Origin of the sequence: Parachitinimonas caeni (assembly GCF_030129945.1) — a bacterium.
Classification (GTDB): domain Bacteria; phylum Pseudomonadota; class Gammaproteobacteria; order Burkholderiales; family Chitinimonadaceae; genus Parachitinimonas; species Parachitinimonas caeni.
In genome coordinates this window covers 1-57,671 of record NZ_JARRAF010000025.1, presented here as the reverse complement: position 1 = coordinate 57,671, position 57,671 = coordinate 1, and the positions used below count along the sequence as shown (strand labels likewise).

At 55.5% G+C, this 57,671-nt stretch carries 46 protein-coding genes and 1 pseudogene (1 of these 47 running past the window's edge); 30 read left to right on the top strand and 17 right to left on the bottom strand.

What is annotated here, in order from left to right:
• Nucleotides 1–1,130, top strand: partial view of a M28 family metallopeptidase gene (locus PZA18_RS17560; RefSeq protein WP_284102178.1) — the 3' portion only. It extends 436 nt beyond the left edge of the window; 1,130 of the gene's 1,566 nt are visible here — the last part of the coding sequence; the start codon falls outside the window, past its left edge; the stop codon is at nucleotides 1,128–1,130.
• A gap of 49 nt (nucleotides 1,131–1,179) precedes the next feature.
• Here PZA18_RS17560 and PZA18_RS17555 read toward each other — a convergent pair whose 3' ends face one another.
• Nucleotides 1,180–1,779: a DUF922 domain-containing protein gene (locus tag PZA18_RS17555; protein ID WP_284102177.1), complete on the bottom strand. Its 600-nt coding sequence runs from the start codon at nucleotides 1,777–1,779 to the stop codon at nucleotides 1,180–1,182.
• Nucleotides 1,780–2,126: 347 nt separating this feature from the next.
• Between PZA18_RS17555 and PZA18_RS17550 the strand changes: the two genes are divergently transcribed.
• Complete coding sequence (locus PZA18_RS17550) at nucleotides 2,127–2,906, top strand: inositol monophosphatase family protein (protein WP_284102176.1); 780 nt, start codon at nucleotides 2,127–2,129, stop codon at nucleotides 2,904–2,906.
• A gap of 123 nt (nucleotides 2,907–3,029) precedes the next feature.
• Here the strand turns inward: PZA18_RS17550 and PZA18_RS17545 are convergent, their stop codons facing one another.
• Together PZA18_RS17545 and PZA18_RS17540 are read right to left on the bottom strand one after the other, a co-directional pair.
• Nucleotides 3,030–5,114, bottom strand: coding sequence for an NHL repeat-containing protein (locus tag PZA18_RS17545; protein ID WP_284102175.1), 2,085 nt, complete (start codon nucleotides 5,112–5,114; stop codon nucleotides 3,030–3,032).
• A gap of 86 nt (nucleotides 5,115–5,200) precedes the next feature.
• Complete coding sequence (locus PZA18_RS17540) at nucleotides 5,201–6,283, bottom strand: MBL fold metallo-hydrolase (protein ID WP_284102174.1); 1,083 nt, start codon at nucleotides 6,281–6,283, stop codon at nucleotides 5,201–5,203.
• A 244-nt stretch (nucleotides 6,284–6,527) separates the two neighbouring features.
• Here PZA18_RS17540 and PZA18_RS17535 point away from each other — a divergent pair, with 244 nt between their 5' ends.
• From PZA18_RS17535 to PZA18_RS17525, 3 genes are all read left to right on the top strand, one after another.
• A complete protein-coding gene (locus tag PZA18_RS17535) occupies nucleotides 6,528–7,277 on the top strand; it encodes a hypothetical protein (protein WP_284102173.1) in 750 nt (249 codons plus the stop codon).
• Between the two features lie 216 nt (nucleotides 7,278–7,493).
• Nucleotides 7,494–8,288: an oxygen-binding di-iron domain-containing protein gene (locus tag PZA18_RS17530; RefSeq protein WP_284102172.1), complete on the top strand. Its 795-nt coding sequence runs from the start codon at nucleotides 7,494–7,496 to the stop codon at nucleotides 8,286–8,288.
• Between the two features lie 107 nt (nucleotides 8,289–8,395).
• Complete coding sequence (locus PZA18_RS17525; protein WP_284102171.1) at nucleotides 8,396–9,148, top strand: substrate-binding periplasmic protein; 753 nt, start codon at nucleotides 8,396–8,398, stop codon at nucleotides 9,146–9,148.
• A gap of 133 nt (nucleotides 9,149–9,281) precedes the next feature.
• On the opposite strand, the gene PZA18_RS17520 is transcribed toward PZA18_RS17525, so the two are convergent.
• From PZA18_RS17520 to PZA18_RS17510, 3 genes are all read right to left on the bottom strand, one after another.
• Nucleotides 9,282–11,075: an acyl-CoA dehydrogenase C-terminal domain-containing protein gene (locus PZA18_RS17520; protein WP_284102170.1), complete on the bottom strand. Its 1,794-nt coding sequence runs from the start codon at nucleotides 11,073–11,075 to the stop codon at nucleotides 9,282–9,284.
• A 174-nt stretch (nucleotides 11,076–11,249) separates the two neighbouring features.
• On the bottom strand, nucleotides 11,250–12,185 hold the full coding sequence (locus PZA18_RS17515; protein ID WP_284102169.1) for an electron transfer flavoprotein subunit alpha/FixB family protein: 936 nt from the start codon (nucleotides 12,183–12,185) through the stop codon (nucleotides 11,250–11,252).
• A gap of 2 nt (nucleotides 12,186–12,187) precedes the next feature.
• On the bottom strand, nucleotides 12,188–12,937 hold the full coding sequence (locus PZA18_RS17510; RefSeq protein WP_284102168.1) for an electron transfer flavoprotein subunit beta/FixA family protein: 750 nt from the start codon (nucleotides 12,935–12,937) through the stop codon (nucleotides 12,188–12,190).
• Nucleotides 12,938–13,475: 538 nt separating this feature from the next.
• Here PZA18_RS17510 and PZA18_RS17505 point away from each other — a divergent pair.
• The 9 genes from PZA18_RS17505 (at nucleotide 13,476) to gspI (ending at nucleotide 19,341) form a co-directional block, all read left to right on the top strand.
• Nucleotides 13,476–13,898: a MaoC family dehydratase gene (locus PZA18_RS17505; protein ID WP_284102167.1), complete on the top strand. Its 423-nt coding sequence runs from the start codon at nucleotides 13,476–13,478 to the stop codon at nucleotides 13,896–13,898.
• Nucleotides 13,899–13,953: 55 nt separating this feature from the next.
• Complete coding sequence (purU, locus tag PZA18_RS17500; protein ID WP_284102166.1) at nucleotides 13,954–14,808, top strand: formyltetrahydrofolate deformylase; 855 nt, start codon at nucleotides 13,954–13,956, stop codon at nucleotides 14,806–14,808.
• Nucleotides 14,809–15,023: 215 nt separating this feature from the next.
• Nucleotides 15,024–15,398 carry a hypothetical protein gene (locus PZA18_RS17495; protein ID WP_284102165.1) on the top strand — a complete coding sequence of 125 codons (375 nt, stop codon included), beginning with the start codon at nucleotides 15,024–15,026 and terminating at the stop codon, nucleotides 15,396–15,398.
• Between the two features lie 186 nt (nucleotides 15,399–15,584).
• Nucleotides 15,585–16,163, top strand: coding sequence for a hypothetical protein (locus PZA18_RS17490; RefSeq protein WP_284102164.1), 579 nt, complete (start codon nucleotides 15,585–15,587; stop codon nucleotides 16,161–16,163).
• A 111-nt stretch (nucleotides 16,164–16,274) separates the two neighbouring features.
• Nucleotides 16,275–17,486: a type II secretion system inner membrane protein GspF gene (gspF, locus tag PZA18_RS17485; RefSeq protein ID WP_284102163.1), complete on the top strand. Its 1,212-nt coding sequence runs from the start codon at nucleotides 16,275–16,277 to the stop codon at nucleotides 17,484–17,486.
• A gap of 2 nt (nucleotides 17,487–17,488) precedes the next feature.
• On the top strand, nucleotides 17,489–17,821 hold the full coding sequence (locus PZA18_RS17480; RefSeq protein WP_284102162.1) for a nucleotide pyrophosphohydrolase: 333 nt from the start codon (nucleotides 17,489–17,491) through the stop codon (nucleotides 17,819–17,821).
• A gap of 204 nt (nucleotides 17,822–18,025) precedes the next feature.
• Complete coding sequence (gene gspG, locus PZA18_RS17475; protein WP_308447416.1) at nucleotides 18,026–18,463, top strand: type II secretion system major pseudopilin GspG; 438 nt, start codon at nucleotides 18,026–18,028, stop codon at nucleotides 18,461–18,463.
• Entirely contained in the window at nucleotides 18,432–18,974 is a 543-nt protein-coding gene (gene gspH, locus PZA18_RS17470; RefSeq protein ID WP_284102161.1) for a type II secretion system minor pseudopilin GspH, read from the top strand. Before gspG ends, gspH begins: the two co-directional genes overlap by 32 nt.
• Entirely contained in the window at nucleotides 18,964–19,341 is a 378-nt protein-coding gene (gene gspI / locus PZA18_RS17465) for a type II secretion system minor pseudopilin GspI (protein WP_284102160.1), read from the top strand. Before gspH ends, gspI begins: the two co-directional genes overlap by 11 nt.
• A 356-nt stretch (nucleotides 19,342–19,697) precedes the next feature.
• Here gspI and PZA18_RS17460 read toward each other — a convergent pair whose 3' ends face one another.
• Both PZA18_RS17460 and PZA18_RS17455 read right to left on the bottom strand, forming a co-directional pair.
• Nucleotides 19,698–22,889: a M60 family metallopeptidase gene (locus PZA18_RS17460; protein ID WP_284102159.1), complete on the bottom strand. Its 3,192-nt coding sequence runs from the start codon at nucleotides 22,887–22,889 to the stop codon at nucleotides 19,698–19,700.
• A gap of 374 nt (nucleotides 22,890–23,263) precedes the next feature.
• A complete protein-coding gene (locus tag PZA18_RS17455; protein WP_284102158.1) occupies nucleotides 23,264–26,629 on the bottom strand; it encodes a M60 family metallopeptidase in 3,366 nt (1,121 codons plus the stop codon).
• Nucleotides 26,630–27,053: 424 nt separating this feature from the next.
• Here PZA18_RS17455 and gspJ point away from each other — a divergent pair, with 424 nt between their 5' ends.
• The 3 genes from gspJ to mnmC all read left to right on the top strand — a co-directional run bounded on the left by gspJ (nucleotide 27,054) and on the right by mnmC (nucleotide 30,555).
• Nucleotides 27,054–27,641, top strand: coding sequence for a type II secretion system minor pseudopilin GspJ (gspJ, locus tag PZA18_RS17450; protein ID WP_284102157.1), 588 nt, complete (start codon nucleotides 27,054–27,056; stop codon nucleotides 27,639–27,641).
• The gene (gene gspK / locus PZA18_RS17445) at nucleotides 27,638–28,567 is read left to right on the top strand and encodes a type II secretion system minor pseudopilin GspK (protein ID WP_284102156.1); all 930 of its coding nucleotides are present in this window, start codon (nucleotides 27,638–27,640) and stop codon (nucleotides 28,565–28,567) included. Before gspJ ends, gspK begins: the two co-directional genes overlap by 4 nt.
• Nucleotides 28,568–28,629: 62 nt before the next feature.
• The gene (gene mnmC / locus PZA18_RS17440) at nucleotides 28,630–30,555 is read left to right on the top strand and encodes a bifunctional tRNA (5-methylaminomethyl-2-thiouridine)(34)-methyltransferase MnmD/FAD-dependent 5-carboxymethylaminomethyl-2-thiouridine(34) oxidoreductase MnmC (RefSeq protein ID WP_284102155.1); all 1,926 of its coding nucleotides are present in this window, start codon (nucleotides 28,630–28,632) and stop codon (nucleotides 30,553–30,555) included.
• 21 nt (nucleotides 30,556–30,576) lie between these two features.
• On the opposite strand, the gene PZA18_RS17435 is transcribed toward mnmC, so the two are convergent.
• The 7 genes and pseudogenes from PZA18_RS17435 to PZA18_RS17405 all read right to left on the bottom strand — a co-directional run bounded on the left by PZA18_RS17435 (nucleotide 30,577) and on the right by PZA18_RS17405 (nucleotide 36,795).
• A complete protein-coding gene (locus PZA18_RS17435; RefSeq protein WP_284102154.1) occupies nucleotides 30,577–31,473 on the bottom strand; it encodes a substrate-binding periplasmic protein in 897 nt (298 codons plus the stop codon).
• A 56-nt stretch (nucleotides 31,474–31,529) separates the two neighbouring features.
• Complete coding sequence (locus PZA18_RS17430; RefSeq protein WP_284102153.1) at nucleotides 31,530–32,495, bottom strand: ribonuclease Z; 966 nt, start codon at nucleotides 32,493–32,495, stop codon at nucleotides 31,530–31,532.
• A gap of 136 nt (nucleotides 32,496–32,631) precedes the next feature.
• Nucleotides 32,632–33,033, bottom strand: coding sequence for a hypothetical protein (locus PZA18_RS17425; RefSeq protein WP_284102152.1), 402 nt, complete (start codon nucleotides 33,031–33,033; stop codon nucleotides 32,632–32,634).
• Between the two features lie 270 nt (nucleotides 33,034–33,303).
• Nucleotides 33,304–34,197 (bottom strand): putative bifunctional diguanylate cyclase/phosphodiesterase, encoded by an 894-nt coding sequence (locus tag PZA18_RS17420; protein WP_407951196.1) that lies wholly within the window; start codon nucleotides 34,195–34,197, stop codon nucleotides 33,304–33,306.
• Nucleotides 34,174–34,551, bottom strand: a pseudogene (locus PZA18_RS17415) (diguanylate cyclase domain-containing protein); the annotation flags it as partial. The pseudogene PZA18_RS17415 and the gene PZA18_RS17420, both read right to left, overlap by 24 nt.
• Before the next feature lie 15 nt (nucleotides 34,552–34,566).
• A complete protein-coding gene (locus PZA18_RS17410; protein ID WP_284102151.1) occupies nucleotides 34,567–35,826 on the bottom strand; it encodes a PAS domain-containing protein in 1,260 nt (419 codons plus the stop codon).
• A gap of 636 nt (nucleotides 35,827–36,462) precedes the next feature.
• Nucleotides 36,463–36,795, bottom strand: a complete 333-nt coding sequence (locus tag PZA18_RS17405; RefSeq protein WP_284102150.1) for a DUF2185 domain-containing protein — start codon at nucleotides 36,793–36,795, stop codon at nucleotides 36,463–36,465.
• Between the two features lie 229 nt (nucleotides 36,796–37,024).
• On the opposite strand from PZA18_RS17405, the gene PZA18_RS17400 reads away from it, so the two are divergent.
• On the top strand, nucleotides 37,025–38,188 hold the full coding sequence (locus PZA18_RS17400; protein WP_284102149.1) for an acyltransferase family protein: 1,164 nt from the start codon (nucleotides 37,025–37,027) through the stop codon (nucleotides 38,186–38,188).
• 429 nt (nucleotides 38,189–38,617) lie between these two features.
• Here PZA18_RS17400 and PZA18_RS17395 read toward each other — a convergent pair whose 3' ends face one another.
• Nucleotides 38,618–39,151, bottom strand: coding sequence for a GNAT family N-acetyltransferase (locus PZA18_RS17395; RefSeq protein ID WP_284102148.1), 534 nt, complete (start codon nucleotides 39,149–39,151; stop codon nucleotides 38,618–38,620).
• A gap of 142 nt (nucleotides 39,152–39,293) precedes the next feature.
• On the opposite strand from PZA18_RS17395, the gene PZA18_RS17390 reads away from it, so the two are divergent.
• Nucleotides 39,294–39,653: a hypothetical protein gene (locus tag PZA18_RS17390; RefSeq protein ID WP_284102147.1), complete on the top strand. Its 360-nt coding sequence runs from the start codon at nucleotides 39,294–39,296 to the stop codon at nucleotides 39,651–39,653.
• Nucleotides 39,654–39,957: 304 nt separating this feature from the next.
• On the opposite strand, the gene PZA18_RS17385 is transcribed toward PZA18_RS17390, so the two are convergent.
• Entirely contained in the window at nucleotides 39,958–40,188 is a 231-nt protein-coding gene (locus PZA18_RS17385; protein WP_284102146.1) for a helix-turn-helix domain-containing protein, read from the bottom strand.
• 306 nt (nucleotides 40,189–40,494) lie between these two features.
• On the opposite strand from PZA18_RS17385, the gene PZA18_RS17380 reads away from it, so the two are divergent.
• The 11 genes from PZA18_RS17380 to PZA18_RS17330 all read left to right on the top strand — a co-directional run.
• Nucleotides 40,495–40,683, top strand: a complete 189-nt coding sequence (locus PZA18_RS17380; protein ID WP_284102145.1) for a hypothetical protein — start codon at nucleotides 40,495–40,497, stop codon at nucleotides 40,681–40,683.
• A gap of 170 nt (nucleotides 40,684–40,853) precedes the next feature.
• A complete protein-coding gene (locus PZA18_RS17375) occupies nucleotides 40,854–42,368 on the top strand; it encodes a hypothetical protein (protein ID WP_284102144.1) in 1,515 nt (504 codons plus the stop codon).
• Nucleotides 42,369–42,549: 181 nt separating this feature from the next.
• Nucleotides 42,550–42,960 (top strand): hypothetical protein, encoded by a 411-nt coding sequence (locus PZA18_RS17370; RefSeq protein WP_284102143.1) that lies wholly within the window; start codon nucleotides 42,550–42,552, stop codon nucleotides 42,958–42,960.
• A gap of 16 nt (nucleotides 42,961–42,976) precedes the next feature.
• The gene (locus PZA18_RS17365) at nucleotides 42,977–43,516 is read left to right on the top strand and encodes a hypothetical protein (RefSeq protein ID WP_284102142.1); all 540 of its coding nucleotides are present in this window, start codon (nucleotides 42,977–42,979) and stop codon (nucleotides 43,514–43,516) included.
• Between the two features lie 82 nt (nucleotides 43,517–43,598).
• Nucleotides 43,599–44,012, top strand: a complete 414-nt coding sequence (locus PZA18_RS17360; protein WP_284102141.1) for a hypothetical protein — start codon at nucleotides 43,599–43,601, stop codon at nucleotides 44,010–44,012.
• Nucleotides 44,013–44,221: 209 nt separating this feature from the next.
• Nucleotides 44,222–44,638, top strand: a complete 417-nt coding sequence (locus PZA18_RS17355; RefSeq protein ID WP_284102140.1) for a hypothetical protein — start codon at nucleotides 44,222–44,224, stop codon at nucleotides 44,636–44,638.
• Between the two features lie 14 nt (nucleotides 44,639–44,652).
• A complete protein-coding gene (locus PZA18_RS17350; protein ID WP_284102139.1) occupies nucleotides 44,653–45,162 on the top strand; it encodes a hypothetical protein in 510 nt (169 codons plus the stop codon).
• Between the two features lie 79 nt (nucleotides 45,163–45,241).
• Nucleotides 45,242–45,652 carry a hypothetical protein gene (locus PZA18_RS17345; RefSeq protein WP_284102138.1) on the top strand — a complete coding sequence of 137 codons (411 nt, stop codon included), beginning with the start codon at nucleotides 45,242–45,244 and terminating at the stop codon, nucleotides 45,650–45,652.
• Between the two features lie 164 nt (nucleotides 45,653–45,816).
• The gene (locus PZA18_RS17340) at nucleotides 45,817–48,549 is read left to right on the top strand and encodes a calcium-binding protein (RefSeq protein WP_284102137.1); all 2,733 of its coding nucleotides are present in this window, start codon (nucleotides 45,817–45,819) and stop codon (nucleotides 48,547–48,549) included.
• A 680-nt stretch (nucleotides 48,550–49,229) separates the two neighbouring features.
• Nucleotides 49,230–50,066 carry a hypothetical protein gene (locus PZA18_RS17335; RefSeq protein ID WP_284102136.1) on the top strand — a complete coding sequence of 279 codons (837 nt, stop codon included), beginning with the start codon at nucleotides 49,230–49,232 and terminating at the stop codon, nucleotides 50,064–50,066.
• A gap of 6 nt (nucleotides 50,067–50,072) precedes the next feature.
• Nucleotides 50,073–57,671: calcium-binding protein (locus PZA18_RS17330; protein ID WP_284102135.1), on the top strand; the 7,599-nt coding region annotated here is incomplete at its 3' end.

The following is a 57,671-nucleotide window of genomic DNA, read 5'->3' as shown; positions in this document are numbered from 1 at the left end:
TTGTAGATTTGTCCAAATTCACTAATCGCTACTACACCACCCAGGCAGGTGTAGCGGCATCTGATTGGTTGAGCAAACAGTGGCAATCACTGGCGAGTGGCCGTTCTGATGTAACCGTGGAGCAGATTGCCCATGCCGGCTGGCCGCAGAAGTCTGTCATGCTGACCATCAAGGGTCAGAGCAAACCTGAGGAGATCGTGGTGGTTGGCGGGCACCTGGACTCGATTCATGGCGGCACTCAGATGACGGAAACCACACTGGCTCCTGGTGCGGATGACGATGCGTCGGGCATTGCCTCAATGACCGAGGCGATTCGAGTGATGTTGGCCAATGGCTACAAGCCGAATCGCACCATCAAGTTCATTGGCTACTCCGCCGAAGAGGTTGGTTTACGCGGTTCCAAGGATATCGCGCAGCGCTTCAAGAGCCAGAATGCCAATGTTGTGGGTGTCATCCAGCTCGACATGACGAACTACAAGGGGTCGGACAAGGATATTTATATCTACACTGACTACACCGACAATGCACAGAATGAGTTTGTGGCCAATCTGATCAAGACTTATCTGCCAGAGCTCAGCATTGGTTACGACCGTTGTGGTTACGGCTGTTCTGACCATGCTTCGTGGAATGCGCAGGGATACCCGACCTCCATGCCTTTCGAGGCGAGCTTCAACAGCATGAACAAGAAAATCCATACTGCGCAGGATACCTTTGCGAGCATGGGTAATCAGGCACAGCATGCCTTGAAGTTCTCGAAGCTGGCGCTGTCGTTTGCTGTCGAGCTGGGGAGTGATGGCGCTGTCCCGCCACAGCCTGGGGGTGACAAGTCGGAGAAGTTCGAGGGTTCGTTGTCGCAGGACCAGAACAAGCAGTTTGGTCCGTTCAAACTGGCCGCCGGTGCCCGCTTGGTTGCTGAATTGAATGGGGTTGGAGATGCTGATTTGTATTTGCGCCAAGGTGCAGCGCCAAGTCGTCAGGACTGGGATTGCCGCCCTTATCGTGGCGACGCGGTGGAAACGTGTTCGCTGACTGCGACTTCAGCAACCGATGTCTATCTGATGGTTGACGCGTATCGAGACAATACCTACTCGCTGAAAGTGAGCTACCCCAACGGCTTGCGCGCTCGCTGATTGCAGGAATACGCCCCCACGGGTAGGGGGCCTGCATAGTGTTGGCTTGCTACGGAAACACGGCACCCTGAGTGGTGCCGTGTTGCGTTTGCTGGTCATATTCCTGATCCGCCTGGGCATGTCGGCTGATTACGGCCTCGGAAGTGCCATCTACCAGACTCTGCAGCTGCTCACAATTATCGGCCGCTGGGAAATTGCTCAAAATCTCATGCAGCTCGGCCGCTGCTTTGTTGCCGAATTCGGCGTGACCGGCCTCATGTTGCCGCAGAGCCTCACTAAAGCGGGCCCAACGACGTTTGATACTCTCATCTGCCGCTTCGGCATCGAGCCATTTTGGAAGCAAGGTCTTCACGCGCAGGGTAATGTCGATCTGGTCAACCAAACACTTTCCTGCTTGTTGCTTGAAGCTGACAAAACCATCCAATTGCCAATGAGTTGAGCCACGAAAACGCTGACGGTTGATCAAGACCGGGCTGCTTCGGTCCATGTTCTCGACAGCCTCTGCCAGGTTGCGGGCACGAAAGCTGTAGTGCTCCAGCTGGTAGATCCTGCGAATTCCGTCTGCGTCGGCGGTATTGCCAGACACTGTCTGTAGCAGGCTTAACCCGCTCACGCAGGCTAACGCAAAGATGTAATGATGGCTTGCCATGACTTACCCCGCATTACTCGATACCTGCGTGTCTTGATGCCGATGCTGCAGACCTCACAGCTGGCATCGTTCATCTGTGCGTGAAAGCCAGTTCGTTGATTCACCGAAGAATTTGGCGAGCGATGATATTCCAGCCGCTACACAATCGTCAGTCCGAAGGCTTCATGTCAGCATAGATGGTCGGTGGCAGAGTGTGCAGGAGGTTGTGCCTGCAGTCGTGAGAGAACTTGAAAACTTGAACGATGGGGTCTCGTCTGCAGGCTTGCTGTGCAAGAGACTGCTCAGTGTCGATGACAAGTGCCACACATAACGCTATTGTGCCGCCACCGATTTAAACGGAGACGACCATGAATGTTCCTGAAGCGCTGCTCGCATTGGTACCACGCCTGGCTGATGCTGCCAGGGCAGCCATCCTGCCGCACTATCGAAGCCAGTTGCTGGTTGATGACAAGCTGGATGCCAGCCCGGTAACCATCGCAGACCGGGGCGCCGAGAAGGCGATGCGAGAAATCCTTGAGGCGGAAAGACCTGAGGACGGCATCATTGGCGAGGAATTCGGACGAGTCCGTGAAGAAGCCGACTGGGTATGGGTGCTCGATCCGGTTGATGGCACCAAGAGCTTCGTTACCGGTCGCCCCACATTTGTGACGCTGATCGGCTTGCTGTATCAGGGGCGGCCCGTTATGGGGGTGATTGACCAGCCGGTTCTGGACGAGCGGTGGATCGGCGTCAAAGGCAAGGCGACGACCTTGAATGGCCAGTCGGTGCGCTGTGCGCCTACGTTGGGTCTGGCCAGAGCCCGTCTGGGTAGCACTGGGCCTCAGTATTTTACCGAAGAGGGCAGGCCTCGCTTTGATGCCTTGTTGACGCAGTGCCATTTTGGCCTGTGGGGGGGCGATGGGTACCTGTATGCCCAGCTGGCGACAGGAGGGCTGGATATGGTGATTGAAGAGGGCTTGAAGCTGCATGACTTTGCTGCGCTGGCGCCAGTCGTCGAGGGGGCTGGCGGACGTATGACCGACTGGGATGGCGCTCCTTTGACGATTCACAGTGAGGGCCGGGTGCTGGCGGCGGCGACAGCCAGCCTGCATGAGCAGGCACTGGGGGTATTGAAGTATGGTCGTTAGACACCTAGGGTAGTTTGTACGATCTGAACGCCTTCTTATGGGCGCACATGAAAGCAAAAGGGCTGACCGGAGTCAGCCCTTTTGTTTGGCCACTGTCTGGCTTGGCAAGGCTACTGATCGGCTTCAGGCGGGTCGTTCGTTCTGGGCAAAACGATAGGCATCGCGAATGTTGCTGATCCACAGGATCAACAGCAGCGGAATGACGACCCAGGCCATGGTACGGGTGACGGCATCCACGTCATTGTGGCTGCTGATCAGGGTGATGATGGGGCGGATACTCCCCAACAACAAGCCGCCACACAGCAGCATGAAACCCAATGCAACCCCCAGGCGCTCTTGAAAGTACTGGCCCAGGCCCGGCACCAGCATCGAGAGCAATGCACTGCGAACTGCCGGTGGGCTGTTTCCCCGCAGCTTGTCTGGCAAGGGGATGTCGGTTGCGGCTTTGGTGTCGATCCCCATGCGAGATTGACGCAAGCGCGTCATCGCGTAGTTGTGCAGGGCGCGTTGCAGATCGTAGGCTGCAGCAGGGTCGTAGAACTCGATGGCCTTGTATTCGCCTGCAGCCTTCAGAATGATGCAGCGCAAAGGAAAGCTTGGTAGCCAGGCTTGCCACCAAGGGGGAGCCTGCGGCTTCAGGATCGTGGCGCCGGCCACTGTCTCCAGTGCCAGAATCTTGACGCCGCGCGGCTGCATGCTGCTTGGCCACAGCATCAGCCGGCGATTGGTGACCACCAGCAGTGCTGGCATCGACCAGCGGCTGGCCGAGTAGACCGCGTAGCCTTCGATCCTTTCCCCGGTGTGTAATAGCGCAGCAATGCGGGCATGGTAGGTGCATAGCTGGCGATAGGCGACCATTTTCCACAGCGGCGACCATTCGCCACGGCGCCAGCGTTGCCAGTAATCACTCCGCAACGGCAAGGCCACCAGCAGGGCCGTGAATCCCATCAGCAGCGTGGTAGCCTGTGCGGTCAGCAAGTGAATGTCGTTATCGGGGAAAAATGTTGGCAACAGAGGGGCCGCGATGAGCGGGGGCGCCAGCAACAAGGGGTAGCCAAGAAAACGGAAAGCGTGCGCAAGCGGCAAGCCCGGTCCACCAAGCTTGGGCAACGGCAGGCTGACGCCATTGAAATCCCTTGGGCTGGCCGCCAGGCGCTGCAGGAGCAGGCTTCCAAACCAGGCTGCCACAATCAAGCTGGCTAGCCCTACACCGGCCCTCATCAGGCTGTCTAAAACCAGATAGCGTGCCTTGGCATCGGCGAGCGCTGCATTGATGCGCTCATCACCAAAATGCCCCTGAGGCTGACCAAAGCGTGTGTAGCGGCGTATTTCAAAATTACCGTGGTCGGTGATCAGCATGTCGTCGTCACGGCTGACTATGGCCTTGGGGATGGCACCTTGCGGGAGAGGGAGTTCGTTACGGGCGATTCCGTCCAGACCAATATTGACCACCCGACCCAGCCCTTGATCATTATTCAGACCCACCCAGAAGCCGTTGTCACGATCAAAGCCCACGGCATGGGGCCACAGGTAGCGACGGTCTCGGGCCTCGATTTCCTGCATGGGCTTGAGGTCTGCGTCAATCTGGACCAGCCGATGGTTGCTGGTATCGACCAGCCAGGGAAAACCCTCTCCATTAATCACCAGTTGGCCGGGGTGGCGGTAGAGCAAGCCATCCTCGCCGCCGGGAGACTGACCACGCGCGGCACCATCGCGTCCAAATGCCAGCAGGCGATGCCTGTCGGTATCGCTGATGACGATTCGATCGAGTCGCGGATCGTAAACGGCGTAAGCGTTTTGGCCCAGTGGGTGACCATAGTGCGCGGCGGGATCAATCCGGGTGAGGTGACGGCCTTCCGCTGACAGGATATGCAGCGTGCCGGCTGCTTCATCATTCAGGATGATTTCGCCATCTGGTAGCGGTGCCAGCGAGCCAATGTGACCAACGAGCTTGAGATCGCGCTGGCTGTGCAGTTGCCGCAGTACCTTGCCATCCTTGTCAAACTTCCAGATGGAATCTGCCATGACCAGCCATAGCGAACGATCGCTGGCCTCTACCATATGCGCCGGGCCGCCGACGGCCTGCCTGGCTTGCCAGCTCCAGACGGCCAGCACAACGCAGGCTAGTAGCGATAGACCAAAGATCAGGCTAATCCAGCGTGGTGCGGCGACGGCATTTGAGGGGGGGGTCTCCGTAGGGGTTTTCACCTTTGCATCCTGCTCCGAAAAACGCTTCGGCCTTGGCGATCTCTTTTCTCCCCTCTGCTAGGAGCGGGGTGGATTGCTTGCAAGGCTTATAAAGCGGGTGTTTGGTTCTCTGGTTGTGGTGTGGTTTTTACCGCCTGATCTGGGTCTGGCTGGTTGTTGACGGGATTCAGGGTGATGCGTTTGACGATGCCCAGCTCTCCCGCCCAGAACTGTGCTTCGCTGATGCTTCGTTGTGATCGGGCTAGTGCCAGATCAGTAATGGGTTGTCGCTGTCCTTCATCGGCCAAGGCAAACGTGCCGTAATGAATGCCCATGCTGGCAGGGCTTTTAAGGTCGATATGGGCTTTGACCGCATCATCTGGCGACATATGATTATCAATCATCATGTAACGCGGCAGATAGGCGCCGATGGGGAGTAATGAGAAGGATGGGGCACCCAGACGTTCATGAATCGCCTTGAAATGGGGTCCATAGCCGGTGTCTCCGGCGAAATAAATATATTTGCTCTGGTAGGACATGGCATAGCCAAGCCAGAGCATGCGATTGCGATCAAACCCTGAGCGGATCGACCAGTGCTGGGCCGGCACGCCGATGATCTCCAGGCCATTGCCGGCGTCAAATTTTTCCCACCAGTCCAGCTCAACCACTTCCGACAGGCCGTGGCTGCGCAGCCACTCACCGCTTCCCTTGCCGACCAGTATCCGGGGCTTGAACCGCTCGTCCAGCCGCTTCAAGGTGGCCAGATCAAGATGGTCGTAGTGATTGTGGCTGATCACCACAAGGTCGATATTCGGCAGTGACTCAAACGGAATGGCGGGAGGATGATAGCGCTTGGGGCCCATGAATGAGACCGGGCTCACCCGCTCGGAATAAACCGGGTCTGTCAGGATGTTGCGGCCGGCGAGCTGCACCAGCGTCGTGGCATGGTTGATAAACGTCACGTCCGCAACCAGGCCCTCAACTTTGGCTTGCAGCTTGGGGATGGCGACAGCGGGCAGTTGCTGCCAGTCTGGGTTGGGCTGGCGGGTCAAGTTCCATTTGACTGCATCCAGCAGCGTTTTCTGGCGGGTGGGAGGGGTGTTATGAAAGCGCGTACCGTCGAAGTGATCAGACGGTGCGTCAGCCGCCAAGGCTACCGCAAGAAGCAAAGGTGTCAGACAGAAAGACAAGGGTTTTCCCGTATAGGTTTTGACTGGTGCTCAACTCTACCGCTTCTTGGTAGTTTTTCACAATCTTGCCGTCAAACCATTGATTTGACATAGATGTTTACAGTTGCCCCTGACATCAACACAGTTGCTACACGATTCGGGCCTAGATTCACTTCCACGCAAACGACAGCGGCATACTCACCAAACCGGATGCCAGTCGAGCGAGAAGAGAATCACACCTAATCCATAGCTCAGGAGATTGACCATGAAGACTCGTTTCATCCTTACCCCGCTTGCCCTGTCTGCGATGTTGCTCGCTGGCCAATCCATGGCTGCAGCCATCGACTTTGAACAAGCTTGCCCTGGTGGGGGGAGCCGTACTGTTAAAGGAAGCTACGACTCTGCAACAGGGGCACTCGACGTTGTCACTACGCTAAAAGATTGTGCAGGCCCGGCAGATGCTTCGAAACGACCGAACGAAGGCCAAGGCAAAGGTGGCAATGGCGGGAATAACGGGCAAGGCCCCGGCAACGGCCAGGGCCCAGGCAATGGCCAAGGACCGGGTAATGGCCAAGGTCCAGGCAATGGCCAAGGGCCGGGTAATGGTCAGGGACCAGGCAATGGCGGTGGCAATGTTCCGGGAACCGGTACTGGCCAGGGGAACGGGAACGGAAATGGCAACGGTCAGGGCCAGACCAATGGTCAAGGTCAGCCAATGGCTGATGGTAAAGCGGTACACAATGGCTCGGTTAGCCTGAAAGGGATCTTCAAGGCAACCGACAAGAAATTCACAATTGATCTGGCAGAAAACGTCGATACAACCTTGACGTTCGAGGATGGCAACAAAATGATGCGCAAGTGCTCAATCACCCGCACGGGCGATTACGACTCATCGACCGATCTGTTCACCGGCAAGGTTGTACGTAGCCAGTGCAGCCTGGAAGGTACCTATCGCGATCACTATGGCTGGCTGGAGCACTTGCTGCGCAACTCGACGTCAACTGAGGGCATGTAACGCAGGCTGTTGACGGAAACCATGCTCGCAGACCCAAGCACCCCGGTTCGAACCGGGGTGTTTGTTTTGGTGTCGGTCATTGTACTGAACAAGCTGCGCCCAATTGTCGCAGCTGGCCGTTGAACGCAATTGATCAAGCTCGTCTTTGATGCCGCTCAAGTTCTTTGATGCCCAGCAGCGTTATGCTTGCAGACTTTCAATGAAACCGAGCGAGAGATGGCAATATCCCTGTTTAACAATGGTCAGCACGCCTGTTTGCTGTTCAATGATCTGGTGGACGATAACGACGACCACGCCGTACAGGCGAACCAGTTTCTTATTGTCAACGGTGGTGAAGGTGCCTTGATCGACCCGGCAGGCAACATGACCTACAACGCGCTGGTCATGGCCATGCAGCAATATTTTCCCGCCCGCCAGTTGCGCTACATTCTGGCTTCCCATGCCGACCCCGACATAGTGGCTTCGCTGAATAAGTGGATGATCACTACCGAGTGCAAACTGGTTGTGTCCAAACTGTGGTCCCGTTTCGTGCCGCACTTCTGCACGGCCGGCAATACTGCGGGCCGGATCATCTCGGTGCCCGATTCCGGCATGAACATCCGCTTGGGCAATGCCACGATCAAGGCGGTCCCGGCCCACTTCTTGCACGCCGAGGGCAACTTCCATTTCTTCGATCCCTTGGCACGATTACTATTCAGTGGCGATGTCGGTGCCTCAATGGTGGAACATGATGCGGTGACGGAGCCGGTTTCCGGGGTTTCCGAGTTTTTGTCCCATCTGAAGACCATGGAAGGGTTTCATCGGCGCTATATGGTGGGAAACAAAGCATGCCGGCTGTGGGTGCAGATGATCCGCCCACTGGTACGTAGTCGCCAGATCCAGTGCATCGTGCCCCAGCATGGCCGCATGTTGGCTGGGCAGGAAACACTGGAAGCTTTTCTTGACTGGTTTGAAGAGCTGCGCTGTGGTCTGGACTGGTTTGAGCAATCCCATTACGCCATACCGGAGTGACTGCCAGGGCCGCTGAAGCGGCTGCGTACATATCGATCAGGATTCGCCTATAAATGCAAAGGGTATGACTGACTGAGATAAATCCCTTGCACTGAAAGAGGAAAATCATGAATCGAGGCGCATTAATCGGGCTGGCCATGTTGGTGGCGTTACCTGCAGCGGCAGAATCAATGACGGTTAATCTGGCCAATGGTGAGTGGCCGCCTTATCTGGGAGAGAAATTACCGAACTTCGGCAGCGCCTCACGCATTGTGAGCGAGGCATTCAAAGCACAGGACGTTAAAGTCGAATATAAATTCTACCCTTGGAAGCGGGCTTTTGAAGTCGCAAAAAATGGCGAGCTGGATGGTACTTTGGTGTGGACCAAAAATGCTGAACGTGAGGCGGATTTTCTTATTAGCGAGCCTATTTACAATAGCAAGGTAGTCTTGCTGTATTTAAAAGACAAGCCACTGAAATGGAATAAGCTTTCCGATTTGTCGACCAATAAGTTCGGAGGCACTATTGGCTATAATTATGGCAAAGAATGGGAAGAGCTGGAGAAAGCCAAGAAACTCTCGGTTGATCGTATTCCTTCGGATGAGCAGAACATAGCCAAAGTTGTCGGTGGACGTATTGATGGCTTTCCGGTGGAGCTGGATGTTGGGGTGTATATGACCCAATTGCATCATGGCAAGGAGGGCTTGGATAAAGTGACTTATTCAAGCAAGACCTTGCATGAAGAGCCGATGTACTTATTGATCTCCAAAAAGTCAGCTAAAGCCGCAGAGATTATCAAGCGATTTAATGCCGGACTGGCCAAATTGAAATCTTCAGGTAAGGTTGAGCAATTCTTGAGCGAAGGGCGTGTTGCAAAATAATTCAGCAGCTTCGGCGATTGGATTTGAAGGTATCTTTCAATTTAAGATAGTGTGATTCAACAATTTGTCAATAAAAAACCCGGCCAATTGACCGGGTTTTTTATTGATTGATTTAAATGGCGGTTGGAGGGATTTATAGCAATTCCTCGCCGATTTCAAGCGCACTTTCTGCACCAAAGCGAATAGTCTGTGCCAGCGCTGCAACCTGAGGCAGCTGATGCGCGGCAAAGAAGCGTGCTACGCTGATTTTGCTCTCGAAGAAGGCCGCATCACCTTCGCCGTCGGCAAGCTTCTGACGGGCGATCAGGGCTGCGCGCCCGAGCTGCCAGCCGCCAAGCAGTATCCCCATTTGTTTGAGGAAGGGTACCGAACCTACGGCTGCGGCTCGTGGGTTGCTATCAAAGGTCGCCAGCAGATAGTCAACGGTCTTGATGGTGGCCTCTTGTGCCGCTTCCAGTGCATCGCCAATCACAGCCAGATCACCCGCCGCTTTAAGTTTGTTGACGGTTGCTGCAACTTCCGTGAGAAGGACTTTGGCGGTTGTACCCTTTTCTGACGCCAGCTTGCGGCCGATAAGGTCGAGTGCCTGAATCCCGGTTGTGCCTTCGTAGATCGAGGTAATACGGGCATCCCGGTAGTGTTGTGCAGCACCGGTTTCCTCAATAAAGCCCATCCCGCCGTGAATCTGCACACCCAGAGAGGTGATTTCATTGGCCTGCTCGGTGTTCCAGCCTTTGACGATCGGGATCAGGAAGTTGACCAGCGCCTGCGCTTTCTGTTTTTCGGCAGCATCAGGGTGTCGCGCAGCTTTGTCGAGTGCAGCACCTGTCAAATAGGTGAGGGCTCGCTGGGCCTCAATCTGCGAACGCATGGTCATCAGCATGCGGCGCACATCCGGATGCTTGATGATGGCCGCCGAACTGGCGTCATCAGACCCCAGGGCACGGCTTTGTACCCGATCTCTGGCATAGGCAACCGCTTGCTGGTAGGAGCGCTCGGAAATCGCCATGCCTTCAACGCCAACGCCCAGACGGGCATGGTTCATCATGGTGAACATGTATGAGAGGCCACGATTGGCTTCACCGACCAGATAGCCCACTGCATTGCCGTTGTCGCCGTAGCTCATGACGCAGGTAGGACTGCCATGAATGCCAAGCTTATGTTCAAGCGACACACAACGAACATCGTTTCGGGCACCCAGGCTGCCATCGGCATTGACCAGGAATTTGGGAACCACGAACAGTGAAATACCCTTGACCCCGGCAGGAGCATCCGGCAAGCGAGCCAAGACGAGATGGACGATGTTATCGGCCATATCGTGCTCACCCCAAGTGATAAAGATTTTCTGGCCACTGATCAGGTAGCTGCCATCACCTGTGGGGTTTGGAACTGCTTTAGAGCGGACTTGGGCCAGATCGGAACCTGCTTGCGGTTCGGTCAGGTTCATGGTGCCAGGCCACTCGCCCGAAATCATTTTGGGCAGATAGATGGACTTGAGTTCGTCCGAAGCATGGTGGTGCAGGGCCTCTGTCGCGCCTAGTGTCAGCAGGGGGCACAGGCTGAATGACAAATTGGCGGCGCACCAGAGCTCTTCGACGGCCATTGTGACCAGAGCTGGCATGCCCTGCCCGCCGTACTCGACGGGGCCACGCATGCCCACCCAGCCGGCATCCCGGAACTGGTGGTAGGCATCCCGAAAACCAGGGGCGGTGGTAACGACGCCGTTGTCTACAGTGTTGCCATGCAGATCACCGTTCCGATTGATCGGCGCCAGTACGCCCTCAGCAAACTTTGCTGCTTCTTCCAGAATGGCATCGACCAACTCAGGGTTGGTGTCTTCATTGCCGGGCAGCGCGCAGACTTCGCTGAGACCAGCAAGTTCATTCAATACAAACCGGATGTCGTTGACCGGGGCGCGATAACTCATGGCGAGACTCCTGAAGCGGGAGGATTAGAGGACGTTACGGCCAAGACACACAACCCATGCTGGTGTGAGTGGGCGAGGCGATGTGGCTTGGTGGTACAGCCCGTAAAAACGGCTGCCTAAGCAGCCGTTCAGAGACTCCGCTGCTTGGTGCAACGGAGCCCGGAGAAGTAGGACTTACTTCGACAGTTCTGACATCAGTTCTGGCACAACCGAGAACAGATCGCCAACCAGGCCGTAATCGGCCACCTGGAAGATCGGTGCTTCTTCGTCTTTATTGATGGCAACGATGACCTTGGAGTCTTTCATGCCGGCCAGATGCTGGATGGCACCGGAGATACCAACTGCCACATACAGCTGAGGCGCAACGATCTTGCCGGTTTGACCAACCTGATAGTCGTTTGGTGCATAACCTGCATCAACCGCCGCCCGTGATGCGCCGACCGCAGCGCTGAGTTTGTCAGCGAGAGGTTCGATAACCGCCTTGAACTGCTCGGCCGAACCGAGCGCACGACCACCAGAAACCACGATTTTGGCGGCGGCCAGTTCCGGGCGGTCCGACTTGGTCAGCTCTTGGCCGATGAAGCTGGCAGTACCGGTATCTGCACCTGCTGCAACGGCTTCAACAGCGGCCGAGCCACCAGCGGCAGCCGCTTCGAAGGCGGTAGTCCGTACGGTAATGACTTTGATGGCGTCTGCAGACTTCACAGTCGCCAGCACGTTACCAGCGTAAATTGGGCGAACGAAGGTGTCCGCAGACTCAACGGCGACGATATCGCTGATCTGGGCAACGTCCAGCAAAGCGGCTACACGTGGCAGGAAGTTCTTGCCGAAGGTGGTGGCTGGTGCCAGAACATGGCTATAGCCACGGGCCAGTTCAACGACCACAGGCGTGATGTTCTCGGCCAGCTGGTGAGCGAGGTGGGCGGCATCGGCCAGCAATACTTTGCTGACACCCGCGATCTTGGCGGCTGCTTCTGCTGCAGCCCCGCAGCCTTGACCGGCTACCAGTACATGGATGTCTCCACCGATTTTCTGGGCTGCACCAATCGTGTTGAATGTGCCGGACTTGATAGTGGTGTTGTCGTGTTCTGCAATAACCAGGATCGTCATGATCAGAGCACCTTCGCTTCGTTCTTGAGTTTGGCAACCAGCTCTTGCACGCTGGCAACCTTGACACCTGCGCTGCGCTTGGCAGGCTCGGCAACCTTGAGGACCGTCAGACGAGGTGCGGGATCAACGCCCAGATCGGCCGGAGTGGTCTTGTCCAGAGGCTTCTTTTTTGCGGCCATAATGTTCGGCAGCTTGACGTAGCGTGGCTCATTCAAACGCAGGTCGGTGGTAACAATTGCCGGCAGCTTCAAGGCAACGGTTTCCAGTCCGCCGTCGATTTCACGGGTGACATCAACCTTACTGTCTGCAACGACGACCTTGGATGCAAAAGTACCCTGCGGCCAACCCAACAACGCAGCCAGCATCTGGCCGGTTTGATTGGCGTCATCGTCGATAGCCTGCTTGCCGAGGATGACAAGCTGAGGTTGTTCTTTGTCTACGACGGCCTTGAGCAGCTTGGCAACCGCCAGTGGCTGCAACGGGGCTTCGGTCTCGACCAGAATGCCGCGATCGGCACCCATCGCCATGGCAGTACGCAGAGTTTCTTCGCACTGCTTGACACCCAGAGATACCACAACAATTTCGCTGACCTTGCCAGCTTCTTTCAGGCGAACGGCTTCTTCCACCGCAATTTCGTCGAATGGGTTCATCGACATTTTCACGTTGCCGATATCGACATCGCTGCCATCGGCTTTCACCCGCACTTTCACGTTGTAATCTACAACGCGCTTAACCGCGACCAGTGCTTTCACAGTTCCTCCGGATCAGAAAGATTGCAAACAGATGTTAACGGCGAGACTGCACATCGCCGTCTTCAAAAATGTGCTGGATTTCGAGCGGCGCAAGGATAGCACTGGCCCAAGGGGGCGTCACCGACCGGCCGTTGTTTGCCGCACTTCCACTACATGGTAAAGACTAGCACAACTCGCAAAATTCAAACAAGCGTTTGATTAAAATCGTGCAGCACCCTCTCCACGAGGTGAGGGCGCAGATATCGTGGAGTTGCAAGGGTATTTGCCTTTTGTAAGGGTGATTGTCAGAATCAAACGCTTTGCCGCAACGCAGCAAAGCCGGGTAATTTGTCGGATTGACAGTCAATTTGATTATCAAGTGCTGACGAATTCAATAATTCGAACTATTTATAGGATTGGCAGACGTTCTGAGTGCTTGTCGGGGTAGATTGATCATGAGTTGATCTGCGGGTGCTGGCGATGGGTTGTTTCCAATGAGAAAACATATTCTCAACCGCACCATGCGACGGGAAGTCAGGGACTGCCGGAGGGTACGGATTTGACGGTATTTTTTGAAGATATTGTGATCGGTCAAACGGCTGAATATGCAAGAACCGTGACCGAAGCCGATGTTGTGTTGTTCGCAGGCGTGACGGGCGATACCAATCCCATGCATCTGAATCAGGAGTTTGCGGAAACTACCCGGTTCAAGGGCCGCATCGCGCACGGGGCATTGACGGTAAGTTTTGTTTCGACGGTATTGGGCACGCAATTGCCCGGGCCGGGGACGATCTTTCTGGCTTTGAATGCCCGGTTCAAGGCACCGGTACACATTGGCGATACGGTGACGGCCAGAGTGACGGTGACGGCTATTGATCCGGAAAGAAAGCGTGTCTCATTGGCGACGCAATGTCTGGTCAAAGGCCTGCCGGTGCTGGAAGGTGATGCACTGGTGATGGCGCCCTGTCGTGCCGAGGGATGACAACCGTTGAGTCTGTTCTCTGACAAAGAACACCAACATGTAAACTGGATTTCATATGAAGAATACTGCCACGTTGCTGATCAACTGCCCTGATCGAAAAGGATTGGTCGCCGCGATTGCCAATTTTCTATACACCTACGATGCCAATATTCTGCATGCCGATCAGCATCAGGATGAAACCGAGAACCGCTTTCTGATGCGTGTCGAATGGGATCTGGCCGATTTCAAGCTGGATATGGATGCATTCGGGGCCGCTTTTCAGCCGATCGCAGATCGGTTCTCGATGGAATGGCACCTCAAATTGTCGCAGCGCAAATTCCGGATGGCGATTTTTGTGTCGAAGTACGACCATTGCCTGGTGGATTTGCTGCAGCGCTGGCAATCGGGTGAGTTGTGGTGTGATATTCCGCTCATCATTTCCAATCACGAAGATTGCCGCAGGCATGCCGATTTTTATGGCATTCCGTTCCATGTTATTGAAGTCAATCGCGAGAACAAAGCTGAAGCGGAGGCCCGCCAGATGGCCTTGCTGCAGGAGCATGGTGTCAATCTGATCGTGCTGGCGCGCTATATGCAGGTTTTGTCGCCAGCGTTTACGGCGGCTTATCCCTACCGCGTCATCAATATCCACCATAGTTTTCTGCCGGCATTTGATGGCGCCAAGCCCTACCATCGAGCCCATGCGCGTGGCGTGAAATTGATTGGGGCGACAGGCCATTACGTCACCGAAATCCTGGATGACGGCCCGATTATCGAGCAGGGGGTCATTCGCGCCTCGCACCGCGATACCGTTGAAGATCTGATCCAGAAAGGGCGTGATCTTGAACGCGTTGTTCTTTCGCGTTCGCTACGCTGGCACCTGGATCACCGGATTCTGGTCTGCGGCAATAAGACGGTGATTTTCGACTGAGCGCAGGATCGTTTAAGGGGTGGTCGACTTGTCGTAAAAGCGGTAACGAATGTCGAATGGTCAATATCCTGCCGGGTGTCGCCGGACTACACTGTACCGGATGGCACCCGGTTTCAATTGATGCAACGAACGGTGCCCGGTGCGTCCATTCTGCCGGTTGCAGGAGAGGCGGATGGTCGAGGGGAGGTCGGGGAAGCTTTGTAAGGAGAGTTGCCATGAGACATTTTGCAAGTTTGGGATTGCCCCTCGTTGCACTGCTGGCCGCCTGCGCCCATGTTCCGCTGGATATCAGCTATCTTGATGGACAGCCTTATCACAAGACCGAACCTCGACATTATCCGGTCCGAGTTCTGGCGATAGACGGCAGCTATACAGTAGATGGCAACCCGGTGCGCGTCGAGCCAGGGCAACGACAGTTAAGAATATCTGCCGCCCCGGTCGCTGGCTTCAGCCAGCCGGTGATTCAGGATCTGGCGTTTACGGTAGAGCCTTGCAAGCGCTACTATCTGGCCGCCAGACGCGAGAGCCCTCTGCAGCAGCGCTGGGAGCTTGTCGTTGACCATGTCGAGTCTCGCTCCGCCTGCACCTGAGGCATTTTGCCAATCCGATGCCATAAGCTGAACCCTGCCCAAAGGGGGCGGCTTGGCCGATAGCCGCCGCCATGGAGATACATGGCGGCGGCTGTTTTATTGTCTGGTCGTATAGCACGCCAGGGGCATTGGGCATTTCGCCTGTACATAACCACGAAGGTCTCGCCTTCATATTGCTGAGTTGTCATGAATAAATTGTTGTCCGATGCGCTGAGCCTGGCGCTGTTGCGCGTCAAGCCCTTGTCGCACTATGTTTACCCGTTCTGGTTGCCGATGGTCTGGCTGACGCTGATTGCTGCCATGATGTCGCCGGGTTTGCCTTTGCTGAATGCCAGTTTGCCCGCCAAGTTTCTGGTTGTGGCAATCGTGCAATGGGTGGAAGTGCTGGTACTGACGTTTGTGATGAGCTGGTGGCTCAAGCTTGGAAACCGCTGGAATGGCGATGGCAGTCTCTTCCCGCTAATTGTCGTTGCGTCAACGGTGCAGCTGTTGGGAATAGCAGTATCTGCGCTGGATCTGGTGCCACTGGCGTTGATCGCCGCAATTTACCGGTTAGTGGTGCTGGTCCATGCCATTGCGGGCGCAACAGGTGTGCGCAAGTCTTATGTGGTGGGCGGAATTCTGGTGTTCCTGCCGGTTGCAGTGGTTGTGACCTTGATATTGGCGCAGATTGCGGTAGGCACCGGCATGATAGAGCTTGACCCTGCGATGTTCGGCCCGGCCGACTTGCCGGGGAATGATGCGCCTGCGCCAAACAAGGCCTGAGGTCGGATACGGACTCCATCAAGAATTTTGAGGCGATAACAGCGCACACCCAGAGACTAACCTCTCTGGCAGACGGAATGGCGCCAACCAAAAAACGAATTAGGAGTATCCATGGCGGGATTTCGCTACGACGCGGTACGTGCCGCAGATGGAAAGTCACAGTCCGGCGTGATTGAGGCCGATAACCTGCGCGCCGCTCGCGCCAGCTTGCGTGAGCAAGGGCTGTGGCCAACCGATCTGGCCGAGATTACGGCGGGGGATGCTGGCCCCAAAGTTGATCGTCGCCGTGGCCTGAATACGGCACAACTGGCTTTGTTTACCCGCCAATTCTCAACCTTGCTTGACGCGGGCCTGACCATTGAACAGGGGCTGAGCGTGGCAATCGAGCAGGCAGAACAGGCACGGGAACGGGACGTGCTGGCCGCTGTGCGTAGTGAGATCCTCGCTGGTTCCTCGCTGTCCGCCGCATTGGCACGTCAACCCAAGGTCTTTCCCGAACTCTATCGGACCGTGGTTCGTGCGGCGGAAGAGTCCGGCAAGTCCGCTGCAGTGCTTGGTCGATTGGCGGACTATATCGAGGCCAGGCAGGCGCTGGCTTCCAAGGTTGGTTTGGCGTTTGTCTACCCTGCCGTGGTATTGGTCGTATCTCTATTGGTCATCATCGGTATGCTGACCTGGGTGGTACCCCAAATGGTGACCGTGTTCCAGAGTGCGAAACAAACGTTGCCGCTGCTGACGCGGGCTTTGCTGGCAGTATCGGGGGGGCTCAAGGAATGGGGCGTGATTGGCGCGATAGGGCTTGGTGTGCTGGGCGTGGTTGCTGAGCGGGCCTTGCGTTACGAATCAGTGCGGCGCCAGGTGGATGGCATGTTATTGAAGTTGCCTTTATTCGGTCGCTTCGAGCGCGCGGCCAACACCGCGCGGCTGGCGTCTACGCTGGCGATTCTCACCGGCAGTGGAGTGCCCTTGCTCAATGCCATGAACGCAGCGGCGGGTGTGGTGTCGAACCGCGTCCTGCGGGAAGTGGTCCACGAAGCTGCCAAAGATGTGCGCGAAGGTGCCACCTTATCGTCGGCGCTTGGCCGAGCCAAGGTTTTTCCGCCGGTTCTGGTACACCTGATCGCCAGTGGTGAGGCCAGTGGACGCCTCGAAACCATGCTCGACAAGGCAGCCCAACAGCAGACGGGTGAACTTGAAGCACGCGTTTCCACTTTCACCAGCTTGTTGGGCCCGTTGATGGTTCTGGCAATGGGGGGCGTGGTGCTGTTGATTGTGCTGGCGATTCTGCTGCCAGTGTTCGAAATGAATCAGATGGTCAAGTAAACATGAATGACAAGGAAACCCGCGTTGCCGATCTGAGGCGTCTCGTCGCCGACTTCGTCGCTGCACGCGAATGGCAGCCTTACCACCAAGGCAAGAATCTGGCGATGTCGATTGCGATTGAAGCGGCAGAGTTGATGGAACATTTTCAGTGGCAGGACGGTCGAGAAGTCCTGCCGTCCGAGCAACTGGGTGAGGTAGCCGAGGAGCTGGCGGATATCGTGATTTATTGCCTGAGTTTCTGTAATGCCCACGGTATTGATCTGGCAGAAGCTGTCGAGGCCAAAGTCCGCAAGAATGAGGGCCGGTTTCCGGCCGTCAAGTCACGCCTCGGCTAGGCGCTGTTGACGGTTTGTTTCCGGTCACGCTGGGCCGAGCATTGGGGTAGGGCGCCGTTAGGGTTCGCTTATTGGCGTGCTAAGCCACGCGCACCCTGCCTCGGCCCGCCTCAAATCCGGCGAAGCGCGATCCGGCAATAACAGACCAACAGAACCTAAGCAACCGTTATTGCAAAACACTTATACCTGTACGGGAGATCCAAATTGAAAAAAGCTGCAACATCCCCTCGCCACGCACGTGGTTTTACCCTGATTGAAATTCTGGTCGTGATCACCATTCTGGCTATCCTTGGCGCTCTGGTTGTGCCCAAGATCATGAGCCGTCCAGATGAAGCACGGGTGGCTGCTGCCAAGCAGGAGATCGGTTCGATCAATCAAGCATTGAAGCTATACAAGCTCGACAACGGCCGCTATCCCACCTCCGAGCAGGGCTTGCGGGCACTGGTTGAAAAACCGACTGCCCCGCCTGCGCCCAGCAACTGGAAGTCTTATCTTGACAAGCTGCCGCGTGATCCTTGGGGTAACGAATACATCTATCTCAATCCTGGCGTGAAAGGGGAGATCGATATCCTGTCCTATGGGGCGGATGGGCAATCCGGTGGTGAAAAATATGATGCCGATATCGGCTCCTGGGCACTTTGATCCGGTGACTGCGCCACGGCGACTCCCCCAGCTGGGCTTCACCTTGATTGAAGTCATGGTGGTGCTGGTCATCATTACGGTGGTGATTGCGCTGGCGGCAGTGAAGTTTGGCGAACCTGCAGAGGCTCGTCTGCGACGCGAGGCAGAACGGCTTAGCCTGTTGTTTGAAAGTGCCCGTGACGAGGCGATTGCCAGCGGTGCCCAGCTGGCCTGGGAGCCGCAGAAGCTGGGCTACCGTTTTGTAAAGCGGGATGAACAGGCGCAGTGGGTTGCCATCAGCGATAACGACAGTTTGCGGCAGCGCGATCTGGCCGACGGGCAGCATTTTGGCGAGTTGCGTGTGAATCGGCAGCCTCTGGCCCCTGGTGGCCGCCTGTTATTTTCGCCTAGCGGGGTGAATGACCCATTCACCGTGGTGCTGCTTGATGAGGAACGCCGTGTGCAGCTGGATGCCGATGCGATGGGGCGTCTGAGTATCGGTTCGGTGGAGGCTTTGCAACGTGCGCCCTGAGCAACGTGGTTTTACTTTGATAGAAGTTCTGGTGGCACTGGCGGTGCTGGGGATTGCCCTGGCTGCGGCAATTCGTGCCACCAGTGGCGTGATTGACGGATCAATCGACCTGCGCCGCCATCTGGCGGCCGGCTGGGTGGCCCAGAATCGCCTGGCCAGCTATGCCGCATCTAGCGAGTGGCCGGATGTTGGCGAGCGCGAAGGCCGGGAAGAGCAGGCGGGCATGCAGTTTACCTGGCATGAGTCCGTCCGCGAGACGCCGGACCGTTCTTTTCGGCGCGTCGAGATCCGCGTCAAGGCGGATGGGGCGCAGAACGATTCCGCCACGCTAGTGGGTTTTCTAGCGCATATCAAACGTCAGCAATAGGTCGGGCGTCAGCCGAGCACGATTGGGTTTGGCGGATGCTTTTCCTGTGCAATGGATAAACAGGGAGTTGGCGCGTCCAACGTCTTATCAGGGTTTGAGTTGCCATACATGAGGGACCTTGATTGATCGGGTCTCCGCAACCCCCAAAAAGCGGGCCAGTCGCTACGGCAGCTGGCCCATTTTTTTCTGTGGACGTTTTGCTTTCGGATCACGTTTCGCCGGATTTAGGCTTGCCGCAAGGGCGAAAATCGCGCCGCTTGGAGGTCAGCCACGCGGTTTTCCCCTTGGACGCACAGGCTGTAAGGCTTGCAAGGCAAGTCAGCAGCCTGGCAGTCAACGCCACGGCAGGCCCCAGCCTAGCACTTGCCATTCCGACACTGGGTAATGTCAAACGGCGGCATGGGCAGGTTTAGCGCTTCGATTTTGCTGCGGGTAGCAGCGGTGGGCTGCAGGCCCCACTTGTCGTAGAAGCCCAGCAGGTTGTAGCCCGAGATCTTGGCCGAGGCCAGCAGGAACAGTTGCTTTCTGGAGCCAGATTCGTTCACCCACTTTTCACCGGTCAAGATACCCTTGCCCTGACGGACTTCGCGTAGTGCCTGGTAGAGCTGCGGATAGAAGTTCTTGCTGCCGAAGGCGACATTGAGTTGCCACAGCATGGCCAGCTTGATCCGGCCGTCCTCAATGTTGTCGAAGACACGGGTGGGTTGCGCAAAATAGGCTTCCAGAGTGGCCGTACGCTTGGCATCCATGCCATCACCCAGCCCATTCCTGGTCTGGATATTCAGCGAGTGAACATTGTTTGAAACCTCGCTCAGTGCGTTCCATGCCCACCAGCCGTCGTAGTTGTGGCCCAGCTCATGCCAGTCTCCCCAGGTTCCGGGGTAGGGGGCGGTGGTGTCCTCCAGCAGCCAATCCTTCGCTTTGGAGACTTTCCCCATGATCGGGTTGCCGCTGTGCATCCAGCCTGCGCTGGTTTCGAAGTCAGATACATAACGGGTGAGGCTGGCTGTTGCCGTATTGGGCTCCGGCAGGTTTGGGGCAACACCGGTAAAGCGATCGTACTCATCGCGCATGGCGTCCCAACGGGCCATCAGTTCAGTCGGTTTTTGTACCGCTCGGGCCATTGTCGTGGGCACCACCAGTCCGATGCGATGCCCTTCGATCTCTGCCCAAGGCACGTCGAGCTGCTTGAGTGTGTTGTTCCACTCCGCATTGGTGGTGACTCCCGCCTTGAAGCTTGGCGCGCGTACCGCACCGGTGATTTCAACCTCAACGACACCTTGAGCAAATTCCGGTTCGATGTAGATCAATCCGCCAAACGGTGAGGAGATCCGGTTCTCGCCATCCACCAGCTTGGCGTACTGGGTGACTTTGGGGGCGCGTGGCCATTCGTCACGACCATCGAGCTGGTCGTCGTGCGGCCCAACCTCGACATTCATGTCCAGACCTTTCGGGATGGTGATGGTGATGGTTTCTCCCGGTGCCAGATAGAGGCCTGTGCGCATCCACTGGTCCCCTGCGCTGGTGTCAAGCTGAAGCTTGACCTTGCCAAGGCGCTCGCTGGTACCGACCTTGCCGGGGAAAATGGACGCGGTGGGGTCCGTGGCCTGACCGGGCCGGAGCGAGGCGCGGCGATAGTATTGCCATAGCAGCTCGCATTCCATGGTGCGTGCATATTGCTTGGTAGTGTCTTCGCAATTCAGGCTTTTCTCTTTGCTGTTGAGTGCGGCATACAACTTGTCACGCGCGGGTTGCAGGACGGCTTTCAATGCAGGGTGGTTGACGTTGCCATCCACCAGCTTGAAAGCGCGGGATTCGAGAATGGACAGCCGCTCGCTTGGGCTGAGGCGAGGATCCAGTCCAGGGATGTCATCAAGCTTGATCTCGCCTTTGCGTAGCTTCAGCCAGTAATTCAATGCAGTGGGGGCGTAATGCAGGCGCAGGGCATCCTGATTGGTGACGGCGTGGGTATCCCGATCCCCTGTTGCTCGCATGCCCATGCCAACGCGCTCAAGGAACTGCGCCAGCGGGTAGTCGCGGAAGTAGGGGTCTCGTGGTGCGGTGCGCTTGGCGAGCCAGGCTGGTGGGTAGGATTGCAGCGCCCAGAAACTGCGGGAAATCAGCACGGCCCCCCCTTTCTGGATGTAGGCCTCGATCAATGCCGTTTCCTCTTCGTCCATATCAAAACCCAGCGCGATCACTGGATTCACCTTGGGGTCGAGCATGGCAGCCGTAAAACGTGGCACCACAGTAAACCGGACCGGAAAGCGTGGATCGACCGTTTTCACCCAGGCGGATTCCTTGACCAGCATATTCATCTTGGCACCGCCTGCCAGCGCCTTCTGGTAGGCACCGCCGGAAGGCGTGGACAGCCATGTCAGGACATTGTCGAGGAGGCGATGCAGATCGTCGGCGGTCGAGGTTTCCATCGCGTAGCGCAGGTCGCCGCTGCCGTACACGAATAATCGCCCATCGCCATAACGGGCAGCGGCACCGAGGTGCATGTCGTTGCCACCGGACACAACCGGGAAGAACCGTTCGGAATGAATGGTGATGCCGCCGACCCGGCTTTCAGAAGGGAGTGGAACCTGGGTAATGCCTTTGAGGAGCACGGCCATGTCATTGCTGATATGGCTGGTAAATGATTCGGTCAAAGGAACCGTTTTGGAAAACATGGCGGTTTCAGGGTTGGTGGTGGCGGTACCGGTACCACTTCCGTTACCTGTCCCCGTGCCGGTTCCACTGCCGGTGCCACCGGAGCCATTTCCCGGATTCGTTCCGCCGCCCGAGCCACCAGTGCCATTGCCGCCTGTGTTGGTACCGCCATTGCCGCTACCCCCGTCCTTGTCATTGATGGGCATGGCTGAAATCAGCTTCCAGCCATCGGTTTCCGGGGCAAACAGTGCACGCACCAGCTTGCCCTCCAGCTGTAGTGCCGGGATCAGCAAATGGCGATCCGCGACAGAGTAATAACTCGGAGCGTTGCTCGCGTTGGCTGCTTCCACCTTCACTAGCCGCAGCAAGGTGGTTCCACCCCGACTCACAACCGTGAACTCTGCACGATAGTGCTGGGCTGGTTGGCTTGGACTGACCGTTACGGCGACATCGGTGAGTGTCAGGCGGTTGGTGGCATCCACGATAGGCGTGTTGCTGGGCGGCGGCAGTGATTGGCGTGAACGCAGCTCGAATTCGGCGGGCTGTGTGGCCGGTATCAATTGAAGTTCGACTTGCTGCTTCTGGTTGGTGTTGCCGGCTTCCTGGACTTCCAGTGTTGGCAGGACCAGTCTTCCGTCGCTGAGGTTAAGCGCGGCCAGGCCAGGCAGATCGGCACTAAGGCTGTTGGATTCGAGGCGAAATCGGGCGGGGCTGCTGCCCTGTATCTGTTGCAGCTGGGCGTCGTACTGACCGACCCAGCCGGGCAAGGAGACGTTGACAGCGCGCAGGCATAGTCGGCCATCACCAAACCATGTTGGGGTATTGCAGTCAGCCGCATGACTACCTGCAGGGAAGGCACCAGCAATCAGCGTGGCCAGGAGTATGGGGGACATCAAACGGTTCGTAGGCATTTTCATCTCGCATTAGTAAGTTTTGCTAAATGGCAAGATGCTATTAGCATTAACTATGCCAGAGGAATAGTTAAGGAAATGTGTAAAGATTCAACCAATAAATGGCTGCCAATGGGTATTAATTCACAGACGTATGACGCAATTTGTCACATTTTTCAGTAAATATGCAAATAGCATTTAATTTGATGTCGAAGTTCGGCTCAGAAGCGGAATTGGATTATTGAAATGAATCTTAATAATTAGGCGGGATGATTGGGCCGGGCACGCTGGCGTGCCGGTTGCAAGGATGGAAGCGCAAAGCCGTGCGAGGCTGGGAGCCCCGCACGGAAGAGTGATTAAAAGAAGCCCTTACCTTCTCAGCACTTGCCTTCGCGGCACTTGCTTGGATCTACCGGTGGCTTGGGCAGATTGAGGGCACCGATCTTGGCACGGGTATCTGTAGTTGGCTTCAGGCCCCACTTATCGAAGAAGTCGAGCAGGTTGTAACCCGAGATCTTGCTGGCAGCGAACATGAACATCTGCTTGCGGCCATCTGAAGTTGTCGGCCATGTCTCATCCTTCAGAACCCCAGCCTTGCCCAGATCGCGGTAAGACGAGTACATCTTGGTGTAGAAGTCATCGCCACGGAAGGCGAGATTCAACTGCCAGAACATCACCAGCTTCAAGAAGACGTCTTCGATGGCGTCGTAATCGCGGTTCGGATCAAGGAACAGTTTGTCTGCCGTCGCGTAGAGCTTGATGATGTTCTCCGGATAGCCGTTTTTGGTCAGGATATTGAGCGAGTGGATATTGTTGGTGACCTCACCCAATCCATCCCAGCCAAAGCTGCCTTGCATATTGTGCCCAAGCTCGTGCCACTCCCCCCAGCCGCCAGGGTAAGGCTTGCCATCCAGCTTGACCCAGGTGGGTGGAACGTCCGTAAACGTCATGATCGGGTAACCGCTATGCATGTAACCGGCACTGATGTCGATGTCCGGCACATAACGATGTTGGCGTGGACTGGACTGATGCTGTGGCTCCGTGGCGCTCGGGCTGAGGCCGGTGAAGCGGTCGTATTCATCGGCCATGGCGTCCCAGCGTGCCATCACGGCAGCGGGCTGGGTAACCGTCCGGGCCACCTCCGCAGGAACGGTGATGATGACGCGGCGACCCTGCAACTCGGCCCAAGGTGCGGGGGAGTTCTTGATATTGGCGTTCCAGTCCGCGTCGCTGGTTTCTCCTGCCTTGAAGAACGCTGCGCGGGCTGCGCCGGCGATCGTGACATCGACAACGCCTTGCGGCTTGTTCGGCACCAGATAAATCAGGCCGCCAAAGGGTGAGCTTAGTTTATTTTCGCCTTCCTTCAGATCCATCCAGGTCGCGACGCGATGCGGGCGACGCCAAGTGGTGTGATGGCCGGTCCAATCCTTATGCGCACCAAGCTGTACCGCAAACTCATTGCCTTTGGGGATGGTGATGGTGATGGTCTCGCCCGGCGCTGCATACAGGCCGGTACTCATCCACTGATGCCCTGGTGCGGTATCGAGCTTGATCGAGATGTTGCCGACCCGCTCGCTGCTGGCAACTTTGCCAGGGAACAGGTCAGCCGTGGCATCAGCGGCCTGGCCCGGTGCCAGAGACAGGTTCGCGTAGTACTGGCGCAGCACTTCGCAGTCCAGATTGATCTTATCTTTGACGTTTGGCTCCTGGCAGTTGAAGGTTTTGCTCTTGCGCAGGGCCTCCTGCATCTTGGGCATGGCTGCGCCAATCAGCTTTTGCAAGGCCGGGTGGTTCGGATTGGTTTTAAACAGCGGGAAGGCTGCGGAGGTCAAGAGCTTCTCCCGGGCGGCGTCATCCGGCAGATCTTCCAGGCCAGGAATATTGGCCAACGTAGTGCTGCCTTGACGATACTTGACCCAGTAGTCAAGCGCCGTTGGCGAGAAGGTCAGCTTCAGGTCGGCACCGTTCTGAATGGCTGTCGAGTTCTTGTCACCCCAGGTGACCAATTCCAGACCGAGGCGTTTGAAGAACTGCGCCAGCGGATAATCAAGATAGCGCACGTTACGCGGGGCGACCGCCTTCTTGACGGCCTCGTAGGGGTAGCTCTCCAACGGCCACCACGAACGCAGAACCATGACGGATCCACCTTGGCGGATGTAGTTTTCGAGCAGCTTCACTTCTGCCTCGGTGACGTCGAAATTCAACGCGATAACCGGATAGCGCTTGGGATCGAGATTGGTGGCGGTATATTCAGCGACCTTGGTAAAGGTAACCGGGTAGCGCGAATGGGGAGTCTTGAATGGGGTGTTGTCCTTGGTGAGGATCTGTAACTTGGCGCCACCAGCCAGGGCCTTGTCATAGACGCCACCGCTTTGCTCGGTCAGCCAGCCCAGAGCATTGTCGAACAGGCGGTGCAGATCATCATCGTCACCAGTGCCCATGGCCTGCATCATCAAAGAGCTGCCATAGAAGAACAGACGACCTTTGCCCAAACGGCCAGCCACGCCCAGATGGCTGTCACCCAGTGCGGTAGCGTAGGGGAACAGACGGTCGCTGGAGATGCGCATGCCGCCAGGAATGCCGTCGGTTGTGCCTGGGGCCACTTTCATGCCTTTCAGCAGGCGGGCAATGTCGCTGTCAGCATAGTTGACGAAGAATTCTTCAGCCGGGATGGATTCCGGGCTGGAGCCGGTTTGAGGAGTTGTACCCGTTGTTGGTGTCGTGGTGCCACCGCCAGTACTGCCGCCGGTGCTACCGCCAGTATTCCCACCTGTGCCGCCGCCGGTATTACCACCCGTACCACCCCCAGTGCTTCCACCTGTGCCACCGCCGGTATTGCCGCCCGTACCACCTCCCGTGTTTCCACCTGTGCCACCGCCGGTATTGCCACCTGTACCACCACCGGTGTTTCCACCTGTGCCACCGCCAGTATTGCCGCCCGTGCCACCACCGGTGTTTCCTCCGGTACCTCCCCCGGTATTGCCGCCCGTGCCACCGCCAGAACCCTTGGCTTCGACCGGTGTGGCCGATATCAGCTTCCAACCTGTGCTGGAAGGGGCGAACAGGGCGCGGACGGTTTTGCCATCCAGTACCAGTGATGGAATCAGCAGGTTTTGGTCAAAAAGAGAGTAGAAGCTTGGGTTGCTGGTGGCATTGGCTGCATCAACGCGGGTCAGCTTCAGCTGCAGATTGCTGCCTGAACCGATCACCATGAACTCGGCACGGTAATGTTGCAGGACTTTATTGCCAGGGATTGCAACGGCCACATCCGACAGGACCAGGCGACTGTTTTCGATAGTCGGGTTGGTGGCAGGAGGGGTTGAGCCGGTTGTGCTCTGGTTATGCAAAACGAATTGAATGGGATCGGTCTGCGGGACAAGCTGCAGCTCGACCTGGTGTTTCTGTCCGGCTGCAGTAGTGTTTGCGCTGCGGATTTCGAGTGAGGGTAGAACCAGTCTGCCATCACTCAGATTCAGGGTTGCCATGCCGAGTTGATTGTTGCCGGCGGTATGGCTCTGCAGGGTAAAGCGGGCAGGTGAACTATTGGGCACCTGCTGGAGCATGGCATCGTATTGTCCGACCCAGCCGGCGGCAGTGATATTGATGGCCGGCAGACACAGGCGCCCATCGCTGTACCAAGTGGGGCTGTCGCATTCAGCAGCGTTGGCGCTGACCTGGAAAGAGCTGGCTACCAGCACGGTAAGCAGCGTGGGGCGCAAACGGAGCGATTTCAAAACAGACATGGGGACCTCGCAGTAAATGACAAACAACTATTAGCGTATCCTGATATAGCACGAGCTATGCCAATGTCTTTAATGCGTTGTCAGACAAGCGAATATCCTGGTCTCCATGGTAAATAGTTGACGTTTTCCTGACATAATTTGTCACAAGCTGCCAATTTTGCAGTTTGTCTTCACAATGACTTTAGATTTTCTTTAACTTACCCACGGTCAGATGGCTTGCTTGAAACCGCTTGCCTGGGTGGCATGAGACAAGGCCATGGCAGGAAAACGCGTAAACAGGCTTGGCAGGCACCTTAATTATTGGTATCACCACGGGCGGGCAGTTGGTCGGTTCCGCCTCCGCCTCGCTGGGGTGGCGCTATCTGGGTTTTGCAGGCCTTTCGTCAGCAGAACCTAATATATGTATTCCCTTCAGGAAATTGACTTGCATACCTCTCGCATCCCCAAAGGCTTTACCCTGATAGAAATTCTGGTTGCGCTGGCTGTGTTTGCAGTCATGTCGCTCATCGCCTATCGCGGCGTTAGCGAGACTTTGCTGGTCAAGCAGCGGCTGGATGTCGAAAACCGCAAATGGCGCGATCTCACGCTGATTCTGGGCCGGTTTGACGAGGATGTGTCGCAGATCGTCAATCGCAACTGGCGTGATCGCGGTGGCGTCGGCCAGCCCTCGGTGCGTGGTGGGCCGGAGTTGGTGCAGGAGTTTGATGCCAATCTGGAAATGATCCGCTTTGATCCCTCAGCCGGTTTGGTGCATGTGGGCTATCGGGTAAAAAACGGCAAACTGGAAATGCTGCTGTGGGATGTGATTGACCAGGCGCCGCGCACCGAGCCGGCGGTCCACACGCTGCTGGATCAGGTCAAGGCGCTACAGGTGCGCTTTCTCGACCCCAGCGGGCAATGGCACCCACGCTGGCCCCAAGCTGCTTTTGCCAATAACCTGCCGCGTGGCGTTGAGTTGAAGCTCACACTGGCCAGCGGTGAAACCATTACCCGCCTACTTGCCTTGCCATGAAATCAACACTCAAACACCAGCAGGGCGTTGCCATCATTACTGCGGTTGCCGTGGCTGCGCTGGTGGCAGCGGTCGCCTCGTTTATGGGCTGGCAGTTCAGCCTGTGGTTGCGTCAGGTTGAAAATCAACACGATCTGGCGCAGGCGCGCACCGTGGCCAGGGCGGCGATCGACTATTCCCGCTTTCTTCTGCGCAAGGATGCACGCGAAACCAATTACGACCACGCAGGGGAGGCTTGGGCTGTGCCGATCAATAACCTTACGGTCGAACAAGGGATGACCGGGGGCTCCATTCATGAGGCGCAAGGCAAGTTCAACCTGAATAATCTGATCAACAACGGCCTGCCCAGCGAACAGGATGTCGCGGTGTTCCGACGGCTGCTTACCGACCTCAATCTTTCACCCGATCTGGCCAATGCCGTGCTGGACTGGATTGATATCGATGCCGAAGTACGCTTTCCAGGGGGGGCGGAAGATGGCGACTATCTCGGTCTGACGCCGCCCTATCGTGCGGCCAACATGCTTTTGCAGGATCTATCCGAACTCCGCCGGATCAAGGGCTTTACGCCGGAAGTGATCACGGCCCTCAAGCCTTTTGTCACCGTATTGCCACAGCAGACGCAAGTGAACGTGAATTTCGCACCGCCTGAGCTGCTGGCTGCGCTGGTGCCGGGGCTGAGTACGGCTGATGCAGCTGCCTTGGCACCCATTCGCACCGGCAAACCGTTCGATGGCCTGGAGGCGTTCCGGGTTGCTTTGCCGCAGAACGTGGCGGAGAACTTTCGTGGCGAGGCATACACCGTTGGCAGCCGCTACTTTCAGATAGATAGCAATGCCAAGTTCGGCCGGGTGACGGTCAGCTACTCGGCGCTGGTCGAACGTAATGGCGACACCATTCCCCGGCTGATCTGGCTGGCGCGGCGCTGATTTTCCATGGCCCGGCATCCGATGCGGGCCTTCGCAAACTTACCTGTTCTGACGTCATTTCCATGAGCTATACCCCCATAACGCCCGCCAGGCTGGCCTGGGCTGCCGATGGCACGCCGTTTTCCGAAGCATTTGGCGATGTATACCACTCCGTAGACGGGGGCTTGGGCCAGGCCCGCGCCGTATTTCTGGGCGGCAACGGGCTGCCTGACCGCTGGGCTGGACGGGCCGGCTTCACCATCCTGGAAACCGGTTTTGGCCTTGGGCTCAATTTCATGGCGACCTGGCAAGCCTGGCGCGAGCACGCTGAGCCTGATGCTGTCCTGCACTTTGTGTCGATCGAGAAATTCCCCTTTGTCAGGGCTGATCTGGCCATTTTGCACCAGCGCTGGCCAGAGCTTGCCGAGCTGTCGGCTGAGTTGCTGGCGCAGTGGCCGGAGCCCGTGGCGGGTCTGCATCGGCTGCATCTGGCAGGCGGCCGTGTTTGCCTGACGCTGGCCTTCGGTGATGTCGAGCAGATTCTGCCCAAGCTGGTACTGCAAGCGGATGCCTTGTTTCTGGACGGATTTGCTCCCGCAAAAAATCCTGATATGTGGTCAGCCAGCCTTGCGCGATCGGTTAGCCGGCTGGTAGCGGAAGAGGCCACTCTGGCCACCTATACCGTGGCGTCTGCAGTGCGGCAGGCTTTGCACGATGTCGGGTTTGTCACCGAAAAGATGCCGGGCTACGGCCGCAAGCGGGATCGCCTGCAAGGCCGGTATGCGCCGCAACGCCGAACGCCACCTGGCCAGAGGCCGTCCGCCAGTCGCGAACGCCGCGCCATTGTGATTGGCGCCGGTCTGGCTGGGACGGCGGCCTGTGCCCGGTTGGCGGCGCGGGGCTGGCAGATAGCGCTGATCGACCGGCAGCCGGGCCCGGCGATGGAAACGTCGGGCAATCTGGCCGGGATTTTCATGCCCGTGTTAACGGCGGATGACAATCTGGCCGCCCGCCTGTCGCGCGCGGGCCTGCTGTACGGTCTGCGGGCCTGGCCGGAGCTGGAGCCTCATGGCTTACGCTGGCAGCGTTGCGGGGTCTTCCAGATTGGCAAGGACGACAAACATGAAGCTGAGCAGGCTCGGGCTGTTGGCTTGCTCGGCCTGCCTGAGAGTTTGGTGCGCTATCTTGATCGGGACGCCGCGAGACAGTTGCTGGATGTCTCGGTGACAGGCGGCGGCTGGCATTTTCCCGGTTGTGGTTGGTTGAGCCCCCCCACGTTATGTGAAGCGCGCCTGCGTCAATGCGGTGCGGCCATCACACGGCACTACGCAACCCACGCTGCACGCCTGCAGCGGGACGGTGAGACATGGCAGGTCTTTGATGCGGAAGACCGGCTGATTGCCGAGGCGCCGGTGGTGGTGGTGGCGGCGGGTGGGGAAGCCATTGAGCTGGCGCCGCTCATGGGCTTGCCCCTCCGGCGCCTGCGCGGTCAGGTATCCATTTTACCCGTGCCACCTGTGCCGGCCCTGACACAGGTGGTGTGCCGGGAAGGGTATATTTTGCCGCCGATTGATGGCATGAATCTGATTGGCGCCAGTTACGATTATGGCGATCTGGACCCCACACTGCGCCACGATAGCCATGCCGGCAATCTGTATCGGCTTAATCGTTTGATTGCCGGAGCAGGGGAGGGGATCGACCCGGCCGGACTGGCGGGGCGCGTCGGTTTCCGCTGTGTGGCCAAGGATCGGCTGCCGATGGTGGGGCCGGTGCCTGACTTTGCGGCTTTGCAGACGGCCGATCCGGCACGCAGTACCCTGGCCAATCTGCCACGGCAGGCGGGGCTGTATGCCTTGCTGGGGCTGGCATCCCGTGGGGTCGTGTGGAGTCAGTTGGCCGGTGAGTTGCTGGCAGCGCAGATTTGCAGCGAAGCCTTGCCAATGGAGAGCGACCTGGTCAATGCCATTGATCCGGCGCGATTCTGGCTGCGCGAAGCCCGTACCAGCTGAGCGCGGAAGGTTTACTGACGCTTACTGATTATTCGAGCCGTCGCGATCTTTCCGCCAGAGCTCGTCCCGCGCCTTGGCATCCCCCAGATACTGGGCGGTGATGCGCCGCAGGCTGCCATCATCGCGGATCATTTCCAGTGTGCGTTGCAGCAGCTTGGCGTCTGCCATATCGACAATGCCGGAATTGATCAGAATGCCACCGATGGCGCGCGGTGCCTCGGGGATCGGGACGATGCGCAGCTGGTTGCCAAGACGCATTTCATCCACATGCAGCCGATACACCTCGGCAAAACCAAAGGTGGCACCCACCCGGCCGATAGCCAGTTTGCGGTAGATCGACCGTATCGAATCGGTGGGCTCCCGCCGTTTTTCCGGCAGGCTGCGCAGATAATTGTCGGCCCAGCCGCCATACGAGGCGCCTCGGAGTGTGCCGAATATCACCCGGGGGTTGGTGAACGCCGCATTCGGTGTCTTGGCGCCGTATTCGCTACGGATGATCAGATCAATCGTGGCGGCGCGCAGGGGAATATAAATGTCGTTGGGCGAAGGGTTACGCAACGGGGCGGCGAGGCCAAGCATGGCAATCTGATTGGCGCCCATCATGGCGGAAACCCTGGGCGCGGGCATGTCTTCGATGGTGATCTGACAGCCGCTACGCTGCGCCAATTCGTGAAAGACATCCACCACAATGCCACGCAGCTGGCCGTTGTCGTCCTGAAACGCGGTATACCCGAGCTGACTGACCACGGCGGTATAGGGCCGGCTGCAGGTGGATTGCGCCTGCGTAGCCAGCCCCAGCAGGCACATGGCGGTTAGCGCACGTAGCGCTTTTCTGAGGTGACGTCTGTCACGGTTACCCAAACAATCTGCTTCCATTACCGAATTATCGCCCACAAAACCTGATTTGAGCGCAGACATTGCTGAACCCTGTGTTAGCGGTCAGACCGGTCCGCCGCGTCTCGAAGCAGCACGTTTCATGCCTGCACACTCAACACGCCATCACGGTCCAGTCGGTAGCTGGCATAGTCGCAGGCCAGGGAGAGACGTCCGTGATAGTGCGCGGCGGCTTCCTGCCGGATCTCCTCGATCGACGTTGTGGCATCGGCCGAGTCCTGATAGCGCGGGCTGAAGTGAGTCAGAACCAGATTGGGCAAGCCCACCTGGCTGGCAAAGCGGGCAATGCGCTCCGCCGAGCAGTGCTGTGGGCCGGCGCCAACTTTTTCCAGTACTGCCTGGGTGTAGGTTGCTTCATGCACCAGTACATCGGTCCCGTCACAGGCGGTGGTCAGCCTGCTTGGATCATCGTTATCGCCCGAAATAATGACTGAGCGCGGACGCCGTGCGGCGGCCTGGAAGTCGGACGCTTGCAGTACACGGCCATCTGGCAGGGTGACGTCTTTCCCGGCCTTGATCTGAGCCCACAAGGGGCCAGGAGGAACCCCTTCTGCCATCAGCTTTTCGTGTAGCAGCTGGGGTGCCTGCTCCGGCTCGGTGAAACGATAGGCAAAGGATTCCACCCGGTGTGATAGTGGAACGGACTGGACTTTCAAGCCAGAGCCGGTCTGCGCCAGATGGGCCTCTTCAGGCAATAGCCATTGAATCTCATAGCCAAGGTACAGCTCGGTGTGTTGAGCCACAGCCTCAACGAACTGACGGATACCGGCTGGGCCGACAATGGTCAGCGGTTCTGAGCGACCGGCCATCTGGGCGCTGGCCAGTAGCCCAGGCAGGCCATAACAATGGTCACCATGCACGTGCGTAATGAAAATCGCCGATAGCGTGCGAAGTGAGTAGGGGGTGGCCAGTAGTCGGTGCTGAGTGGCTTCCCCGCAGTCGATCAGTTGCCAATCACGGCTGCCCACGAGCCGCAAGGCTGCGGCTGACACATTGCGGGTGCGGGTTGGGGTACCGGATGAGGTACCGAGAAAGGTAATTTCCATAGCTTTATGTTTATTTATTATTGAACTGGTCGATTGGTCTACCTGTGCGGACGAAAGTTCACGGCTTGTTGCGCGGTGGCTGGCGTCATCATGATTGGAATGGAAAATTCATTGAATATTCAATGACAAATGAATGTTACGGCTTGGTGGAATTTTTCTCTGCCGATAGCTTTTCCTGCAGGATTTTCTCGATACTGCCTTCACCCAGAAAGCGGCTGCAGGCTTTTGCCATTCCTGCACGCTTTTCTGCATTGGCACCTACAACATCCCCAGAAACTTTCTCGGCGGATTTGCCGAGTTCGCGATCATAAAATGCATTATCCCCATCGAGGTATTTCATTGCTTCCAAAAGCAGATTACTACCCACCTCACGTAAAGCGGCCTGCTTGCTCGCGGTAACAACCAGAGACAAGGCATTGTAAGTATTGCCGCAGTCGATCAGCTCTCGGGCCAGATCATGCTTGGGGTTTGCCAGCGCCGGGCTGGATAGGGCAGCCGACAGCGTGCCGACAATCATCAGGTGAAAAATAGGCTTCATGAGATATATCCTTTTCGGATTGCCAGTAATTCGTGGCAATTCACTGTTGTAAGCAATATAAGAATGTGTTGATAAACCCTGATCATTTAAATTGAATCGTGCAGATTATTTTAATGCAGGTGTTTTCAGGTAAATGCGATTAATACAGCGAGAGGCCGGGTCTGGTCAAATGCAATACGGCCAATTGTGGAATATGAATATTTGTGCCGCATCCGAGTGCGGCAGTGGGATGGCGGCGCCACTGCACAGCGTCCAGGCGTCGCCAAGACCTCAGGGGTTAGCGTGGTGGCGGACATCCGGCTTGACGATGGGCACGGACCCTGGGGTGGGGAGCGTGAGCCGGGACAGCACTTTGCCGACTTCTGCCGCCGGTGCCGGACGCGAGTACAGGAAGCCCTGCATGATGGTGCAGCCGAGCCGATGCAGGGCATCGGCCTGCGCCTGCTGCTCGACGCCTTCTGCTACCAGCTCCATCCCTAACCCTCGCCCCAGATTGATGATGGCGCTGATGATTTTCGAGTCGCCGGTGTCGGTCAGCATGTCGCGTACGAATGACTGGTCGATTTTCAGCACATCCACCGGAAAACGCTTGAGATACGCCAGGCTTGAATAGCCCGTACCAAAATCATCAATCGCCAACCGCACCCCGAGCTGCTTCAGTTTCTCCAGGGTGACACGTGCCGCCGCGACGTCGTGCATCAGCACACCTTCGGTGATTTCCAGTTCAAGCAGACGGGAAGGCAGGCCGCTTTGCAGCAATGCGTCGTGGACGGTCTGGGGGAAAACCGGATTCAGAAACTGCACGGCAGAGACATTTACCGACACGGGCACACTCTGGCCCTGCTGGTGCCAGGCATAGACCTGACGACAAGCCTGAACCAGCACGAACTGGCCTATCGGTTCGATCAGATTGCTTTCCTCGGCGAGCGGAATGAACTCACCGGGTGAGATCAGCCGTCCCGACTCATGCCGCCAACGGACGAGCGCCTCCAGGCCGACGATGGTGTGGCGGGCAATATCGACTTTAGCTTGATAGAACACCTCGAAATGCTGCTTTTCTATGGCGTGCCGCAACTGATGGGCCAGCGCATAACGTTTGCGCATCTTGTCTTCAATATCGCGCGAGAAGAATTGGTATCGGTTACGGCCGGTCTGCTTGGCCAGATTCATGGCCGCATCGGCATGGCGCAGCAAGGTTTCCTGATCGTCACTGTCATCAGGAAACAAACTGATACCAATACTGAAAGTCAGGCCGAACTTGTTATTACCAACCACATAAGGACTGGCCGTTTCCCCAATCAGCATTTCGGCGATGGTGCCGGCTTGTTCAACGCTGTCCAGACCCGGCAACAGGACGACGAATTCATCGCCCCCGCGCCGGCTCATGGTATCGCTGTCTCGCAGGCGACTGCGCAGACGTTGCGCCACCTGGCGAAGCACCTCATCGCCGGTGGCATGGCCCAGTGAGTCGTTGATGAACTTGAAGTGATCCAGGTCGATGAACAGCATGGCGACCCGCTTGCCCTCCCGGCGTTACATGGCCATAGCCTGCACAGTTCGGTCCTCAAGCAGAATGCGGTTGGGCAAGCCGGTCAGCACATCGTGCTGGGCAAGGTGGGTCATCTTGATCGCCAAGGCCCTGGCGGCGCTGACGTCGTGGAAAACCATTACCGCACCGGCCGGGTTGCCTTCATGGTCATGAATCGGAGAAGCCGAAGTCTCGACCGGCCACTCTCGCTGATTGCGGCATTGCAGCATGTAATTGGTGGTGACACCGATGATGCGGTTTTCCTGCAGCGCAATACGCGCCGGGTTGCGCACCGGCTCGCCAGAGTTCGCATCGTGCAGAGGCATGACGTCTTCGATGGGCCTTTGCATGGCCTCGCAGCTCTGCCAGCCGGTCATTTCCTCAGCGATTGGATTCACGAACATGATGCTGCCCTGGTTGTCGGTCACCACCACGGCGTCGCCAATGGAACTCAAAATGGTACGAAAACGTTCCTTTTCGTTATGCAGGGCCTGCTTGGCGACTTTGTGGTCGGTAATGTCTGTCAACAGCATCAAAAAGCCGTCTATCGTTCCTTCGGTACGACCCGTAATCAATGAAGCCTGCACATAACGCAAAGGCTGGCCTGGCGGCTCAAGCACCAGCTCAAACGAAGACTGCTTGCCTTTCAGCACCTCCTCAACAGGCGTCTGCACGGTAGCGAACGCTGCGGCACCCAGTACGCTCTCAAGATGCTGCTCGCGCATGGCTCGGGCGGTCAGACCAAACCAGTGGCCGTCCGGATCGTTGCAGAAGCGGTTGCGCAGATCCATTCCCCAATAGGAAACAAAGGCCGGCAGATTACGAACCACGCTGGCGAGGTCTCGCTGGGCGCGTGCCAGCGCATCGGCTTGGTATTTGAGCTTGAGCTGAATCTGGACCCTGGCGCGAACCACAGGCACATTCAGGGGCTTAGTCAGAAAGTCGAGGCCACCACTGACCAGCGATTGCACCTCGTGCACCGTGGCATCGTGGCCGGTGACAAAAATAATGGCGCAGTCAGCGGTGATCGGGTCGGCCTTCATGGCTTCGCAGACTGCATAGCCATCCATGCCCGCCATCTCGATATCGAGCAAGACCAGGTCAGGACGTTTATCCCGAGCCAGCTCAAGCCCTTGCATGCCGTTTCCTGCCGTCCAGACTTCCCCGATATCTGCCACGGCTAAGCTCAGGAGCTGGGTGGTCGAGGGGGAATCGTCAATCACAAGAATCACCGGCCGGCGACGGCCCGTTGTTTTTTCAAACATGAGGAAGTCTCTTCGGTGGTCAGGCCCGAAAAATCGTTTGCAAAAAGCGCGCTCGCCAGCAGACGGGAACGACACCTGTCATGCCGCCCAAAGCAACAAGTTCTGATACTCAGCCTAGGCTCTGTTGACGTTTTGTTTCCGGTCGCGCCGGGCCGAATTTTGGGGCAGGGCGAGACAGGGTGAGTGCGGTTTAGCGAGCTAAATAAACGAACCTTAACGACGCCATGCCCCAAAATTCGACCCGGCCCGGAGGGTTTCGCCGGATTTGGGCCTGCTGCCGCGTTAAAAATCGCTTGCTTAGCTCACTAAGCGGCGCGCTTTTTGCCTAGCATCAGGCCCAAATCCGACGAAACGCGATCCGGAAATAAAATGTCAACAGAGCCTAGTGCTTGCTGACCACCGTTGAACAGGGGTACTTTGCCAAAATATTGCACTGCAAGATCAGGCAAGTGCTTGTAGCACAAGCGGCTTCTTAATCATTGGTTAGGGGGGGAGCGAAAGCAAGGCGTCGTTGGCGCACCAAGGCAGTGCTCCGACGCAAGGTCGGAAACCGGAGGGCATCGTCAGAAATAGAAAAGCCGCCCAGCGGGGCGGCTTCTTGGTGAGCTTGGTTTTCAGATGCGGGCCGAGAGGGTATCAATCCTCGTTGGCATCGTAGTACACGCCGTTATCCCCCTTGTCGAAGGCGGCGCCAATGGGCGAATCCAGCAACGGAATGATCGAAGGGTCGTAATTCGCCAGCACATTCACATCAAGCAGGCTGAAGTTCTTCGGGTTGTCGATATAACGGTCGTCTTCATTCCCCGTAAAAAAACGCCATCCACTATCCTGATCGTCTTCGGGTTCTTCACGAACCATATAACCAATGGGTTGGCCCTCCACGGTAATCAGATCGGTGGCCACACACAGACCGTGGCCAGTGGCCAGTGGCTTGATGTCTTTCTTCTCGATTTTGTAATGCTTGCTCATATTTCTGTTTAGAACGTAGGAAGCCATAGCATACCACCGCTTTACGTCGGCCCAGACATCTACCTGCCACGATAGGTGGCGGGCAACGATTCAAAACTCACCGCCACAGGCCTGGCATTGAAATATTCCGGTTTGCCCGATATTTCCGGGATAATGCAAAATCCCATACGCCTGAAAATAGCGGAGATTCGGGTAATTGTCAGACATAAAACAACCAAAGGATAGCCATTTGAATACGAATCCAATTGGCCGTAATGCCAAAATCGACTTCCTGCGCGGGGTAGCCATATTGCTGGTTCTGATTCTGCACTATGCACTCGCATATGGTTTCAGAAAAAGCCCGCTTGGAGACCTGATCCCCACCCCTTGGTTAAAAACCTTGGTATTCAACGGCAATTACGGCGTAACCATATTCTTTGTCATTTCCGGGTTTTTGATTACCGTCCACTCCATCAATCGCTGGGGAGAGCTGAAAAACATCAACCTGCGCAGTTTTTATATTTATCGAATGGCGCGAATACTGCCAAGCCTGCTTTTGGCCGTGAGTATCATTGTTGCGGCAGGTTGCTTTGATCTGCCTTATTTCAATAATACCGACGATGGTAAAAACTTCCCTGCCAGCTATTTCATCGTGGCGGCCGGGTCGGTGCTGAGCTTCTGGCACAATGCCCTGATGGCGTCAGTCGGCTATTTTAACTACTGCCTGAATGTTTACTGGTCCCTATCTGTAGAAGAAATGTTTTATCTTGCATTTCCTCTGGCCTGCCTGCTTTTGCGTAAAACCAGCCTGATCATTGCCCTCTGCATGACTGCCATGATTATCGGGCCCATCTACCGAAGCCAGCATACAGAAAACGAAATCTATTATATGTATGGCTACCTCGCTTGTTTCGACGCCATTGCCATAGGCTGCCTCACCGCCATACTCGCCAGTCGCCTGAAGGTAAATGGCCCCGCCAATCAGGCACTTACCCTGATTTCAGGGCTTGCATTGATAGCCGTATATCTGCAAGGCATTGGCGGGAATGAAGTATTTGGATTCACGCTAATAGCGCTATCTACCGCCGGCTTGTTATTTGCCTTTTCCAGCCAGGGTAATCATGGCTGGATGACAGGCCGACTCACCGCATGGGTGAGAAGCCTGGGTAAATACAGCTACGAAATCTATCTCTTTCATATCATCATTCTGGCTGCGCTGCGTAATGTGGTGACCGCAGAACAAGTGGGCTACTATTTCAAGCTTCCACTATTCATTGCCTTTGTCGCACTTTCAGCCTGGATAGCAATACTGGTATCCCGCTACTTCTCCGAGCCAATCAACCGTAGCCTGCGCGAATATTTCGTCGATCGAAAATCCGGGCGCTTTGTCGTATCTCTGATGGGCAATGGATAATGAAAGCGCAGATTAGCTAAAACGTATTTTTCCAATACGTCACATTTCTTGCTCGCCTGATTTGCAAGAAATGCCAGCTCAAAAAGCATTTCTATTGCCGAGGGGTGACCGGCTGATAATGCTAGGTGTCCTGATCAATACTCATGCCGAGTTTGGAGTGTAAAAGCAACGACCCCTCTGTTTTATTAATAAGCAGAGGGGTCGGATGCCGCTAGGCTATGTTGACGTAGTCTGGTTGTTTGTCAGTATTTGAATATTTTGGCTTAAAATTATAGTTATTTGGATTAGGGATTTGCTATTTTTGTAGACCTAAAGACGTATATAAGCGAGCGAGGAATAAGCAATGCAATCTGGAAGGCGGAGTGGCTTGCCGGGGTGGCGTGACTTACTCCTCTGCGTATAAATACGCACATTCTGCGTTACTCAAACCTACTTACATTGATCGACTGAAGGACTTGGCATGGATTGGTGCAGTTCACTGTTGAAACACTGCACAACGCCTTGCCACCAGCCACTAGTCAGCGTGTGTTCCTGATAGTTTCCGCAGTGCTCAGCAATCACAGACCGCCAGAAGCGTTGGGCTAACACGTTTTGAGTCATCTGGCCGACTTCCCAGTAACCTGGCAAAGCAGAGAAGACCTTCAACGCGATGGCCCGGCCAAGACTTGCCCGGCGGTATTTCTTCAAAACAAAGAATTGATCCATCCAATAGCCGGAGCTTGCAATCTTTGTTGCCCCATCTACCAGCGCAAAGCCTGCGTAATGCCCGTTAACCAGGGCAATAAAGGGGTAGCAATCGGCGGCTGCCCAGTAACGCTCCAAGGCATAACCATATTCCCCGTTGTTGTCGAGTTCTTGGTTCCAGATATCGGACAGATCATATTGGTAAAGCTCCAGCATCCTGAATAGAGGTCGCTGTTCGGTGATGGCAGCGGGTCGTACTTCAATATTCTCTCTTGGCATAACAAGGGGCCTTTCTATGTCTGACATCCAATAGATGAGTAAGGATACCCTCGGTTGGTTGCGTCACCAGAGTCTAAAAATGATAAAGAGTCCTGCCACAGCATGGCCATCATGGCCGACCCTGAACATTAGGAGATTCAAAATGCCCGAGGACTTCGTTGCCGGCCGGCTGCACGACATATATGCCAGTGAAACCGATGCGCTCGCGATGATCCGCGACATTGTCAGCACGCGCGACCGGCAACGGCCGCCGGACAAGCAGTTTGAGGTCAAGGCTTTCGAGCAGGCGGTGCCGATTGAGTTGGATCAAGGTGCCAAGTTGTTGGTGGTGGCTGAGCTTGGATTTGTCATCGCGCCAGTCAAACCAGAAGGGGTCGGTTTGTATGGCAGTGGTGCGGATATGTACTTCACGACACGCGCTGACGCCGAGGAGTGGTTAGAAGAGTTTTCAAGTATGGCGCCTGGTATGTGGAAGATCTTCGAGAAATCGACGACCACCTAGCCTGTATGTCTGTCGGCGCATCAGCCACTTTGTCCAGAATGGGGCGATCGGCGATATTCGGGGTGACACAGATGCCGGCGGCGCTACCTGACGCCTAAGAGCATGGCGCCCAAGTGTCGAATCCATTCCAATGAAGTGGGATGATTGATTTAATAGCTGAAAAATCTAGACAAGAAAAAGCCGCAAAAATAAGCGGCTTTTTCTGTATCTGGCGGAAAGGATGTATTAAAAACCAGCGCCAAATCCAAATAGCGGCAACATAAAATTCAGCACCAATATAAGCGCCACTCCATTGCTCGCGCGATTACGGAATTTCCACCCGTTCAAATTCCAGCAAAGAGCCTGCCGGCACCGCCAGCGCGTCGGCCAGCTCGCAGATATTCAATAGCGCAATATTGCGCTGACCACGCTCCACCCCACCCAGATAACTGCGGGCGATTCCACTCTCCAACGCCAGCTTCTCTTGCGACCAACCCTTTTCCCGCCGCAACTGCACCAAGCGGCGCCCAAACAAACTCAGCGGATCGCTCCCCAAACCATCTTCCCCGGCTAAAAAGGAAAGATGCTGGAATCAAGACCGCTATCAGGCCACGCTCTATGAGTGACAACTTCTGACCTTGACATGGCAAGGCTGGCTACTGATAGCGGTCTTTGCGCGCAACGGGGAACAAATCGACGCTATTGAGAAGAGAACGATTGTCCACCATAATATCGAGCCAATCAGAGAAAAAGACCCCAGACCAGCGGGCTTGCATTGTTCGATGAAACTCACAGAGAATTTCGACCCTTTCAAATCAGACAAGTCAGAACCCAGTTGTAATGGGTGCTAAAGGCTTGAGCAGTGTTAGACAATATTTACGGAAGACACAAAGAGAAAATACTGATAAAACAAATGAATACCAATGAAATAGATTATAAACCCCACAAAACCAGCGGCATGGTGATAGCCGCTTTTCTGGGCACGGTGGTGGCCGGCGGTGCGCTGATGGTCGTCAACAACAAACGGCTTGGCCATGCCACGCTTGCCTGAAACACCCTGATTTACGCAAGAGCGACCTTTATCGGGCTGCTGCTGATGATGGAATTGGCGGGATATCTACTTAATAAAAAAATACTGGCAGCCTGCCGGGGTTGCTGTCTTGGTGGTGATTCTATTAGCTGTTGATTGCGTGGTGAACAATGGAATTCAAAGAAATTAGAATGAGCGCAGATATGCCCTTTGCGCAGGAGCCCGCTTACCAGCGGTTGGTAGAGTTATTTTACTTTGCAGATTTTTATTGCTGGTTTAATGAGCAGCACAACTGCTTATTAATAGCCTACTGGGTGAAATCAAATTTTGAGCGCGATCCCGCCAAATTTACATTTTTATATGAGGGAAATATTTCACACTCCGGTTTTTACCGGATTGTAAGCTGGGATGAAACAGAAGGCGCAACGGTAGATTACCTGATTGAACCCATTGAGTTTCCCGATGGCCTGGTTTCAGACTTGCAAGCCTATCAGGAAGCCTTGTCCTGTGCATTGCGCTGTATAGAGAAGTCACGTTCATTAAACCCTGCCCATCTCCATATTAAATTTGAAGATAGGTCGAATAAAATCTATGACTTTGGCTATTTTCCTGGGGATGGCGAATATGAGGCGGAGCTTTGCGAGCGAAATCCACGTACTCAATCAGAGGTGAAAATAAATGGTGAAATACAGTGGGTGGAGCTGTTCCCAAAATTTTATAAAGATGCACTCTCAATGCCAAACGAAGAGTTTGAGTCAGGTCCACATACAGAAGTCTGCATTTCAAAGGAAGTGCTGATTCAAGAAATTTTGCAGGCAGAAGATAAGGATTTTTTTGAAATTACTTTAAATAGGGCTGATAAAGAATTTGGCAGAATTACCGAGGTTAGTGGTTATTATGCTATAGAAGGTGGTAAACGACCAAGGCTGATTGAGTCGGCGACTATTTCATTTAGCAGGGAGCTGTTTTCTACGAGAATCAATGTACGTGGTCATACCGGATTTTTGCAGTCTGAACCATTTATAGACCGGGATCCTGAAAAGGTAAAAATAGAAGGTATTTATGTATTCGATATCTGGGCCAGAATTTGGGATGCAAATATTGACTTGCATTGTCGAGATGATGATATATGCGATGCAATGCAATTGTACGCAGCCAAGCATCGAAGTCGAAATAAAGTAAGCCAGATAAATATGGCGCATAAATCTTATGGTCAGGGCATTTTGGCAGGATCATTCTCGCAGTCCTTTTTTGTTGAAATTGATAACTGGGACGAGGAGGCTATAAAAGACGCGCCTGAATATCAAACAGCGTTTGTGTTGCACAAAAATGATCAGGAGCGTCGGACAGTATTTGCCCGAGAGAATGAAGGCTATCCGATGCAGAGTTGGATAGATAGAAGGAATAAATATTTCCTATTTCTGTTTTCAGTTCAGACAAATAAACGGGGACGGCCTGGCGAGTGTTTATTGTGTATTGATGGGCGGCTGCTTCATATAAAAATCCGATGGAGCTATGAATGGATAGAAGACAAGCAAGGCTATAAACATGAATACCTAATTGAGGGTGTTGAGAATTTGGGTACAGGTGAAATTGATCAGCAGTTCTTTTTGCCAATTCTCAAAGATGCCTTATTGGCTGCTGAAGCCAAGTCGGATTGGGTTGTTTTGGGTGTGAATGTAAAATTTGGAGTAGAGAATAATTAGTACACTGAATCGGTTGCTAGCCCCATAGGATCATTGGGGTTAGGTCTTGTATTTTGCACTTCCTAAAAAACCTTGGAGTGCAAATAGCAAGGCTTGACCCTGCTGCACGAAAAATTTGGACAGGTTCGCTTTTTAATCTGCCTGTGCTTTTGTTTGTTGTTTATTTTCCAGCGAGGAATTTATGAGTTTTTCTTACATTTTAAGATCGAAAAATGAATGGCTGGCGCAGACACGTCAATATCAGCATTCATTGGAATTGACTGGGTGGAATTCTTTGTCTGGTGGCTGGGTTGATCTGGAGCGTGATCTGTATTTTTTCGTAATCGGACGTGAAAGTAATCGTGAACGTTTGCCTGGAGAGTATTTTCTATTTATTGGTGAAAATTGCATCACCATTCGCGCATACGATAATTTTTTCTGGAGTGATGCGGGTGGGTTTGTTAGTGAGTTACTAATTGAAAACATCAGCTTTTCTGATGGTTTTGATTTTGACCAAGATATGATCATCGAAATGGTTACTGAGGTCTGGAGGCTTTCTGAGTCTAGTGTGGCAAATTGTCCGATATTAGATGTTTTTGTTAAATTTTCCTAAGAGAAAATGACCGCTCATGAAATATTTACACGTTGATTCGTATATAGATTTGCTTGATTCTCAAAATAGAGCAGGTATAGTTCACTCGAAAGAGTATTTGATTGGCTTGGCCAAGCAAATGTCAGCTAAGTATTCAAACCCAAGCAAAGATGCGGTTATGGTTCTGAACTCTGGGATGATGCCGGATGGGATTACAGACACTAAGAATCTTATAAATGACTTGGTTAGTGGTAATAAATATGGGTCAATTGTTACCATAAACAGAGAACGTGTTGATGTGTCAAAATTTCTTCAAAGTGATGCTTTCAAGTTGGCACTTAGAGCTGCGGTAATTAAGGAGAACAAAGATACTCCTCATTTGGTTAACGGAATTATTGAAGCCATCATGGACGGCACTGAAGTTGATGCCGTTGTGGATGGCAAGCGTGTCAAGATTCGGCAACCCGACGGCATCTGGGACGACGCCAGCCGGCGCTTCGTGCTGGAAAGCGCCTCCAAGTATGTGCGGGTGATGGTGGGCGGCGCAGCGCCTGATTCGGTGTTTGCGCTGAGATAAATAGGCAATAAAGGAATACACATTTAATTCTTGGATGAACGTGTATTTGTTTGTTTCTTATTTTAGCTGAAGGAGTTGAGGGATGAGTTTTGTTTACGCATATAGAGATGAAAATGAGTCTATTAGAGACTCTGTAGAGTATAGGCGAGCGTTGGAGGTTGCGCAGGGCGCTGAAAGTTTTTTGATGACCTATTATGTTGACAAAGATAGAAATTATATATTTTTTCATTTGGGGGAAGAGTCGGAGAGAGAGCGGCCGCCTGGTGATTACTTGCTTTTTGTAAATGGCAGGGCTGTTCAGGTTAAAGCGTATAATGAAATGGGAGTTCTTGCTGGTGGTGGATATAAAATTAATTACGCCATTAAGGCAATAAAATTTATTGATGAATTGTTGGACATGGAAGTATTACTCACTATATTGCGCGAAGTTTTTTTCCTTATAGAGTCCAGTCGAACAAATAAACCTGTTGCTATTGAGATTGAATTAATTGAGTGATGCGAGTGTCAGAAATGAATTATGAAAATGTGGATAAGGTTCTTGGCGTCTTGTCTAAAGCTAAGAGAGATGGGTCTGTATTTGGCGTTGATGATTTACGAGCGAACTTGGCGGTCAGGATTGGATGTGAGGCCGAAGTTAAGATGAGTCTAGTCAGGTTCGCTTTTTAATCTGCCTGCCTTTTCTTTAATTTAAATGTGGAGGTGTGTGTGAATTTTGTTTACATAAAAGATGATGCCAGGCATGAAATTGAGAGTAGAGAAGAATATAAGCAGGCTCAGAGAGTGGCGGAGTGTGATTATTTAACAAGTTGCTGGGCGGATTTTACTAATGATGTAATTTTCTTTCATTTCTCGGAAGAGGGGAACTATGAGCGTCCGCCTGGAGAGTATTTGCTATTTATAAAGGGGCAAGGAGTCAGCATTCGGGCCTATCGATTTGCGAAATGGCAAGATGGTGTTGGTCGGGTGGTTGATTATCTTATATGTAGTGTGGATTGGTTGGCTGAAGGTGAGTTTGATAGAGATACCTGTTTTTCAATATTGCTGGAGGCATTTAAAGGTGTGGAAAGTCGTCGCCCAATGGCAGCGGCCGAGATTAAATTAGACATCTCTGAAATTGCTTAAAGGAATCTAGTAATATGGGTATCAGTAAGAAAGAGGCTATAGATTTAATTAAATTGGCTGAAAGTGAGGGGGCGCCTCTAACGGTAAGTCAATTGCGAGAGTTGGCCGGTAAAGTTTCTGCTAAATTTGATAGCCCGGCAGAGAATGCTGTAATGTTCCTGAATTCTGGGCTTATGCCAGATAAGGTGACAAAAAGTGAAAAAGTTGTATTTGATATAATTAATAAAGGCTCTTATCACTCAATTGTTACCATAAATGCGAAACTCGTAGATGTTTCAGGATTTATACAGAGTGATGAGTTTGTAGTGGCATTGGAAAAAGCCGTAAGCGCTACAACCCCGATAGATAAGGTAGACGCCAAAATCTACGAAATCATGAACGGCAGCAAAGACGCCAAAGGCGTCCGCCTTCCCGACGGCATCTGGGACGACGCCAGCCGGCGGTTCGTGCTCGAAAGCGCCACCGAGCATGTGCGGGTGATGGTGGGTGGCGCAGCGCCTGATTCGGTGTTTGTGTTGAGCTAAATAGGCGATAAAGAAAAATGCATTCAACGTTTGAAAGAGTGTGCTTTTGTTTGTTGTTTAATTTTCGGAGGAAAGATTTATGGGCTTTGTTGAAGTTAATAATTGGGATGATGAGCCTGCAAAGGGTGGAATTGAATATAGCAAGGCGATTGAATTAAATGGCAGAAATTACCCTCCTCCGTGCTGGGTAGATAAGGAGAGAAATTGTTTTTTATTTGTTCTTTCGGTTCAAATGAATCGAGAGCGTTCTCCTGGAGAGTGCTTGCTATGTGTTGATGGCAACTTAATTCACATAGAAGGTTATAGAGGATATGAATGGGTAGAAGAAAAAGAGGGATATTCTCACGAATACGAAATCGAGAGATTTGAGGTGATTGGCGATAGCAAGATTGATTTGGAAGGTTTTATAGAAATATTTAAGGAGGCCATGCTTGTTGTTGAATCTCGGCGGAATTGGAATATTGTTGGCATGAACATTAAAATAAATTAAAAATTTTATAAGGACTGATAATTGTGCAATATCTTAATGCAAAAGAAGAGTTAGAAAAACTTAAAGCTGGGAATGCAGCGGGAAAGATTTACGATGTAGAGTATTTGCGCGGCCTCGCCAAGCAAATGTCCGCGAAATTTAGTAATCCTCAGCCAGGGGCTGTAATGGTTTTGAACGCCGGTTATATGCCGGATGGCATTACCAAGAGCCAGTCAGTTGTTTATGACATGATAAAAAAAGCGCCGGAGGCTGGCTCATATGTAACCATTAGTAGGAAGTTTGTGGATGTCTCGGAATTTATTCAGAGTGATGATTTTGTTTTGGCATTGGAAAATGCCGTTAGAGCTGATCCAAAAGTACCTCCAAATAAAGTCAAAGAGACCATCGACGCCATCATGAACGGCAGCAAAGACGCCAAAGGCGTTCGCCATCCCGACGGTATCTGGGATGACGCCAGCCGACGCTTTGTCTTGGAAAGCGGTACTGAGCATGTTCGGGTGATGGTGGGCGGCGCAGCGCCTGATTCGGTGTTTGCCTTAAGCGAACTTCAAGCGCTTTTAGAGAATCCCAAGATCAAGACCATTGATGGCATCGACAAAAAGGAACTCCTAAGCCTCTACAAGTATGTTGGTAACGCTGGTGGCGACGCCGGAGCCTTGTTCCGCTTTTTGCGGGCGCATTCGCAGTTGCAATATCAGCTGACCAAGGTAGGGGTAGGCAACATCCGGGACTACCTGCGCTACGAGGCGAGCAGCGGCTTTTTGCAGAAGGTGGATGACCTTGCACGGTCCAAGCTCTTCAGCGAGCTGAATACGCTATCGGCCGCAGACTACGAGCTGCTGATGAAGGAAGCGGAGCGCCTGCGTGTGGATTACCGCGCGGCATTGCAAACCAAGGCCCCCAGCTTGCTCGGTAAAAGCAAGTTGCTGCTGGTGGTGGCAGCGCTTACCGGGCTATCGGCGTGCAGCGAAGTCAAAGCGGCGTTGTCAATCGATGACTTCGAGAAACGCAAAGAGAAGCTATATGAATGGATGATTGGGTTTGCGGGAGACTTTGCGGCGTTTGAAGTCGGGCAGGCCCTTTCGCTGGCGGCAACGGCCGGCGCGGTTGCGACGGGCGTGGTTGCTGCGCCTGAAGCGGCTGCCCTCGCGTTTATCGGCGGCATGCTGGGCGGCTACTTTGGCGGAGAAGGGGCGGTTGAGTTTTACCGCCAGCTGCGCGACGGCAAACTACTGCGAGACAACGACAGCAACTACCAGATCGACCTGCTTGACCGGCTGGAAAGCTTGATGTTTGGCGGCAACGCCACCCTCAAAAGCACCCCGGTGCCCGATCTGAATGGGGGCAAGTTCACCCTGTCAGCGGGATTGACGCGGGAAGAGATCGTGGCGCGTGCCAAGACCGATATCGCGTGGCGCTATGCGCTGCGTGAGCTGAATGCGTTTGCGGTCACTGACATCGGCTACGACAAGTACAACACCGATGGCTCGCTCGATCTGTACGACCCGGCCACGGGCCGTGGCGAGATGACCGAGCGCTATCTGCTCGACCGGGCAGCGATGCTGACCTGGAAGCGCGAGTTCGAGCGGCGGGGCATCTATCACAACCGCACCCTCAAGACCGATGCCGTGGTCGGCAACTGGGACTTCACCGACCGCCACACCACCCACAACGGCGGTGCCGCGCTCACCCTGCAGATCGATGGCAAGGGGCTGAGCCTGACCGACCATCAAGTGATATTCGGCAATGCCAGCGATGAAGGCATTCGTGGCGGCAGCGAAAGCGACCGGCTGTATGGCGGCGGCGGCAACGACACCCTGCACGGCGACGGCGGCACCGACAATATCGAAGGCGGCGCCGGCAACGACCAGCTCTACGGCGGCGACGCGCGCGACACCCTGTTTGGCGGCAGCGGCAACGATATGCTCGACGGCGGCAAAGACAACGACGCCCTCTACGGCGCCGGCGGCGACGACAACCTCGATGGCGGCAGTGGCAACGACTGGCTCGAAGGTGGCGCCGGCCAAGACAGCTACCGCATTGCCGCCGGCGAAGGCAACGATGTGATCGTCGATAGCGACGGCCAGGGCATGGTGACGTTTGCGGGCAATACACTGCTGGGCGGCGAGGTCAAGACCAGTGCGGGCCTCTACGAGAGCGCCAGCCAGCCCGGCGTTCGATACCTGTGGACACCCGACAGCAGCGGTGTGGGAGATTTGCTGGTAACCGACACCAAGACCCAGCAGACCTTGATTATTCAGAACTTCAAGAGCGGCGACCTGAGCATCACCCTGGGCGGCCAACCGAAGCCGACCGATACACAGGGGCCGGGGACGAATAATTTTTTCTTTGGTGGTCGGCCAACAGGTAACCCGGAGATGCCTGTCGAAGGCGACATCCATGCTGGTGCAGGCAATGATGTGGTGTTGTCCAGTCGGCATAACCCCAACATCTATGCGGGTGATGGCAATGACTATGTCTTTGTTGGCTGGGGCGTCAAGAAGGTCGAAGGGGGAGACGGGAATGACTTTATCGATACCGAATTCAGGCAGGAGCCGGCCTTGCCCTATGTGGCCGATGCAGGCATCAACCAATGGGAGCGCCATTACGCCGACTGGAAAATGACCTCGACCGTTACGGCGCATCTTGAGAAGAAGACCGTGTATGGCGGCTATGAGGGCTATCTGGACTTCAGCTGGAGTCAAGGGGGTAAGGAGGTCAAGACCATCAGGCAGGTTCGGTTGGCCAATGATTACCTTTCCTGCATGGCGGATGAGGCCACAGGTTCACAGCATGTTGCGGGGAGCGTGGACGCTTCCGAGTTAAAGCGATCACATAACCTTTCGCCGGCAGCGGCACCATTAACAATTTCCCCGCCCGTTTGCCCCAGCCTCTGATTCACGGAGGCTGGGGCAAACGGGTGGGGGGCATTTCCACCCGGTTTAAATGCCTATTCAGATAAGTGCCTTGCGGCGCGGGGTTTGGGACGGGGCAGCGTCCCGCAGGCCGCCCTTCTTTCTTTGCGTCGCCAAAGAAAGAGGGCAAAGAAATGCGACCCGGCTTCACCGCCCTGCGGGTTCCCTGTGCGCCTCGCACTGCGTGGCCGGTGCGTAAACTCGCCCGGCCTTTGGCCGGTCTCAGATAAACGCCCCGGACACCCCCACTCCGGCCTGCGGTGCTCGGCGGTTCAGACGGGAGGGGGTGCATAACAACTGTCGGTGGAATGAGGCAAGAGCCGTCGAAAGATTCGTGAGTTCTGACGAGCATGTAGCGCCACCAAGCCACCAAGCCACCATGCCTGACCGCCGACCAGTGGGCTTGCCTGTGCTGTGCAATTTCTCTGACAATTGCGCCCTTTGTCAAAATCAAACACACCTCTTTTCATTCACATGGCATTGAAATACCAAGGGCGAATGCCTTGCCAAACTTGGCCTTGTATCGAACCAAATCCAATTACCGAAGTCTGCTGCAAGGCTTTACACAGATCAGCCGGCTTGATAACGCCGCAACCAGTCAAACAATATGACCAACCCCGGTGCCATGCTGGCCGGGCTTAACCCAGGAGGAAGCATTCACCATGCAGACAAGAGCAAACCCTTCATTCATCGTCCTACGCAGTGGTTTGGGCCTATTGCTGCTGGCCTTGCTGGCAGGTTGCAGCAGCTCGGCAGAGCGGGCGTGGTGGGCGGCCGATAAGGTCAGAATGGACAAGGGAAGAGCGATATTCCAGGAGAAGTGCAAGACCGATGCGGGCGAGAAGATCTACCGCAAGGTGGAGGAGGTGGAAGGCATCGTGCTGCTGAAGGTGCGCGAGTGGCGTAGCGAAGTGCAGTGGTTCGACAAGATGTGGCCGGGGGCAGCGTTTGCGCGGGAGAGCCATAACAATGGATACATCGAAAACTTTCTCGGGTATGAACATTCCGGCTCTCCCGAACGCAAGCCTGTCACACAGGAATACCGTGGCTATATCAACCTCGAGTACAACCCAAAAAATCCGTCCAACGCCCCCGGCTATCGCTTTGTGGATGTGATGCAGGCGGATGGGGGGCGGCTCCGGTACACCATCGTCAAAAGACCTCGCCCGACCTCCCAGATTGGCTGGATCGATACGCTGATCGAAGGCAAACCCACCACCGCCCCTGCCCCACGCTATGCCGTGACGTTTGAAGACCATGTCGATCCGGCCTTGCGTGAACTCTGGCTGGCCAGCAGCACGGTGAAGGTGATCGACCTGCAGACGCAGGAAGTGTTGGGCGAGCTCAAACGCTGGGCCTGGGCCTATGAGCCAGCGCCTGGCGATGACTCCATACCGTGGGGGCGATCAAGGGTTTGTCCTCAAGGTGACAATTACAGCGGGAATGCTGTGACCCGCATGTTTGTAGACCGTATTTTGATTCCAAAGAAAGCGCAGTAAACCAGTATGACAACGACCACACCGAGTATTAGCGACTATCTGAAATACGCCGAGCTGCAAATGGCAGCAGAGGCTTTGTATGGCCGGGATGCGGTGGAAAGGCCGGATCTGGAACCCGGCATTCCTGTTAGCGGCCCTATCCGAGAAGACTACCTCACCCTTGGCAATCGCCACGCCAGCAAATTCACCACCGGTGAAGCCGCCAAGTTTGCGGCGCAGTGGGTGGTGGTGGAGCACAAATCCAATACCACGACCGGCTTCTCCGGCACCCTGTTCAAAAACAAAGATACGGGCGATCTCGTCCTCAGTTTCCGCAGCACCGAGTTCATCGACGACGCAGCGCGCGATAACCAATCGACCAATGCGCTGGAAATCGCCCGCCTGGGCTGGGCGTTCGGGCAGATCAGCGATATGGAAAGCTGGTATCGGCATTTGCACAGCGAAGGCAAGATCACCAAACCATTGACGGTGACGGGCTACAGCCTGGGCGCGCATCTGGCGACGGCGTTCAACCTGCTGCACCGGGGGGAAGGAAGCGATATCAAGCAGGTGATTACCTTCAACGGTGCCGGGGTGGGCCAGATTGGCGATGGCGAGCGGCACACCACGCTGACGCAGATCCGCCCGATGATCGATTACTTCAGCCGCTACCGGAATTCAGCGCGTTCGCTGCTTACCAGCCGGGCCGGGGCCGAGGTATACGACTGGCTGCAGCAACAATTCACCGCGAATGGCGGCATGGCGCCGACGATGCCGGGCTGGGAAAAGCAGTTTGTCGGGCTGACGGGAGAGGATCAGAAACTATTGGTAGAGGCTGTGGATCGGGCAAAGAAAGTGGGCGACGAAGTGAGGCGGGCCCCCACGCTGGATTCTGGCGGTGAAACGCCACGCAAGCCAGCGGCGATACCGGCGAGCGCCGTAGCCGGGGCCGCACTCGACTACCAGATGGCAGCGGTCGCGACCAAACTAAAGTTCAATACAGAACCGCTGAGTATTTCCAGCGGCGCCAAGGCCATCGTCGGGGCGTGGCACACGGCCAAAGGCGGCGCGCTCGATAACCAGTGGGATCTGGTCGCCACCGAAATGGACACCAGCCAGCCGTTTTCGATGGTGGCGCACTCGCAGTACCGCTATGGCCAGCGGGCGGAGGTGTTCATTGAAGATCAGCCGCAACTGCGAGGTAGCCCGATCAAAGGCATGATCAAAGAGTCGATTGAATGGGGCGAATTCAAACTGTTGGCAGGTGACTGGGCAGTCAATGTGTTTGGGGATACCCACAGCCTGGTATTGGTGCAGGATTCGCTCAATCTGCAGCGTGTCTTGCAACGGCTGTTACCGTCAGACCGCCAGGACGCAGCGGAAGGGATGTTCAACCAGATTCTCAAGGAAGCGTCTTATCTGCGTGCCGCGACGGTGGGCTCAACGCAAGGCCGCGCCGAAGGTGATGTCCTCGAAAACACCCTGAATGCGCTGGCGGCCTATCTGCTGGGCCCCGAGGCGATGGGCAAGCCACTCAAAGGCAACCCCAAGGGCGGTACCTGGGCCAAAACCGAGACCCCCGCAGGCGAGCCCTATAGCAACCGCGAAGACTTCTACAAGCTGCTCGACAAAGTGACCGCCAGCGACGGCTACACCCGCCTGCTGGGCAAGGTGGCACTGCAGCCGACCTCTGCCCTGAGCGTTGGCGATGCACGCAAAGACTTCGGCAATTATCTGGCCCTGCAACTGCTGAGCCCGTTTGCCTTGCAATTTGGCGAAGGTGAGGTGGCGATCCCCGAGGCGTGGAAGACCCAGTATCAACAATGGCAAACCGATAATGCGCTGATTGCGGCCGGCCAAGACCGGTCGGCGCTGAACATTTCCGACGAGTGGCTGGGCGGCCGGGCCGATATGCTGCAGCGGCTGCAGTGGTTCAAGCAAAAAAACCTTGAGCCGGTCAACGCCAAGACCCCCAGCAAAAAGAACGACGGCGCACCTTCCGATGCCGACCACCTCTATCTGACGGACAACAGCTACTTCGAAGATAAGACCAGCGGCCAGAAGATTGCGATCGGCTTTCCGGCCAACAGCCCGTTTGCCGCCACACGGCGGACGATATTCGGCAATGCCGAGGGCGATACGCTGACGGGTGGCGATACGGCCGACCGGCTGTACGGCGAAGCTGGCGATGACCTGTTGGAAGGCAAGGCAGGTAATGATGTACTCGAAGGTGGCCTGGGAGCTGATGTGCTCAATGGCGGCACGGGCCATGACACGCTCGATGGTGGCGCCGGTGCAGACAAGCTGAGTGGGGGTGGCGACAACGATGTGTTGCGCGGCGGGGCCGGTGACGATGCGCTCGACGGGGGCAGTGGCAACGACAGGCTCTACGGAGGCGCCGGTAAAGATAGCTATGTGATTGCCAAAGGTGAAGGCAACGACATGCTGTTTGACCAGGATGGCGACGGCACGGTCAGCTTCGCTGGCGCTACACTCGGTGGCGGCAAGGTGAAAGACGTGGATGGTCTGTATGAAGACGCCAACCAGGCCAATATCCGCTATCTGTGGTCACCCGACGGTAATGGCATGGGTGATCTGCTGGTGACAGACCGCAATACCGGCCAGTCGCTGACCATCCAGAATTTCAAGAGCGGCCAGCTGGGCATCAACCTCTCGGGCACTATCCAGAGGGCCGGCAGTGATCAGGGGCCGGGCTCGAGTGATATGTTTTATGGCCAGCATCGTTATGGCATTGATGATGGAAAAGGCCCTGGCGATGTTCACGCGGGTGCCGGCAATGATGTGGTGGTGTCCAGCCAGCACAACTCGAACGTTTATGCCGGCGATGGCAATGACTATGTCTTTGTCGGCTGGGGAGTCAAAAAGGTTGAAGGCGGAGCGGGCAACGACTTTATCGATACGGTATTCCGACAGGAACCGACCTCGCCCTATGTGGCCGACGCAGGCATCAACCAATGGGAGCGCCATTACGCTGACTGGAAAATGACCTCGACCGTTACGGCGCATCTTGAGAAGAAGGCCGTGTATGGCGGCTATGAAGGTTATCTGGACTTCAGCTGGCGCGACGGGGATAAGGAGTACAAAACCACCCGGCGGGTGCAATTGGCCAATGACTATCTGGCCGCCATGGCTGATGAGGCCGCAGGCTCTCGCCATGTAGCCGGAAGCGTCGATGCTTTTGAGCTGAAGCAACGGCATAACCTTTCTCCGGCCGCCAAATGGACCAGCACCTTTGAGCCGGGTAATTCGGCCGATGATTTTGAATACAACCCCGCCAGTCGGTCGTATATCCGCAAGCCTGGAAAAGGCATTTTGCAGCCACTGGATGGGTACAAGAAGGATGACCAGGTAGCCATCTTCGAGTGGACAAACGAATTGGTAAACCTATCTGAAGTGCCCGATGAATCAGGGTTTGTTGCGGATGGTGGTGCCGGCAATGACTTTCTGCGAGGTGGGTCGGGCAACGATACGCTGAGTGGGGGTGACGATAATGACTGGCTGTGGGGGGCGATTGGTGACGATGTTTTAACCGGCGGCAATGGCGACGATGTGCTGTTCGGCAAAAATAATTCGGATGTATTGATCGGTGGAAATGGCGCCGATGAACTGCATGGCGGATCGGGTACAGATCGCCTGCTGGGTGGCGCGGGTAATGATGTACTGGTGGGTGACGACGAGGTTGACCTGACAGGGGAATACGCTGATAACGCCACCCTGCGCGGCATCTTGCACGACGACACGCTGATTGGCGGCGATGGCGACGACAGCATGGCCGGCTCGTTCGGGGCCGATCTATTGCAAGGCGGCGATGGCAACGACTGGCTCAATGGCGATCTGTTCTATGTATCGGGCGGCGACCCGATCAACCCCAACACCAACGACACCCTGTATGGCGGCAACGGCAACGATGTGCTCAACGGCCAGATGGGCGACAACCTGCTGTACGGCGAAGCGGGCGATGATCAGCTGATCATCCAGATCAACACGACCAATGAAGACCGCGTTATCGGCAACAACCTGCTCGATGGCGGTACGGGCAATGATGTGTTGGTGGCGGATCGTGGCAACGACACCCTTTTGGGGGGAGAAGGCAATGACACCCTGTTGGCCGAAGAAGGCAACGATCTGCTGGCCGGCGGGGCGGGCAATGATGCCCTGAACGGCGGCGAAGGCGACGATACGCTGGATGCTGGAAGTGGCGATGATGTGGTCGGTGGCGGCACCGGCAAGGATATTTTGCAGGGTGGTGGCGGTTCGGACTACCTGTATGGCGGAGAAGACAACGACTCGCTGGAGGGTGGTAGCGATGGCGACTGGCTGTATGGCGGGGCCGGCAACGATACTCTGGTAGGCGGCGCTGGTACCGATTTCCTGAAGGGCGAAGCGGGCGACGACGTTTATGACTTGCGCGGCGGGCTGGTCACCCCGTCTGCCGAAAATTCGGTGGTCGATACCATCCACGACAACAGCGGCAACAATATCGTTTTGCTTGATATGGGTTTCGCCAAGTCTCTGACGATGGTAGTTGGCAAAGAAAACATATCTCTCTCATCGGCTAGCGGCGCCTTTTTGATTCATGGCAGCTTGGCGCAGGCGCGCTCCTTTAAGTTCCGGCTGGGCGGGCTGGATGGCAAAGTTATCGATTTACCTGCTGCAGCCCCTATCGAAAACGACGACCCACGCATGGCCAGCGACGTGACCACAGCCCCGCAGGGCGATGAGGTGATTGAGCTGTCATTCAAAGACATGCTGAATATTGGCCTGCGTGATGCGCTGGATTTGACGCTGCAGGAAGGCGAAGCTGCTGATGGCCTGACAACCGGTGGCGGGGACGACCGCATAGCCGGCAGCAAAGCGGCTGAATTGCTCGAAGGTAACGGCGGCAACGACACCCTGCAGGGGAACGACGGCAACGACACGCTGGTGGGCGATGAAGGCGATGACCAGCTCGAAGGTGGCGCTGGCGATAATACTTATCTGTTCGAAAGAGGCTGGGGTCGCGACAAGGTGGTGTTGGGCGAATCTGGCAAAGACACGCTGGTATTCGGCAAGGATATTGATCCGGCCAAGCTCAAGCTCAGTATCAAGCAAGGCCATCTGCGCATTGATCTGGGCAATGGTGATAGCGTGGATCTGCAGAACTTCCGCGATGGCAAACAGCACTTCCAGAGCATCGTGTTTGCTGACGGTACCCGTTGGGACGAAACCAAAACCCGTAGCCTGATCCAGACAGAGGGTAACCAGATTACCGGTACCGATGACGCCGACAGGCTGGCAGGCACCGAAGACAACGATACGCTTGATGGCGGCAAGGGCAACGATACCCTTGAAGCCGCCGACGGTGACGACCTGCTCAAGGGCGGCGAAGGCGACGACCAGTTGTTGGGCAATGCTGGCAACGATACGCTCGATGGCGGCCTGGGCAACGATCTTCTTGCGGGCGGAGCCGGCCACGACCAGCTGGAAGGCGGCGATGGCGAAGACACGCTGAAAGGCGAGGGCGACGATAGAGATACCTTGCGTGGCGGTGGTGGTAATGATCGGCTGGAAGCCTCGTATGGGGGGTCAGACCTGTATGGCGATGCCGGTAACGATGTACTGGTAGGTGGGCGCGACAAAGACACGCTGGCCGGTGGCGATGGCGACGATGTGTTGCTGGGCGAAAGTGGCGACGATTTCCTGGCAGGCGGTGCCGGCAAAGACGATCTGGACGGTGGCTATGGTGCCAATACCTATCTGCTGGAGCGGGGCCAAAACACCGATTGGGTGAGGGATGGCTATTCAGACATCCCGACCCTGCTGCTGAATGATCTAGCGCTCTCTGATCTCGCCTTTCAGAACCAGAGCGGTGCCCTGAAGGTAATGATTGCCTCCAATCGGGACGACGCACTGGTTTTTGCAGGATTTTTCAGTAAAGACCGCCCCGATACCCACGGTAACTTGCTGCGCATCCGGCTGAAAGATGGCAGCGAGAAGGTGTTGACCCGGCAGGACATTCAGCAGATGTCGACCCAAGGCAGCAACCTGCCAGAGCAGGTGACCGGCTACGAGGGTGATGATTCGATTGCCGGCCTGGGCGGCAACGATACGCTCGAAGGTCTCGAAGGTAACGACACCCTCGATGGTGGCGATGGCGATGACTCGCTCGATGGTGGCGACGGCGTCAACACCATCCTGGGTGGCAATGGCAATGATTCGATTCGAGGGGCCAACAGCGTAGGCAATAGCCTCGATGGTGGTTCAGGCAACGACACCATTAGTGGTGGTATTTACTTTGGTTCGCATCTGGGCGACACCATGCCTGCGTTCAGCAACCAGATCTGGGGCCGCGACGGTGATGATGTGCTATCTGGCAGTGGCCAGCTTTGGGGCGGGGAAGGGCAAGACTCGATTAGCGGCGGGCGCGGCGCCGATTCGCTGTATGGCGAAGCCGGCAATGACACCCTCAAAGGCGAAGGAGGGGATGATCTGCTTGACGGCGGCGATGGCAACGACCAGCTGTGGGTGGGTTGGGGCAATTCCACACTACGTGGCGGTGCAGGAGACGATACGTTGCGGGGCGATGGTGATGACCGCATGGCCAACTCCAGCCCGACCGAGCTCGAAGGCGGTACCGGCAATGACACCCTTTACGGTTCATCGGGCGATGACACCATCCGCTACCAACTCGGCGATGGCAAAGATCTGATCATCGTTACCGATGCCAGTATTCGATTCCCCGAGCACGAAACCCCTGCACTCAAAGACACTCTGCAATTTGGGGCAAGCATCAAGTTGGCCGATTTGAACTTCTCCCGTTCTGGTAATCACTTGTTGATCCTGCACAGCAACGGTACAGACCAAATTACGGTTCAGAATTGGTTCCGCACTGCCAAAGGTGGTGAATACAAGCTCAAGGCCATTACGTTTGCGGATGGCACCACGCTAGACCCCGCAGCGGTTGAGGCTCGGGTGCAAATCCAGGGCGGCAACAATCCTGATAATTTAAGTGGGTCTGCTGGCGCCGACCGCATCCGCGCGGGCGGGGGGAACGACACCGTGTTCGGTCTGGGTGGCAACGACGAACTCAAAGGCGAAGCCGGCAACGACTATCTCGATGGCGGTGACGGCAACGACACGCTGGATGGCGGCAGCGAAGACGACCAGCTCAATGGTGGGGCGGGCGACGACAGCCTGGTCGGTGGCGCTGGCAACGACAAATACGTCTTCAGCGGTGCATTCGGTCAGGACACGATCGACAACACCGGTGGTGGTCAGGACTGGATCTTCTTCAACGACCTCGACCGCAGCCAGCTCACCTTCAAACAGGACGGCAAAGACCTCGTCATCGGCGTGGTCGGCGATACCAGCCGCAGCGTGCGCATCCTCGGCCACTTCAATGGTGGCGCGGCGGCGATGGCCTATGTCCAGCCCAAGGGCGGCAATTCGCTATCGGCCGCAGACATTGCCAAGCTGATCAGCGGTGGCAGCACCCCGATCAACCAGACCCTGACCGGCACCCCCCAAGCCGACAAACTGACTGGCGGCGCCGGCCATGACACCCTCGATGGGGGCGCGGGTAATGACACCCTGATCGGCGGTGCCGGCAACGATGTCTACCGCTTC

Excerpts from the sequence above, each read along its gene's own strand:
- PZA18_RS17340 (WP_284102137.1), top strand. The coding sequence starts at position 45,817 with ATGGTTTTGAACGCCGGTTATATGCCGGATGGCATTACCAAGAGCCAG.
- purU (WP_284102166.1), top strand. The coding sequence starts at position 13,954 with ATGAAGAATACTGCCACGTTGCTGATCAACTGCCCTGATCGAAAAGGA.
- PZA18_RS17335 (WP_284102136.1), top strand. The coding sequence starts at position 49,230 with ATGCAGACAAGAGCAAACCCTTCATTCATCGTCCTACGCAGTGGTTTG.
- PZA18_RS17530 (WP_284102172.1), top strand. The coding sequence starts at position 7,494 with ATGGCAATATCCCTGTTTAACAATGGTCAGCACGCCTGTTTGCTGTTC.
- gspF (WP_284102163.1), top strand. The coding sequence starts at position 16,275 with ATGGCGGGATTTCGCTACGACGCGGTACGTGCCGCAGATGGAAAGTCA.
- PZA18_RS17555 (WP_284102177.1), bottom strand. The coding sequence starts at position 1,779 with ATGGCAAGCCATCATTACATCTTTGCGTTAGCCTGCGTGAGCGGGTTA.
- PZA18_RS17490 (WP_284102164.1), top strand. The coding sequence starts at position 15,585 with ATGAATAAATTGTTGTCCGATGCGCTGAGCCTGGCGCTGTTGCGCGTC.
- PZA18_RS17410 (WP_284102151.1), bottom strand. The coding sequence starts at position 35,826 with ATGTTTGAAAAAACAACGGGCCGTCGCCGGCCGGTGATTCTTGTGATT.
- PZA18_RS17480 (WP_284102162.1), top strand. The coding sequence starts at position 17,489 with ATGAATGACAAGGAAACCCGCGTTGCCGATCTGAGGCGTCTCGTCGCC.
- PZA18_RS17425 (WP_284102152.1), bottom strand. The coding sequence starts at position 33,033 with ATGAAGCCTATTTTTCACCTGATGATTGTCGGCACGCTGTCGGCTGCC.
- mnmC (WP_284102155.1), top strand. The coding sequence starts at position 28,630 with ATGAGCTATACCCCCATAACGCCCGCCAGGCTGGCCTGGGCTGCCGAT.
- PZA18_RS17430 (WP_284102153.1), bottom strand. The coding sequence starts at position 32,495 with ATGGAAATTACCTTTCTCGGTACCTCATCCGGTACCCCAACCCGCACC.
- PZA18_RS17345 (WP_284102138.1), top strand. The coding sequence starts at position 45,242 with ATGGGCTTTGTTGAAGTTAATAATTGGGATGATGAGCCTGCAAAGGGT.
- PZA18_RS17455 (WP_284102158.1), bottom strand. The coding sequence starts at position 26,629 with ATGTCTGTTTTGAAATCGCTCCGTTTGCGCCCCACGCTGCTTACCGTG.
- PZA18_RS17460 (WP_284102159.1), bottom strand. The coding sequence starts at position 22,889 with ATGTCCCCCATACTCCTGGCCACGCTGATTGCTGGTGCCTTCCCTGCA.
- PZA18_RS17405 (WP_284102150.1), bottom strand. The coding sequence starts at position 36,795 with ATGAGCAAGCATTACAAAATCGAGAAGAAAGACATCAAGCCACTGGCC.
- PZA18_RS17515 (WP_284102169.1), bottom strand. The coding sequence starts at position 12,185 with ATGACGATCCTGGTTATTGCAGAACACGACAACACCACTATCAAGTCC.
- PZA18_RS17370 (WP_284102143.1), top strand. The coding sequence starts at position 42,550 with ATGAGTTTTTCTTACATTTTAAGATCGAAAAATGAATGGCTGGCGCAG.
- PZA18_RS17360 (WP_284102141.1), top strand. The coding sequence starts at position 43,599 with ATGAGTTTTGTTTACGCATATAGAGATGAAAATGAGTCTATTAGAGAC.
- PZA18_RS17535 (WP_284102173.1), top strand. The coding sequence starts at position 6,528 with ATGAAGACTCGTTTCATCCTTACCCCGCTTGCCCTGTCTGCGATGTTG.
- PZA18_RS17390 (WP_284102147.1), top strand. The coding sequence starts at position 39,294 with ATGCCCGAGGACTTCGTTGCCGGCCGGCTGCACGACATATATGCCAGT.
- PZA18_RS17365 (WP_284102142.1), top strand. The coding sequence starts at position 42,977 with ATGAAATATTTACACGTTGATTCGTATATAGATTTGCTTGATTCTCAA.
- PZA18_RS17395 (WP_284102148.1), bottom strand. The coding sequence starts at position 39,151 with ATGCCAAGAGAGAATATTGAAGTACGACCCGCTGCCATCACCGAACAG.
- PZA18_RS17520 (WP_284102170.1), bottom strand. The coding sequence starts at position 11,075 with ATGAGTTATCGCGCCCCGGTCAACGACATCCGGTTTGTATTGAATGAA.
- PZA18_RS17435 (WP_284102154.1), bottom strand. The coding sequence starts at position 31,473 with ATGTCTGCGCTCAAATCAGGTTTTGTGGGCGATAATTCGGTAATGGAA.
- PZA18_RS17375 (WP_284102144.1), top strand. The coding sequence starts at position 40,854 with ATGAGCGCAGATATGCCCTTTGCGCAGGAGCCCGCTTACCAGCGGTTG.
- PZA18_RS17525 (WP_284102171.1), top strand. The coding sequence starts at position 8,396 with ATGAATCGAGGCGCATTAATCGGGCTGGCCATGTTGGTGGCGTTACCT.
- PZA18_RS17550 (WP_284102176.1), top strand. The coding sequence starts at position 2,127 with ATGAATGTTCCTGAAGCGCTGCTCGCATTGGTACCACGCCTGGCTGAT.
- PZA18_RS17495 (WP_284102165.1), top strand. The coding sequence starts at position 15,024 with ATGAGACATTTTGCAAGTTTGGGATTGCCCCTCGTTGCACTGCTGGCC.
- gspH (WP_284102161.1), top strand. The coding sequence starts at position 18,432 with ATGATGCCGATATCGGCTCCTGGGCACTTTGATCCGGTGACTGCGCCA.
- gspK (WP_284102156.1), top strand. The coding sequence starts at position 27,638 with ATGAAATCAACACTCAAACACCAGCAGGGCGTTGCCATCATTACTGCG.
- PZA18_RS17350 (WP_284102139.1), top strand. The coding sequence starts at position 44,653 with ATGGGTATCAGTAAGAAAGAGGCTATAGATTTAATTAAATTGGCTGAA.